Origin of the sequence: Hydrogenophaga pseudoflava (assembly GCF_031020795.1) — a bacterium.
Classification (GTDB): Bacteria; Pseudomonadota; Gammaproteobacteria; order Burkholderiales; family Burkholderiaceae_C; genus Hydrogenophaga; species Hydrogenophaga pseudoflava_A.
On record NZ_JAVHJP010000001.1, the window covers coordinates 920254 to 975372 of the forward strand.

The following is a 55119-nucleotide window of genomic DNA, read 5'->3' on the forward strand; positions in this document are numbered from 1 at the left end:
CCGGCGACCGCGGCGCCGGCACCCGTGGCGGCCCCTGCCTCCGCCCCGGCCCCTGCGGTGGTCCTGGCCGATGGCGAGCGCCGGCTGAGCATCCGCATCGGGCCGCTGGAGCAGCTGAGCCAGGCCGACGGCATCGCTGAACTGTTCCGCGACATCGCCGGCCTCGGGCGCATCGAATCCACCCGCGACGAGGACGGGTTCCGCTCCTTCGAGGTGTTCACCCGTTCCAGCGACAGCGACCTGCTGGACCTGTTCACCTTCCATGTGAGCAAGGAGCAGATCCAGATCACCGACGCCGCAGCCGCCGCGCCGGCCCCTGCCCGCGCGCCGATGGCCGGCGAGGGCAAGGACTTCGGCTTCTTCGACGACGCCCCGGGCACGCCCGCGGCCCCCTCGGCGGTCGCTCCGGTCATGCCGGCGGCGGAAGCCGCTGCGATGGCTCCGGCCGCGCCGGTGGCGGCGGCCAAGCCGGTGCCCCGCGCCGAGCCCGCCCGCGCCCCGGCCACCGGTGGCCTGGAGTCGAGCACGCTGCGCGTCTCGGTCAGCAAGGTCGACCAGCTGATCAACCTGGTGGGTGAACTCGTGATCACCCAGGCCATGCTGGCGCAGAAGAGCCGCGAGCTCGACAGCGCCGCCAACCAGCAGCTGCTGGCCGGCCTGGTCGACCTGGACCGCAACACCCGCGATCTGCAGGAAGCGGTGATGTCGATCCGCATGATCCCGATGTCGGTGGTGTTCAACCGCTTCCCGCGCATGCTGCGCGACCTGGCCGCCAAGCTGGGCAAGAAGGTGGAGCTGATCACCCACGGTGAAGCGACCGAACTCGACAAGGGTCTGATCGAGAAGATCACCGACCCGCTGACGCACCTGATCCGCAACAGCTGCGACCATGGACTGGAACTGCCCGAGGAGCGCATCGCCAGGGGCAAGACCGAACACGGCACCATCACGCTCTCGGCCTCGCACCAGGGCGGCAGCATCCTGATCGAGGTGCGCGACGACGGCAAGGGCCTGTCGCGCACCAAGCTGCTCGCCAAGGCGCGCGAAAAGGGCATCGACGCGCCCGATTCGATGAGCGACCCCGAGGTCTGGAACCTGATCATGGCGCCGGGCTTCTCCACCGCCGAGGTGGTGACCGATGTCTCCGGCCGCGGCGTCGGCATGGACGTGGTCAAGAAAAACATCGCCTCGCTGGGCGGCACGGTGGAAATCGACTCCGCCGAGGGCTACGGCATGAGCGTCAAGGTGCGCCTGCCGCTGACGCTGGCCATCATGGATGGCATGAGCGTGCGCGTCAGCGACGAGGTCTACATCCTGCCGCTGTCCTCGGTGATCGAGTCCTTCCAGATCAACCCCGGCGACATCAACACCGTGGCGCAGGGTGCGCAGCTGGTGAAGGTGCGCGACGAGTACATGCCGGTGATCGAACTGGAAAAGGTGTTCGACGTGCCGCGCTTCGAGTTCCACGGCGGCAGCCCGATCATGGTCGTGGTGGAAGCCGAGGGTTCGCGCGTGGCCCTGATGGTGGACGAGCTGCTGGGACAGCAGCAGGTGGTGATCAAGAACCTGGAGTCCAACTACCGGCGGGTGCCCAACGTCTCGGGCGCCACCATCCTGGGCGACGGCAAGGTCGCCCTGATCCTGGACACCTCGGGCCTGGTGCGCCGCTCGCGCCACTGAACAGGCCGGCCCCAAGGACAGCCGATGCTGCAGCAGACACGCACCTCCTCCCGTCCTCCGGCGTCCGGCATGGACCTGCCGGTGTTCGAAGACGGCCCGCTGGCCCAGGGGCGCGAGTTCGTCTGGTCCGACGCCGACTTCTCGCGCATCAAGGGGCTGATCTACAAGAAGGCCGGCATCAGCCTGCACGACGGCAAGCACGCCATGGTCTACAGCCGCATCTCGCGCCGCCTGCGCGAGACCGGCCACACCAGCTTCAAGACGTACCTGGATGCGCTGGAGCAGCACGACGGCCCGGAGTGGCAGGAGTTCATCAACGCGCTGACCACCAACCTGACCGCCTTCTTCCGCGAGCAGCACCACTTCGGCGTGCTGCAGGAGCTGCTGGCCGCCCGGCGTTCGCACAACTGGAAGATCTGGTGCTCGGCCGCTTCCACCGGCGAGGAGCCGTATTCGATCGCCATGACGGCGGCCGAAACCCTGGGCCCCTCGGGCAGCTTCCACGTCGTCAACAGCGACATCGACACCAAGGTGCTGGCCACCGCGGCGCGCGGCGTCTACAAGGCCGACGGCGTCAAAGGTCTGAGCCCCGAGCGCCTGCAGCGCCATTTCATGCGCGGCAAAGGGGCCAACGCCGGCCTGATGCGGGTCAAGCCCGAACTCCAGAAGCACATGGAGTTCATGACCGTCAACCTGATCCACGAGCTGCCGTTCCGCGAGCCGTTCGACATCGTGTTCTGCCGCAACGTGATGATCTATTTCGATGCGGCCACGCAGCGCCAGGTGCTGGAGCGCATCCACCGCGTGATGAAGCCCGGCGGCATGCTGTTCGTCGGCCACGCCGAGAACTTCAGCGATGCGCGCAGCCTGTTCACGCTGAGGGGAAAGACCGTCTATGAAAGGCTTTGAAAGCCCCCCTGCGGCGCTTCGCGCCATCCCCCCCGGGGGACAACACCAGCGGCCCGGCGAAGCCGGTTCCGCGGTGTTTCTGGCCACGGGCAGCTCTGGCCAGCGGCCAGGCTTTTCGCCAGCCGTCACACTGTCCAGGCCCACGCTGGACACCCTCAAGGCCCGGACGCCGAAGCCGGGCGAGGCCTCGTTCTTCTACCGCGACCACCACTTCAACGTCGACACCGTCAAGGTCCTGCCGGGCGAGTACTACGTGACCACCGACGACATGATGATCATGACGGTGCTGGGCTCGTGCATCGCCGCCTGCATCTGGGACCCCAAGGTGCGCGTGGGGGGCATGAACCACTTCATGCTGCCCGAAGGCGCGGGCGACACCTCGGGCCGCTACGGCTCCTACGCGATGGAACTGCTGATCAACGAGATGATCAAGCTCGGCGCCCGGCGCGAGAGCATGCAGGCCAAGGTGTTCGGCGGTGGCCAGGTGATGCACAGCTTCACCACCATGAACGTGGGCGAACGCAACACCGCCTTCGTGCTCGATTACCTGCAGACCGAACGCATCGCCGTCATCTCCAAGGACGTGCTGGACATCCATCCGCGCAAGGTCTGCTACTTCCCGGCGACGGGCAAGGCCATGGTCAAGCGCCTGGCCCACTCGCACCCGGAGACGCTGGAAACGCAGGAACGCAAGGGCAACGCCGCGGTGGTCGCCAAGTCCACGGCCGGTGGCTCGGTCGACCTGTTCTGAGGGGAATCGACAATGGCCAGGATCCGTGTGGTGGTGGTGGACGACTCGGCGCTGGTGCGCAGCCTGCTGACCGAAATCATCAACCGCCAGCCCGACATGCAGTGCGTGGGTGCGGCCAGCGACCCGCTGGTGGCACGCGAGATGATCCGCGAGCTCAACCCCGACGTGATCACACTGGACGTCGAGATGCCGCGCATGGACGGACTCGAATTCCTCTCGCGCCTGATGCGCCTGCGCCCGATGCCGGTGGTGATGGTGTCCACCCTGACCGAACAGGGCGCCGACATCACGCTGCGCGCGCTGGAGATGGGCGCAGTCGACTACGTGGCCAAGCCCCGCATCGGCATCACCAGCGGCCTCAACGAACTGGCCGGCGACATCGTGGACAAGATCCGCATCGCCGCGGCCGCGCACGTGCGGCGCCTGGGCCCGGCGCCCGCCGCGGCCGGCGCCAGCACCCAGGCAGCCCCGGCCGCCACCGAAGCGCCCCGGGCGCCGCTGCCGCGCCTGGCCACCACCGAAAAAATCATCTGCATCGGCGCCTCCACCGGCGGCACCGAGGCTATTCGCGAGGTGCTCACGCCCCTGCCTGCGGATTCACCCGCGATCGTGATCACCCAGCACATGCCGCCGGGCTTCACCACCAGCTTCGCGGCGCGGCTCGATTCGCTGTGCAAGATCCGTGTGTCCGAGGCCCGCGACGGCCAGCGCATCCTGCCCGGACACGCCTATATCGCCCCCGGCGGTCACCACCTGCGCATCGACCGCAGCGGCTCGAACTACGTGGCCGTGGTGGAGGACACCGAGCCGGTGAACCGTCACCGCCCGTCGGTGGAAGTCCTGTTCAAGTCGGCCGCGCGCGTGCTCGGGCCCAACGCGCTGGGCATCATGCTCACAGGCATGGGCGCCGACGGCGCCCTGGCCATGCGCGAGATGAAGGACGCCGGCAGCTACAACTACGTGCAGGACGAGGCCAGCTGCGTGGTCTTTGGCATGCCGCGCATGGCCATCCAGGCCGGCGCGGCCCACGAGGTCCTGCCCCTCAAGCAGATCGCCCCGGCCCTGCTCACCCGCCTGGCCAGCAACCCGGCCTTGGTGCGCCACCGCATCTGAGCACCAACGTTCCACCACACAACCACCCTACATCGAACCACGGAGTCTCCCCATGAAAACCCGCCGCCTGTTCACCCTGAGCACCCTGCTGGGCGCACTGACCCTCTCCAGCGCCGCCCTGGCACTCGACGCGCCCAAGGAGCGCCCCATCCTCGCGGTCAGCGGCAAGATCGCCGAGAAAAACGCGGGAGAGGTGGCGCGCTTCGACATGAAGATGATCGAGGCCCTGCCGCAGCACACGTTCACCACCAGCACGCCCTGGTTCGACAAACCGGTGAAGTTCACCGGCCCGCTGCTGGCGGACGTGCTGGCCGCCGTCAAGGCCAGCGGCACCAACGTCAGCGCCGTGGCGATCAACGACTACAAGATCACCATTCCCGCGGCGGACGCCAGCAAGTTCAAGGTGATCGTCGCCCGGCTGATCGACGACAAGCCGATCCCGGTGCGCGAGAAAGGCCCGCTGTTCGTGGTCTATCCGTTCGACAGCGCCGCCGAGCTGCGCACCTCGACCTACTACGAGCGCTCCATCTGGCAACTCAAGGCACTGGACATCCAATGACATTCGCGTTGCCGAATCTGGCCCATTGGCAAGGTCGGCAATGGGCCATTGCCATTTCATTGCTGCTGGCCCTGACCCTGACGCCACTGGGCTGGATACAGTGGCGCCAATACCGGATGCTCGACGACGTGTCGACCAATCAGGTCGACTCCATCATGTGGCAGGCCTACCAGCTCGAACGCGAGATGGGCCGGCTCGAACACTCGATCATGGAGGCCCTCAAGTCCCCCGAAAAGGCCGACGGCTACGCGCTGCTTGAACGTTACGAGGTCTATCTCAGCCGCATCGACCTGCTGACCAAGATTCCGCGACGTGACCTGCTCGAAGCCTCTTTCGAGTACACCGCGACCATGGCCAAGGTCAAGACGTTCAACACCCTGGCCGATCCGCTGTTCGCCGATCCTGTGGCGCTGGCCGCCAGCCCGGAGAAGCTGGCGCTGCTGGACCAGGCCATGGAAGACCTCAAGCCGCTGCTGGGCGAGCTCACGCGCGAGGCCAACCGCGCCGTGTCCCGCTTCGTGGACGAGCGCAACGACCAGCTGCACCAGCAGGGCATGCTGGTGATCGGCCTCGCGGCCGCCCAGATCGTGGTGATGCTCATCTTCGTGGGCCTGCTGGTGCAGCACATCCGCAAACAGCAGCGCCAGTACGCCAAGCTGCAGAAGCTCAGCCAGGAGCTGGAGGTGGCGCGCGACCAGGCCGAGGCCGCCAACCATGGCAAGAGCATCTTCCTGGCCAACATGAGCCACGAGATCCGCACCCCGTTCCAGGGTCTGCTGGGCATGCTCAACCTGCTGGACAACGCCTCGCTATCCAGCCAGCAGCGCGACTACCTGGGCACCGCGCGCGATTCCGCCCTGCACCTGCTGGGCGTGCTCAACGACATCCTGGACGTCTCGACCATGGAGTCGGGCACGCTCAAGCTCTCGGTGGCGCCGATCCACCTGCCCAGCCTGGTCCACGAAGTCGACGGTCTGATGCAGGTGGCCGCCCGCGACAAGGGTCTGGAACTGAACATCTACGCCGCCGCCGACCTGCCCGGCTGGGTGGAGGCCGACGCCACGCGCCTGCGCCAGATCATGTTCAACCTGATCAACAACGCCATCAAGTTCACCAGCGAAGGCAGCGTGATCGCCGAACTGACCCGGGCGCCCGCAGGCAAGACCGGTGTGCTGTTCACCGTGCGCGACACCGGCATGGGCATGGACGAAGAGACGGTCAGCCGCCTGTTCACCCGCTTCTACCAGGCCGACAACTCGCTGCGCCGGCGCATCGGCGGCACCGGCCTGGGTCTGGAGATCTCGCGCAACCTGGCCCGCATGATGGGCGGCGACATCGAGGTCAGCAGCCGGCTGGGTGTGGGCTCGGTGTTCACCGTGCATTTGGACCTGCCGGCAACCAAGGCCCCGGTGGAGGAAGGGCCGATCTCGGTGATCGGCAGCATCCAGCGCAAGCTCAAGGTGCTGGTGGCCGAAGACCACCCGATCAACCTCAAGTACATGAACATCCTGCTGGAGAAGATGGGCCACGAGGCCACCTTCTGCGAGAACGGCCAGGAGGCACTGCAACTGCTCGCCCGCGAACCTTTCGACGTCGTGCTGCTGGACTACCACATGCCGGTGCTCGACGGCATGGCCACCACCGAGGCGATCCGCCGGCTCGACGGACCGGTGTCGGAGATCAAGGTCATCCTGGTGACCGCCGACGTGGTCAACGACACGCGCAAGCGGGCGCTGGAAGTGGGTGTGAGCGAGTTCACCAGCAAGCCGCTGCAGGCCGAGGACCTGAAACGGGCGCTGCGCCGCTGTGGCCTGCTGGACGACCCCGGCCTGACGGTGGAAGAGCTGGACCCCTCCGCGCTGCGGCCGTCCAGCCCCTTCCCGCTGTCGGCCTACGAGATGCCGGTGCGCCTGCCCGACCTGAGCCATGCGGCGGTGGGGCTGGTGGACACCGAGAGCTACCGCGAGATCCAGGAGATGATGCCGGAGGAATCGCTGGCGGAACTGCTCAAGACCCTGTTCGAACCGCCCGAGGGCACGGTGCACGAGCTGGCCCAGGCCCTGCTCGATGGCGACCGCCCGTCCATCGGCTACAACGCCCACAAGCTCAAGGGCTCGGCGATGCTGATGGGCTTCCGCGCCCTGGTGAAGACCTCGGCCCAGATCGAGCACATCGCCACCCAGACCGACGACCCGGTGCCGGCCGTGCTGGGCCAGCAGTTGCTGCGCGAAGCGGACCTCACCCACAAGGCCCTGCAGGATTTCGAGCTGAGGCAGGTGGCCTGATCCCTCTCCTTTAATAGCCGCAAAGGGCAACAAAAAAGCAGGTCACCGACCTGCTTTTTTTCTTTGCGGGTCGCTGCGGACCCGACCCGCAGCCGGCCAGCGCTCAGACCCGCCGGCTGAGCAGGCTGCCAGCTTCCAGCGGTGGCCAGGTGCTGGCGCCCTGCTCGGTGTAGGCCACCGGCTCCTGCTCCCGGCGCAGGGCCGCAGGGACTGGTTCGACGCCCGGCAGATCCACCTGGGCGTCGTTGGCGACAGGCCCCTGGCCCGGGATGGCCACGTCCTTGACCCCGCTGGCGGCGGCCGCATCGGCGGCGGCCGGCTCCTGCTCACCGCGACCCAGCACCACATCGACCACGGCGGCGCTGGCCTTCCAGACGGTGGCCAGCACGTCCTGCAGCTGACGCTTCTGCTCGGCCTGCTCGCGGGCCTTCTGGTCTTCTTCCTGGCGCTGTTCGGCGCGCAGTTTGGCATCGGCGAGGTAGTCGGCGGGCGACGCGCGTTCGCCGTCCTTTCGCCCATTGCCAGGCAGGATGGGCGCGTGTTGGGCGGCCGGCGCGCCGGCGGCAGGCTCCTGCCCGGCGCGTCCCGAAAGGGAAGCACCACTGCGCGCGCCCTGCTCGCCGCGGCCCGAGTCGGCCTGCGGGTCGCGGGCGGAGGGCTGCGCCGCCCCGACCGAAGACGCGGCAGGCACCGGCGCCACGGCCACCAGCGGTGCGCTCGGCCAGCTCACCGGCTGGCTGGTACTGATGTTCAACATGGAAAACCCCTTTTCAACGGGTCAGCGGCCTTACTTTTCCGCTGGTCCTCCGGGTTTTCGACCGCCTAAACCGGAACTTGAGGGGTTTTCGCCCCCCACTTTCAACTGGCGGTGAACTCTTTTTCGTGCATCCAGGCCGCGTGCTTGGGCGCGCGCTTGGTCCGGGACCACTCGCCCAGCATGTCCCACTTCACGTCGTCGAGCTTCTTCATCATTCCGGGCGTGGCGGTGTTGGCCGCCAGTTCCAGGCGGTGGCCGTTGGGGTCGAAAAAGTAGATTGACTTGAAGATGGTGTGGTCGGTCACGCCCACCACCGGGATGCCGGCCGCCTCCAGCCGGGCCTTGGTCGCTTCCAGCTCGGCCACGGTGTCGACCTCCAGCGCGATGTGCTGCACCCAGTCGGGCGTGTTGGGGTCTCGGCCCATCTCGGGCGAGTTGGGCAGCTCGAAGAAGGCCAGGATGTTGCCCCCACCCGCGTCCATGAACAGGTGCATGTAGGGGTCGGGCGCGTGGGTGGACGGCACCTGGTCTTCGGCGATGGCGAGCACGAAGTTCATGCCCAGGTGCTTCTGGTACCACTCGACCGTGGTCTGGGCGTCCTTGCAGCGGTAGGCGACGTGGTGGATCTTGCGGATGTTCATGGAAGTCTCCTTCGGGTGGATGGGGTCAGACGCCGTCGCGCGCGATGGCCAGGGCCTGCTTGAGGGCCGCGATGTCGCCGACCTGGTTGGCCAGCAACAGGATCAGCTTGGCGTTCAACATCTGGCTCTGTTCGTCGCTGAGGTCGCGGTGGGTCTCGATCAGGGCTTCGTAGAAATCGTCGCCGGGCGTGAAGTCGCGGAAGTAGCGCTGGCCGGGCTCGGCGAGGTTGGGTTGCAGTTGCAGGCTCATCAGGTTCTCCTCGGGGTCAGGCGGCGACGGCTTCGGCTTGGGCGGCGGCACTCGTGATGCCCTGCCCGGTGGCGCGGGCCAGCGCGGCCCGCACGGCGGCCAGGTCGGCGCGGCGCCAGCGCGCCGCCACGTGCTGGTCGGGCCGCACCAGGTAGGTCGTGCCCGGACGGGCGTCGTAGCGCTGGGCGAACAGGCCGCCCGGGTCCTGCAGCACGGTGAAGCCGACGGCGCTGCCGCCATGCGGTGTGACCAGCACCGTCTCGACCGGCACCGGGCCGGCGGCCAGCGCCGTGGCCTGGGCGCGCAGCGCAGGTTCGAGCTGGCCCGGGTCGTCCACGAAGGCCAGCAGCACGAAGCGGTGGCCCAGCTGGTCCAGCAGCCAGGCGTCCTGCCCCGCCACACGCACCGGTGCGTCGTCCATCGGCGCGCCGGGCACCATGTTTCCGTCGAAGGTGTCGGCGTCGGGCGTGTTCAGCGCCGAGTGCACCAGGAAGGCCGGCACCGACAGGCGGCCGGAGTTGACCAGCTTGCGGGCGAACGGCTGCGTGCGCGCCAGCTCCAGCGCGGCGTTGCGGAACAGCTTGCTGACCGCGCTCTTGGGCGTGATGAAGTCGGTGGAACGCGTCGAGTTGCGGATGTTCTCGTCGGCCGCATACGTGCGGTCGGCGTCGTAGCTGTCCAGCAGCGCCTCGGGCGCCTGGCCCTTGATCACCAGCGCCAGTTTCCACAGCAGGTCGTCGGTGTCCTGGAAACCGGAGTTGGCGCCGCGCGCACCAAAGGGCGAGACCTGGTGCGCCGCATCGCCCACGAACAGCAGGCGGCCGTGGCGGAAGTTCTTCATGCGGCGGCACTGGAAGGTGTAGATGCTGGCCCATTCCAGTTCGAACTCGCGGTCATCGCCCAGCATGGCCTTGACACGCGGAATGATCTTCTCGGGCTTCTTCTCTTCTTCCGGGTCGGCGTCCCAGCCGAGCTGGAAGTCGATGCGCCAGACGTTGTCGCTCTGCTTGTGCAGCAGCACGCTCTGGTTGGGGTGGAACGGCGGGTCGAACCAGAACCAGCGCTCGGCCGGGAAGTCGGCCTTCATGACCACGTCGGCGATCAGGAAGCGGTCCTTGAACACATGGCCCTCGATGTCCAGGCCGAGCTGGCGCCGCACGTTGGAACGGGCGCCGTCGGCCACGATCAGCCAGTCGGCGTCGATGTTGAAGTTCCCGTCCGGGGTTTCGACGCTGACGCGGGCGCCGCCGTCCAGCGGCATCACGCCCACCACCTTGTATTTCCAGCGCAGGTCGGCGCCCAGCTCGGTCGCGCGGTGCACCAGCGCCTCTTCGAGGTGGTATTGCTGCAGGTTGATCATGCCCGGGCGCTTGTGGCCGGCGTCGGGCACGAGGTTGAAGCGGTAGACCTCTTCCTCGCGCAGGAAGGTGCGGCCGACGTTCCAGCTCACGCCCTTGTCGACGATGGTGTCGCCGACGCCCAGGCGGTCGAGGATTTCGAGCGCGCGCTTGGCGTAACAGACGGCGCGCGAGCCGAAGGAGACGCTGTCTTCTTCGTCGAACAGCAGCACGTCCAGGCCCTGCAGGCGGGCGTCGATGGCCGCAGCCAGGCCCACCGGGCCGGCGCCGATGATCACCAGAGGTTTGCGTTGCGGTGCGCCAGCCATGAGGTCGGCGGGGGCGCGGTAGGGGAAGGTGGGGTAGGTGTAAGTGCCCATCGAGGTCTGTCTCCTGCGGGTTTTGGTCCGGGGCGTACTGTAGCCCAGAATTTCTTATTGGTAAACACGTTTCTCTAAACGTAATTTGTGCATGGGCTGCTGAATCGGTTCTCGGGGCGTTTCCCGGTGACGTTTCTGCAAGCCCGAAAGGGACTGGCACCCTGCGCCGCTCATGTCCCCCGACGGCCTGCGGCCGTCTCCTCCTTTACTTCGCTTTGCAGGATGCCAGTCCCTTTCGGGCAAAGCGCAGCTGGGCACCACCGGTGGTTCGCCCACAGTGGTGCGCGCGCCCACGGCGCGGGGTGACTGGCGCAGCGAAGTAAAGGAGGAGGGTTTTGCGCAGCAAAACCCGGGGGACATGAGCGGAGCCGGTCACCCCGCGCCGTGGGCGCAAAGAGGGGGAGTCAACAAAGCCACAGCAGCCACCCAGCCGCCGGAGAAAGACTGGTCAGAGGTCTTCTTCGGAAGGCGCCACCGGCTCCCGCACCACCGTCACCGGCACCGGCGAGTGGTCCACCAGGTGCTGCGTCACCGACCCCAGCAAGGCCGCCCGCAGACCCCCGCCGGTCCCGGCCGTCATGATCACCGCGTGACAGCCGAAGCGCTCGACGATGTCGATCAGCGTCTGCGCCGGATCGCCCGTGGCGACCTCCTTCTCGACTTTCTGCCCCGCCGCCTCCAGCAGCGCCACCGCCGGTCGCATCAGGTCCAGGCCCGCGCCCTCGCTCACCTTCTCCAGCACCTCGGGATCGTGCGCCACCACCATCTCGTACAGCGTCGCACTCTCCTGCACATTCGCCACCAGGAAGCGCGCCCGCAGCCCCGAATGCACCAGCCGCACCGCGTGGTGCACCGCCAGCAGTGCGTGCGAGGACCCATCGACCGGAATCAGGATGTTCATCATGGCGCTCACCTCCAGCGAATGGCCCTGCCCCTTGCAGGACCGTCGGACCATGATGCCATGCGAGGCGAGCGGTGACCATGTCAAATCCCCGCGCTGCAACGGCCTCCGAACGTGTGAGGAAAGTCTCGCACCTCTGCAGACGCGACCCACCACCTGTCAGGACTGACAGTCGCCCGCCACGGCGATGGGGGCAAGATGGCGGCTGCAACCGCTCCAGATCCGTCAGACCGCCTTTTCCACCGCCATGTGCCCCCAGACCCGCGAGCTGTTCACCGAGTCCGCTTACGGCGCCCTGCCGCAGCCAGACCCGAGGCTGGTCGCAGCGCAGACGACCCGGCCCGCCGCCACCGAACCCCCGACCTTCGTCGAGACCCTGGGCTTTCCCAAAGGAACGCCGCCACTGCCCCTGGCCCAGGTGCTCGAAGACATCCGCGCCACCGCGCCCGGCACGCGCGTCAACCGCCTGCTCGCGCCCGGCACCCTCAGCCGCCTGTTCAGCCAGGAAGCCGCCCAGGCCTCGTACGCGCTGGCCATCCTGTCCATCGTCGAGTCGCCCGACTTCGAGTCGACCCTGGCGCGCCTGCGTGCCTGTTGAGCAACCGGTACCGGCACCGGGCGCGCGCTTAAGATCGCAGCTCCCCACCGCCGCCGAGCCTCACGTGAACACGGACCCTCCGACCGACCTGACGCTGCAGGCCGAACCCGGCCACCTGATCCGCCGCGCGCACCAGCTCGCGGTGTCGACCTTTCACGACACCCATGGCCGACAGGTCACGCCGGTGCAGTACGCCGTGCTGCGCGCTCTGAAAGCCGAGCCCGGGATCGACCAGGTGACCCTGGCCGACCGCGTGGCGCTGGACACCTCGACCACGGCCGACATCGCCACCCGGCTCGACGCCAAGGGCTGGATCGTGCGCGAGCTGCTGCCGCGGCGCCAGCGCGCCCTGCGCCTGACCGCCGACGGCGAGGCGGTGCTGGCCGACATGCTGCCGCGCGTGCATCCCATGTACTCGCGCCTGCTGGAGCCGCTGGAGCCGGACGAGCGGGACGAGTTCCTGCGCCTGCTGCGCAAGTTCGTGCACCTGAACGAACAATCGGCCGGCCCTTCTGATCAGGGTTAACCCGGACCTTCGGGGTCTTTTTTTCCTTGCGCACCGTTCGTACAATGCGCTTCATTCAGCATACTGAATGAAAAGCCCACCCACGAAGGAGACCCGCATGTTCCCCGTCAACACCTGGTACGTCGCCTGCACGGCCGACGAGATCGACGAAAAACCCCTGGGCCGCACCATCTGCAACCAGGCCATCGTGTTCTACCGGGCCCACGAGGGCAAGGTGGCCGCGGTGGAGGACTTCTGCCCGCACCGCGGCGCCCCGCTGTCGCTGGGCTACGTGTGCGAGGGCAAGCTGGTCTGCGGCTACCACGGGCTGGAGATGGGCTGCGACGGCAAGACCGTAGCCATGCCGGGCCAGCGCGTCGGCGGCTTCCCGGCCATCCGCGCCTTCCCGGTGGAAGAGCGCTACGGCTTCGTCTGGGTCTGGCCCGGCGACAAGGACCAGGCCGACCCGGCGCTGATTCCGCACATGGAATGGCACGACAACCCCGAGTGGGCCTACGGCGGCGGGCTCTACCACGTCAAGGCCGACTACCGGCTGATGATCGACAACCTGATGGACCTGACGCACGAGACCTATGTGCACAGCACCAGCATCGGCCAGAAGGAGATCGACGAGACGCCCTGCAAGACCACCGTGAACGGCGACGAGGTGGTGACCAGCCGCTTCATGAGCGACATCCCCGCGCCACCGTTCTGGAAGGCCGCGCTGCGCGCCAAGGGCCTGGCCGACGACGTGCCGGTGGACCGCTGGCAGATCTGCCGCTTCACCCCGCCCAGCCACGTGATCATCGAGGTGGGCGTGGCCCACGCGGGCCACGGCGGCTACGACGCGCCGGCCGAGCACAAGGTCTACAGCAAGGTGATCGACTTCATCACGCCCGAGACCAACACCTCGATGCACTACTTCTGGGGCATGGCGCGCAAGTTCAACCCGGGCGACAAGGCGCTGACCGCACAGATCCGCGAGGGCCAGGGCAAGATCTTCTCGGAAGACCTGGACATGCTGGAACGCCAGCAGAAGAACCTCAGCGCCTTCCCCGAGCGCGCCCTGCTCAAGCTCAACATCGACACCGGCGGCGTGCAGTCGCGCAAGGTGATCGAGCGCGTGATCGCCGCAGAACAGGGTGCGGCATGACCGCCCTGCTGCGCGTGCGCGTGGCGGCCCGTCAGGACGAGGCGCTGGACATCTGCAGCCTCGACCTGGTGACCATCGACGGCAGCGCCCTGCCCGTCTTCAGCGCCGGCGCCCACATCGACCTGCACCTGCCCGGCGGCCTGGTGCGCCAGTACTCGCTGTGCAACGCGCCGGGCGAGACGCAGCGCTACCGCATCGCCGTGCTGCGCGACGCCGCCTCGCGCGGCGGCTCGGCCACGGTGCACGACCAGCTGCAGGTGGGCACGGTGCTGGACATCGGCGCACCACGCAACCTGTTCGAACTGCACCCGTCGGCACCGCACCACCTGCTGCTGGCCGGCGGCATCGGCATCACGCCGCTGCTGGCGATGGCCGAGCAGCTGGCGGCGCAGGGGGCCGCGTTCACCCTGCACCACGCGACGCGCTCGCGCGAGCGCACGGCCTTCGTGGCACAGCTGGCGAGCGCGCCCTATGCGGACCGGGTGCACCACCACTTCGACGACGGTCCCGCGATGCAGAAGATGGACCTGGCCGCCACGCTGCGCAGCGCGCCGCCCGGCAGCCATCTCTACGTCTGCGGCCCCACCGGCTTCATGGAGGCGGTGCTGGCCGAAGGCCGCGCCCAGGGCTGGGACGAGGCGCGCCTGCACCGCGAATACTTCGCGGCCGCGCCCACAGGCACGGCGGGCGACGGCGGCTTCGAGCTGGAGCTGGCCAGCAGCGGCCGCGTGATTCCCGTGGCGGCCGACCAGACCGCGCTGGCCGCCCTGCTGGCGGCCGGCCTGGACATTCCGATGTCGTGTGAACAGGGCGTCTGTGGCACCTGCCTGACCGGTGTGAAAAGCGGCGTGCCCGACCACCGCGACCAGTACCTCACGCCCGAGGAGCGGGCGGCGAACAACCAGTTCCTGCCCTGCTGCTCGCGCGCCAGCAGCGCGCGCCTGGTGCTGGACCTCTGATCAGGCCCCGCCGGGCCGCTCGTTGATCACGCACCAGTACAACTCGATCTGCTCGGCCACTTCCATGAACTTGCTGAAGCTCACCGGCTTCTCGATGTAGGAGTTCACGCCCAGGTCGTAGGCGGCCGTGAGGTCGCGGTCCTCGCGCGAGGACGTGAGGATCACCACCGGGATGCGGCGGAAGCGCTCGTGCGCCTTGAGCTGGCGCAGCACCTCCAGCCCATTGATCTTGGGCAGGTTGATGTCCAGCAGGATCACCGCCGGCGCCGGCTCCCCCGCCTCCCAGCGCGCCATGAAGGCCAGGGCCTCCTCGCCGTCGCGCGCCACCTGCACGTGGTTGGTGAGCCGCTTCTTGGTGAACGCGCGCAGGGTCAGGTCCAGGTCCATCGGGTTGTCCTCGACCAGCAGGATCGGGGGCGGCTGCAGGGCTGTGTTCATTGCGGGAACTCCAGATAGAAGGTGGCGCCGGCGCCCGGTGTGCTCTCGGCCCAGACGCGGCCGCCCATGCGCTGCACGGCCTTGGCCACCAGCGCCAGGCCGACGCCGGTGCCCGGAAATTCCTCCGCCCGGTGCAGGCGCTGGAAGATGCCGAACATGCGGTCGTGGTATTTCATGTCAAAACCCACCCCGTTGTCACGCACCCAGAGGACACGCCGTCCGTTGTCCAGGCGGCTGCCGATCTCCACCTCGGGCGGGTGGCTGTCCCGGCTGAACTTCAGCGCGTTGCCGATCAGGTTGCGCAGCACCACCGAAATGCCTTCCCGGTCCAGCGCGAGCGTGAAGTCGTCCAGCCCGGTGCGCACCTGCGCACCCTGGCGCTCGATGTCGGACTGGAAGCCCTCCAGGACCGATTCGACCAGCGGACGGATGGCCACCGGCGCCGCCGCCATGTCGCGCCGCTCCATGCGCGAGTACTCCAGCAGATCGGAGATCAGCTCGCCCATCTGCTGCACCCCGTGGCGGATGCGGCGCACGAAGTGCCGGCCCTCTTCGTCAAGCTGGTCGCCGTACTCCTCGACGAGGAGCTGGCTGTAGCCGTCGATGCCCCGCAGCGGCGCCTTGAGGTCGTGCGACACGGTGTAGGAGAACGCCTCCAGTTCCTGGTTGGCCTGGCTCAATTGCGCAGTGCGCTCGGCCACGCGCAGCTCCAGCGCCTGGTTGATGTGCCTCAGCCGTTCTTCTGCGTGCACCGACTCGGTGATGTCCAGCAAGGTGCCGATGTACCGCGGCTTCAGGCCTTCGGCCGTCCGGTCGATGCGGCGCGCGGTCCGGCGCATCCAGCGCACCGGGCCATGGGCCGGGTTGGTGCGGAACACGAAGTCCTCGGGCGGGCCGCCGGCCCGGATGGTCTGCATGTCGGCCACCACCATGGGACGGTCGTCGGGGTGGATGCGGTCCAGGTACTGCCCGTCCGTCGGCGGCCGGTCGGCCGGCTCCAGCCCCAGGTTGCGGAACAGCTGTGCAGAGACATTGAGCCGCTGCGTTTCCACGTCGCCGGCCCAGCTGCCCAGCAGCGACACCGTTTCGGCCTGCTCCAGCATGTCCTTGAGGTCGGTCACCACCTGCGAAGCCAGCACCCGCTCGGTGACATCCATCGTGGTGCCGAACAGGCGCATCGGTATCCCCTGACCGTCGCAGGACAGGCGCGCCCGTGTCTCCAGGTACCGGATCCCGGCCGGCGTCACCACACGGTGTTCGACCACACGCGTGTCGCCATCCTTGCCAGCGAGGTGCTCCTGCATGGTGCGCTCCATGCGCCGGCGGTCGTCCGGGTGCATGCTGGCCATGAAGTTCACCATCGAAGCCTCGTGGGCGTCGAGATCGAACCCCAGCAGCGGAAACAGGCCCCGCGACCAGGACACCTGCCGCGACGGCAGGTCGATGCGCCAGTTGCCCATGCGGGAGAGTTCCTGCGCCTCCGCCAGCACCCGGCCCTGTTCGCGCAGCGCCGCCTCGGCCTCCTTGCGCTCGGAGATGTCGCGCAGGATGGTCGACAGGTACATCAGCTGGCCGTCGGGCCCCCAATGCGAGAGGATCATCTGCGACATCGGGATCTCGCGGCCGTCCGCGCCGATCACCGCCGTCTCCCCCAGCCAGCGGCCCTGCGCGATCGCCACCGGGATGCCTTCCTCCCTGACCAGCCGTTCCGCCCATTCGGGGTGTACGCGGCCAATCGCATCGGCCAGCGGCGCATCCTGGGACAACCCCAGCACCTCGTAGCCGGCGCGGTTGAAATAGAACACCTGCCCCTCCGGGTCGGCCATGCTCACAATGTCCGGGGTGGCTTCCAGCACCGAGACCAGGCGGTCCCGGTCGCGCTGCGCCTCCACCAGATCGGTTTCGTCCACCACCATGCCGACGCAGCGCACGAACTGCCCGTCTTCGCGCTCGAACTCGGCCCTGACATGCAGGTAGCGCACGCCGCGCTCCGGGTTCAGGACCCGGCAGCGGAGGTCGCACGGCTCTCCGGTGACGGCCCCGCGCCGGACGGCCTCCCGCACCAGCTCCCGGTCCTCGGGCACCACCAGGGCGTCGGCTTCCTCCAGCGCCATGTCGGGACGCCCGGGGTCGGTGCCGTAGATCACCAGCGCCTGCGGCGAAGCAATGAAGCGGCGGCTGCGCAGGTCGATGGTCCAGCTGCCCATGTTGCCAATGCGTTGCGCCTTGAGCATCTGGTCCTGCATCTGCTGCAGCGCCTGCTCGTAGTGCTGGCGTTCGGTCACGTCCTGGATGGTGGCAAACAGCTGCCGGATATGCCCGTCCTCCCCTCGCACGGCGCGCACGTCGATCTCGGTGTGCACCATGCGCCCGTCCTTGCGCACGAAGCGTTTGGACATGCGGTAACCGTTGCGCTGGCCGGCGATCAGCTCGTCGAACAGTGCCACGTTGCGCTCCAGGTCGCCTGGCGGCGTCATCTCGGCCCAGGTCTTGCGCAGCAGTTCCTCGCGTGGATACCCGAGGATCTCGCACAGCTGGTCGTTGACCTGCAGCCAGCGCTTGTCGGCCGGGGACGAGATCGCCATGCCCAGGAAAGGCAGTTCGTAGAACATGCGCAGCAACTCGGCCTGCTCCCGCTGGGCCCGCTGTGCCTCCTTCTGCACGCTGATGTCCAGCAGGATGCCGCTGATGCGCACCACCTGGCCGTGCTCGTCGCGCTCATGGCGGGTGTGGTCGTGCACCCAGGCTGTGGAACCGTCGGCCCGCAGGATCCGGTATTCCTGGTGGTACTCGTCTGGCCCCTGTTCGAGAAAACGGTCCACGTCCGCCCCCACCCAGCCGGCATCGTCCGGGTGCAGCAGCGAGGCGAACGGCACGCGACGTTTCACCAGCGCCTGCGGGTCGTAGCCCCACTGGCGGATGTTGTCGTTGACGTAGTGCACAGGCCAGCCCCGCTCGCGGCGCCACTCGATCACCACCAGCGGCGAGCGGTTGACCAGTTCGCTCATGTGCAGGGCCACAGCCCGGTCGGCCTGCAGCTGCCGGGCCATGTGGTCGGTGGCGCGCCCGATCAGTGCCAGCTCGTCCTCCCCCGTCAACCCCGCGCGTGCCGAGAGGTCGCCCGCGCCCATGCGTTCCAGGGCCGTCACCAGCTTCTGTGCCCGCCGGAACCACATCAGATGCAGAAGCAGGGCCAGCAGCGCCGCCACTCCGAGGGCCGCCAGCGCTTCGGTGGTCAGTTCCAGCTGAGCCTGCTGCCGGCGCTGGGCGAGGGGAACGGCGATGTCCACCAGCACGCCCAGGCTGTGCCCGTCCAGCAGGGGCACCCAGCCGGTCAGCAGCGAGGCCTCCCGGACCACCACGATGTCGATCCCCGTGCGCGCAGGACCGGAGAACAGCGCACGCAGGCGCTCGCGCTCGTGGACCCGCGTGAGCGCCTCGTCCAGGGTCCGTCCGATGTCGGCGCGCGAGAGCGAGGCCAGCACCGCGTTTTGGGGGCTGACGAGATAGGCCTGGTTCAGGCCATCGTGCAGGCCCAGCGCGCTCACGATGCGGCGCAGCGTCATCGGGTCGGACATGCCCATGCGCACATCGATGCGGCTCTGGTCGATGCCCAGACGGTCGCGCAGCCGCTGGGTTTCGATCGTCTCCACCTCGGCCACCATCTGGTCCATGTGCTGCCGGTACCGGATGCCGATCGCCGGCAGGGCCACCAGGAAGATGAGCAGGGGCACCAGCCGGCGGCCGGACATGCCCAGCAGACCGTGGCGCAGCGCCCGCATCACGGCTGCGCGCCTTCCAGGGTGCGCAGGCGCTCGACCCAGTGCTCGTCGAGCAACCGCTCCCAGTCCGGGGACGTCCTGATCAGGCCCATGAAGCCGAGGGTGACCGCCAGGCTTTGCGACTGCTGACCCAGCGCACGCGGCTGCCCCGACATGAGCGCCTGGCCCTCCTGCTCGCCGTAGAACTTCAGCCCCTTCAGGGTGCTCAGGTAATCCCCGGGCGAGAGATCGGACCCCGCCGCCAGCAGTTCGGCGCTCGCCTGTGGATGGCTCTCCAGCACACTGAGCCCGCGGCGCCAGCCGAGCACGGCGGCCTCGACCTGCGGCCGGCGCCGATCCAGCACCTCTGCCCGGACCACCAGCACGTCCACGATGTCCCCCGGCATCTGCCGGCTGTCGAACACCGGCCGCAGACCCTCGGCCTTCAGGGCGCCGGCCAGGGGCTCGTAGCTCACGGCCGCCTCCACCAGCCCGTTGCGCAGCGCCGCCAGGTGCTGCGAGGCCTCCAGGTTGCGGACGTGCACTTCGTGCGGCTGCAGGCCGCCGGCCTGCAGCAGGCGCTGCAGCATCAGGGCGCCCACCGTGGTCCGCTCGACGGCGATCGAGCGGCCGCGCAGGGCCGCGGGGGCGGTGATGTCGGGGCGCGCCATCACCACATCGGCGCCAGCGGAGGTGGACAGCAGGAGCACGATGCGCACATCGACCCCGTCGTCGGCCAGGCGCAGGGTCTCGTCCAGGGTCAGGGCGGCGGCGTCGAGCAGGCCGTTGCGCAGATGGCGCAGGGTTTCCGAGCTGGAGGCCAGCTCCACCACCTTGACCTGCGCAGGGTCCAGCAGCTCCCGGTCGCGCGCCAGCACCAGAGGGTCGTAACCAACCCAGGGGTTCAGGCCCAGCTTCAACGGCGCCAGGGGCAGGGGCTGGCAGGCGGCCAGTGCCCCCATGCCGACGGCCAGACCACACAGCAGGCCCCTGCGGTTCAGGGTCCTCCCGGGTTGTTTTTCTGAACCTGTCTGTGGTTGCTGTGGCATGCAATCGGCCGCTGGCTTCTGGTGTGGAACATTCTGTCACCGAAGCTCACAAGCCGGAACCAAGGGTGTCGCACGAAATCCGTCGGACCCCTCAGGAAAGCCTCACTCCACCGTCACGCTCTTGGCCAGGTTACGGGGTTTGTCGACGTCGGTTCCCCGCGCCAGCGCCGTGTGGTAGGCCAGCAGTTGCAGCGGCACCACATGCAGGATGGGCGAGAGGGCGCCGTAGTGCTCGGGCATGCGGATGACGTGGATGCCCTCGCCGCTGCCGATGCGTGTGTCGGCGTCGGCCAGCACGTAGAGCACGCCACCGCGGGCGCGCACTTCCTGCATGTTGCTCTTGAGCTTTTCCAGCAGCGCGTCGTTGGGCGCCACGGTGACCACGGGCATGGCGCTGGTCACCAAGGCCAGCGGGCCGTGCTTGAGTTCGCCGGCCGGGTAGGCCTCGGCGTGGATGTAGCTGATTTCCTTGAGCTTGAGCGCTCCCTCGAGCGCGATCGGGTAGTGAAGGCCGCGGCCCAGGAACAACGCGTTGTCCATGCGCGCGAAGTCCTCGGCCCAGCTGATGACCTGGGGCTCCAGCGCCAGCACCGCCTGCAGGGCCACCGGCAGGTGGCGCATGGCCTTGAGATGCGCCGCCTCCTGCTCGTCGGACAGGCGCCCTCGCACCTGGGCCAGGGCCAGGGTCAGGAGGAACAGGCCGGCCAGCTGGGTGGTGAAGGCCTTCGTCGAGGCCACGCCGATCTCCACGCCGGCCCGCGTGATGTAGGCCAGCTTGCACTCGCGCACCATGGCGCTGGTGGCGACGTTGCAGATGGTCAGGGTGTGCGCCATGCCCAGGCTCTGCGCGTGGCGCAGCGCGGCCAGGGTGTCGGCGGTCTCGCCGCTCTGGCTGATGGTGACCACCAGTGTCCTCGGGTCCGGAACGCTGGTGCGGTAGCGGTACTCGCTGGCCACCTCGACCTGGGCGGGGATCTGCGCGATCTCCTCCAGCCAGTACTTGGCCGCGCAGCCGCTGTAGTAGCTGGTGCCGCAGGCCAGGATCAGCACGCGGTCGATCTGTTTGAACACCCCGTAGGCACCATCGCCGAACAGCTCGGGCGTGACGCCACCGACCCCTTCGAGCGTGTCGCCGATGGCGCGCGGCTGCTCGAAGATCTCCTTCTGCATGTAGTGGCGGTAGGGGCCCAGCTCGGCAGCCCCGCTGTGCGCACGGACGGTCTTCACCGGGCGCTGCGCCGCGTCGAAGCTGCGGCCCTGGGCATCGGTCACCCAGTAGCGCCCCAGCTGCAGGTCCACCAGGTCGCCCTCTTCCAGATAGACGATCTGGTCGGTCACCCCGGCCAGGGCCATGGCGTCGCTGGCCAGGAAATGCTCCTGGCCGCCTTCGCCGACGCCCAGGATCAGGGGTGAACCGGCGCGCGCGCCGACCACGCGGTGCGGCTCGTCCTTGTGGAACACCGCCAGCGCGTACGCGCCGTGCAGCTGCGCCACCGCCGCCTGCAGCGCCGCAAACACATCCCCCTCATAAAGCGAATCGATCAGGTGCGCGATGACCTCGGTGTCGGTCTGGCTCTCGAACACATAGCCCTTGGCCTGCAGCACGGCGCGCAGCTCGTCGTGGTTCTCGATGATGCCGTTGTGCACCAGCGCCACCCGGCCGGCCGCACCGCTGGCCGAGGTGTGGGTCGGTCCATGGCTGAAGTGCGGATGGGCGTTGTGCACCGCCGGCGCGCCGTGCGTGGCCCAGCGGGTGTGGGCGATGCCGGTGCCGCTGGCGATCTGCTCGGCCCCCACCTGCTCGGCCAGTTCGGCCACGCGGGCCGTGCTGCGCGCCCGGCGCAGCCCATCCACATGCACCGCCACGCCACAGGAGTCGTAGCCGCGGTACTCCAGCCGCTGCAGACCCTGGACCAGAACGGGCACCACGTCACGCCCTGAAACCCCTGCCACGATGCCGCACATATCGGTTCACTCCTTTGGTTGGTTCGGAGCGAATGTTAGGCATGGCACAAAGAAATAGGCATTCACATGAAACCGCTTCTGTGTTTGAATATTTCCACGCTTGCAGCTTTTTTGTGTTTATTCCATTGAAACAACATTTATGGAATCTGAGTTCCTTGATGCCACCGACCTGAGGCTGCTGGACCTGCTGCAGACGGACGCCAGCCGGCACAACCAGGCTCTGGCCGCCCTGGCCCACGTCTCGCCCCCCACCAGTCTGCGGCGCATCAAGCGCCTGCGCGAGAGTGGCGTGATCGAACGCGAAGTGGCGCTGCTGCAACCGGACCGGCTGGCCCCGCTGATCGGTCACGGCCTCACCACGCTGGTGGAGGTCACGCTGGAGCGCCAGGGGGCGGAACACCTGGACGCCTTCGAGGCCCACGCCCTGCCCGACACCGCGGTGCAGCAGTGCTACCGCGTCAGCCCGGGGCCCGACTTCATGCTGGTGGTGCACACACGGGACATGCCGGCCTACCTTGCCCTGGCGCAACGGCTGTTCACGTCCAGCGCCAATGTGCGCAACGTCAAGGCTTTTTTCAGCGTGAAACGGGCCAAGTTCGACCCCAGAATCCCGCTGCCGGGCTCCCCCTCATCGATCCCGCCGGATTAGTAACAAGGGGTTATTTGCATGCGGGCGGCGTAACACCACTCCTAGAATCTCCGGACCAAAAAGTTGCCGTTTGCCAACAGTCAGGAGGTTGCATGTTTCCCCTGTGGATCGCGTTCATGGTCGCCATCGCCTTGGTAGCGGTTGGCGTCTGGGTCTATCGCCGTTATTTCCGCAAGGTCTCGGGGCGCGAGGACCGTTACACCCCGGAGCGCATCCTGACGCCTGAACAGGTGGCCATGCTGGACTACTTGCGCGACACCTTCCCGGACCAGGTGGTGCTGCCCAATGTCCCTCTTCAGAGCATGCTGTCGGTGCGGCGCTCGGCCGACATCCAGCGAGCCAAGGAACGGCTGAAGACCCAGAAGGTCGATTTTGTGGTCTGCGACGCCGACGGCCGTGCGGTGTTCGCGTTCGACGTCGAGCAGTACCACCTCAGCGACGCCAAGGCCAAGGCCCACCAGGTCAAGATCAAGAACCGCATCCTCAAGACCGCCGGCGTGCGCTTCCTGTTCCTCAAGAACAGCATCCACCGCATGCCTTCGCCCAACGACTTCCGCCGCCAACTCGATCTGGCCGCCCTGCCCCGGCCCAAGGCCCAGGAAGGGGAAAGCAGCGGCGAAAGCGTCCGCCAGCAGCTGGAATCGAAGTTTTCGGAGTTCGACACCCTGGTCTATCCCAGCACCGGCTTCAAGGAGTCCGAGGTAATGGGCCTGAGCGGGCTGATGGAACTGGGCGGCGCGCGGCCCGACCGAAAGACCGAACACGAGCGGCAGATCGAGGCGGTGCGCCGCCGCGCCTGATCGCGCCAGCGAGGGGGCGGCCCTTTTCGTCAGCCTTTTTTCTTGGCAGGCCGCTGCCAGTTGGGAATCACCGTCTGGCGCCCGCGCGCCACACTCAGCGCACCCGGCGGCGTGTCCCGGGTGATGGTCGAGCCGCCCCCCACCGTTCCTCCCGCACCGATGGTGACCGGCGCCACCAGCACGCAGTTGCTGCCCACGTGCACGTCGGCCTCGATCACCGTGCGGTGCTTGTTGGCGCCGTCGTAGTTGGCGGTGATGCTGCCGGCCCCGTAATTCACCCGCTCGCCCACGCTCGCGTCGCCCAGGTAGGCCAGGTGATTGGCCTTGGCGCCGTCGGCCAGGGTCGAGTTCTTGACCTCGACGAAGTTGCCAATGTGGACCTCGCGCCCCAGCGTGGCCCCGGGGCGCAGGCGGGCGAAGGGCCCGATCAGCGCGCCTTCGCCGACCGACACCCCGGCCTTCTCGCCTTCGATGTGGGTGAACGGGTGGATCACCGCACCGGCGCGGATCACCGCGTTGGCGATCACGCAGTTCGCGCCGATGTGCACGCCGGCCCCCAGCTCCACGCGGCCCTCGAATACGCAGTTGACGTCGATTTCCACGTCCTGCCCGCAGACCAGCGTGCCTCGCACGTCCAGCCGCGCCGGGTCGGCCAGCCGCACGCCCTGTTCCATCAGCGCTTCGGCCACGCGCCTCTGGTATGCCCGCTCCAGTTCGGCCAGTTGCGCCGGACTGTTCACGCCGGCCACCTGCAGCGCGTCCGTGATGCGGTGGGCCTGCACCGGCAACCCGTCGGCCACAGCGAACTTCACCACGTCGGTCAGGTAGTACTCGCTCTGGGCGTTCTGGTTGTCCAGCCGGGCCAGCCAGCCGCGCAGCAGCCGCGTGGGCACGGCCATGATGCCGCTGTAGATCTCGGTGATCGCGCGCTGAGCGTCGCTGGCGTCCTTGTGCTCGACGATCGCGGCCACCGAGCCGTCGGCCGCGCGCACGATGCGGCCGTACCCCGTGGGGTCGGGCATGTCCAGCGTCAGCAGCGCCAGCTGCCGGCCGCCGCACAGGTCCAGCAGCGCCTGCAGGGTCTCGGGCCGGGTCAGCGGCACGTCGCCCGAGAGCACCAGGGTCACACCGTCGTCGGGCAGCACCGGCACCGCCTGCTGCACCGCGTGGCCGGTGCCCAGTTGCGGTTCCTGGCGCACGAACTGCAACTTCAGCGCCTCACCCGACTCCAATGCCGGTGCGACCAGGCCGGCCTCCACCTGTTCGGCGCCGTGGCCGGTGATGACCACCACGGAGCGCGCAGATACCCGGGCCGCCGTGTCGATCACATGCTGGGCCAGTGCACGACCGCCGAGACGGTGCAACACTTTGGGCCTGCTGCTCTTCATGCGCGTGCCTTTGCCGGCCGCCATCACCACCACATCCACAGGGAACGACATGTACACCTTTCCTGAGGCCGCCAAGGGCACCTTTTCAATGCCGCGGATTATCGCGCGCGCCCTGGTGCTGGGCCTGCTCTCACTCGTCCTCGTGAGCTGCAGCGCGCTGCGCCTGGCCTACAACCAGGCCCCCAGCCTGAGCTACTGGTGGATCGACGGTTACGCCGACCTGAACGAGGCACAGACGGGCCAGGTGCGGCGCGACATCGACGCCTTCTTCGCCTGGCACCGCAGCACGGAACTGCCGGGTTACATCCAGCGCCTGCAACAGTGGCAGCAGATGGCGCAGACCGAGAGCAGCGCCGACCTCGCCTGCAACCAGTTCGATGCCCTGCGTGGCGCCTATCTGCGCATGATTGACCGCAGCCTGGAGCCGATGGCACGGCTGGCCCTCACCCTGTCCCCGGCCCAGTTGCAGCATCTGCAGAAGAAGTACGACAAGAACAACCGGGAGTTTGAGCAGAAGTACATCCGCGTGAGCGACGAAGAGCGGGTGGACAACCTGATGGAGCGCGCCCTGGACCGCTACGAGCCGCTGTACGGCGAATTGAGCAGAAGCCAACTGGCCCTGCTGCGCGAGCGCATCCGCAGCTCACCCTTCGACGCGCAGCGGGTGAACGCCGAGCGCCTGCGCCGCCAGACCGACCTGATCCGCACCTTGCGCGAGTTGCAGGCCGAGCGGGGTGTCACCCTGGCCACCGCCACCACGGCGCTGCGCCGCTGGCACGACCGCGTGATGCAGTCGCCCCTGCCCGGCTTCGCGGCCTACAGCGACACCTTGGTGCGCAACGCCTGCGAGCAGTTTGCCGCCGTGCACAACAGCACGACGGCCGAACAGCGGCAGCACGCGGTGCGCGTGCTCAAGGACTACGCACTCGATCTGCGCTCGCTCACTGTGTCTCACTGAACCTCAGGCCAGCAGCCAGACCACCGCCAGCGACATCAGGGTCACGGGCAGACCGGTGACGACGTGCCGCTTCCAGTCCAGCACGATGCCCTCCCGGGCCGCGAGGTCGGCCACGATCAGGTTGGCGATCGAGCCCACCAGCAGCAGATTGCCCGCGAACGTGCTCACCAGCGCCAGCTGGGCGCCGGCCTGCTGGGGATCGGCCCCCAGGTGCGGCAACAGCAGCATCACCGCCGGCACGTTGGACACCAGGTTGGACAGCAGCGTGCCCAGCACCAGCAGGGGGCCGGGGTCGGTCAGGTGCACGCCCTGGGTGGCCAGCCAGGCGACCGCCTGGGCCGCCAGCCCGGTTTGCTCGAACGCGTGGTTGACGATGAACAACCCGATGAACAGCAGCAGCAGCTGCCAGTCGACCGAGCCCATCACGTCCGCCGAATGGAAGCGGCGGCTGAGCAGCAGCACGCCCGCGCCCACCAGCGCGGCCACGTCCCGGTGCCAGCCGGTGAACAGGAACACCCCCATCAGCACCAGCGCCACCGCCAGACCTTTGGCCGTCTGCCAGCGGTCAAACGGCGGTTCGTCTTCGACGCGCACGGTGCCACCGGCCACCGGCGCCACCGCGGCTGCCCCTACGCGGGCACCCGGACCATAGGCCAGCCAGGCCCAGAGCAGCGTCAGGCTGACGGCCACCGGCAGCAGGGCGTGCCGCATGTAGCCGTCGAACGGCAGGCGCAGCACCGAACCGATCAGCATGTTCTGCGGGTTGCCGATCAGGGTGGCGGCCGACCCGATGTTGGCGGCGCAGGCCAGGCCGATCAGGAACGGCACCGGATTGAGCCCACGCTGCAGGCAGAGGCGCGCGACCACCGGCGTCATGGCCAGGCAGACGATGTCGTTGGAAAACACGGCCGAGAGCCCGCCGGAGACCACGATCAGCGCGGCCAGCAGACCGGCCCGCGAGAGCGGAAGGCCGCCCACCCGGCGCGTGACCTCGGTGTAGAAGCCGCCCAGCCGCATCTGGGCCGACACCACCATGAACGCGAACAGCAACACGATCGTGGGCAGGTCCACCGACCGGGCCGCGTCCTCCACCGGGATGCCGGAAATCGCGATCACGGCGATCGCGCCCAGCAGCGCCACGCCGGACCGGTCCAGCTTCAGGCGCGGCAGGCCGCCGAGAAACATGCCGAGGTAAACGGTGGCGAACACCAGCACCACCCCCCACTCCGAGGGCGACGAGAAAAAGGAAGACAGCACAAGTGACATGAGAGGCTACAGATCGATACACGATTGTCGGCCCTTGTCTGGTAGCACCCCGCCCCCGAATGGGATTACCATCGTTGACCGACGATCCGGGAGCCCCCCATGACCACGTTCAGAAACCTGACCTTCTCGAAATTCCTGCTGGCCAGCTTCGCGGCGCTGGCGCTCACCGGCTGCCTGCCGGTGCCGATTTTCGAGGTCACCCCCAGCACCGCGCGGGCCGGTACCGAGCTGACCTTCGACGCCTCCGGATCGGTGGTCTCCAACATGCCCGAGGGCAACGTGGCGGTGGGCTGGTCCTGGAGCTTCGGCGACGGCAGCACCGCCAAGGGCGAGACGGTGACCCACACCTACGACAAGGCGGGCACCTACACCGTCAAGCTCACCGTCACCGACAGCGCCGGCCGCGAGGCCTCGATAGAGGAACGGCTGGACGTCAAGGAGGCACTGGTGATCGAGGACACCGGCAGCGACACCGAAGACACCGAGACGACCACTTCGACCACCACCACGACAACGCAATAGACCCGGGCGCACGCCACAAAAAAAAGCCGCTGTGTCCACAGCGGCTTTTTTCATCGCCAGCGAGGCATCAGGCCTGCAGCGACTGCCACATCTCCATGTCGCGCTCGGCCGTCCAGATGCGCGGGTTCTTGATGCCGCTGGCCTCGTCGTAGGCACGGCTGACGTCGAAAGGCAGGCAGTGTTCGTAGATGAACACGTGGCCGAACACCGGGTCCATGCTCTTGCGGGTGTGGGCCATCGCGGCCTTGAGGTCCATCTTGGCGGCCACCGCCTCCTGGCCAGCCAGGAACAGCGTGGTCACCCAGCGCTTCGTGTAGTCCAGCGCCTTGTTCACGTTGGCGTTGCCCTTCATGGCCTCGCCGCGGCCGGGCACGATGAACTCGGCGTTGAGCGCACGCAGGGCCTCCAGCGTGGCGGGCCACTCTTCCAGCTGGGCATCGCCGGTGTAGACGCCGGCCTCGTACTCGACCAGGTCGCCGCTGAACAGCACCTTCTCTTCTTCCACCCAGGCGATGGTGTCGCCGCGCGTGTGGCCGTGGCCAGGGCTCCAGATCTGCACCACCACACCGCCGAGGTTGATCGACAGCTTGCCCGGCTTCTCGCCCTTGGTCGGGTCTCCGCCGCCGATCACCATGCTCGGCCAGGTCAGGCCCGGCACCGAGTCGGCGCCGCGGAACAGGCGCGGGAAACGCTCCATCTCGCTCTTCATGTCCTGCGCGCCGCGCTCCTGGATCAGCTCCAGCGTGCCCTGGCTGGCGATGATCTCGGTCGCACCTTCGGCGAAGTAGGCGCTGGCGCCGAGCACGCGCACCGCGTGGTAGTGCGTCAGCAGCACGTACTTGATCGGCTTGTCGGAAACGGTGCGGATCTGGCGGATCAGATCCTGCGCCATGGCCGGGGTGGCGGTGGCGTCGCTGACCATGATGAAGTCGTCGCCGATGATCACACCGGAGTTCGGATCGCCCTCGGCGGTGTAGGCCCAGCAGTGCGGGCTCAGCTGTTCAAAGGTGGTCTTCTTGTCCTGCAGATCGGCCTGTGAGGCGAAGGCTTTGCTCATGGGGTGGTCTCCTGTGGGAATGGTCGGCATCGGGCGCCGGGGCGCGAACCAGAGAATTTTACCTAATCGAAATGAATTACGGATGGGTAAATCAATAACCCCGTGCCGCGCCGGGGTCAGCCCCCGAGCCCCTGTTCCAGCACGGCCACCACCTCGTCGGCGAAGGCGGCGTAACTCATCGGCCCGCCCGGGCGCAGCCAGGTGAAGGTCCAGTTGATCATGCCGAACAGCATCATGGTCAGCGCGGTCTGGTTGGCCGGCGTCATCCGCTCCGGGTAGGCGCGCCGGATGAACCGGGTGAAGGCCGCCACCACGTCGCGCTGGCGGTTGAGGATCAGCTCGCGCTGCGTGTCGCCGAGGAACTTGGTGTCGGACACCAGAGCCACATGGCGGGTGGCCGAGCTTTCGTATTCGGAGAGAAAGGATCGCACCAGCGCATGCAGGGCCTCGCGTTCGCTGAGGTTCTGGCGCTGGGCATGGGCCTCGGCCTCGCCGATCAGCGCCAGCAGGCGCTGGGTGTAGCGGTCCAGCAGGTCGAACAGGATCGCTTCCTTGCTCTCGTAGTAGTGGTAGAGCCGCGCCTTGCTGGTGCCACAGGCGGTGGCGATGTCGTTCATGCTCGCGGCAGGGAAGCTCTGGCGGGCGAAGCATTGGGCGGACACATCGAGGATTTCCTCGCGCTTGAGATCGTGGGAGGCGGATTTCGGTCGGGCCATGGGGAGATTGTCCACCTCCGCGCGCTTGTCTACGATGCGCACATGGCCACGAAACCCATCACCGACCCGTTTGTGCTCCACGCCTGCGAGCTGCTGTCGGGCCTGGGCCCGGTCAAGGCGACGCGGATGTTCGGCGGCTACGGGCTGGCGGTGGACGGCATGAACGTGGCGATCATTGCCTGGGACACGCTGTTCCTCAAGACCAACGCCGAGACCGCACCCCGCTTCCTGGCCGAGGGCGCCCGGGCGTTCGAGTACGAGGCCCGGGGCAAGACCCTGAGTCTGCACTACCACACGCCACCCGAAGAGGCTCTCGAATCGCCGGCCCTGATGGCGCCCTGGGCGCGGCTGGCGCTGCAGGCGGCGGTCGCGGCACGTCAGCCGGCGTCCCGTCGCCGGGCGAAGCGCTCCTGAGCGCTTCCCCGGCGCGCGAGGTCTGTCAGCGCAGGCACTCCAGCGGCGACAACACGCGACCGCGGCCGGCCACCAGGAATTCGCTGTAGCCCAGCAGGCCGCGCGCCACCCGGACCAGGGCCCAGGCCGCCTGACCGAAGGCGGCCGCCGCCTCGCGCAGCGGCGCCCGCACCTCGCGGCCGAAGCGGCTGTCCTGCACCGGCGGGGCACCCGACCAGTCGAAGCAGACCGGCCCGTCCGACTCGCGCCGCGACAGCGGCTCCATCACCAGCCGGGCGCCGGCGGGCACCACCATCGATTCGCCGTCCTTCAGGAAGCGGTCGCCCGAGGCCTGCGGCGACAGGGCGCCCGGTTCACCCAGGGTCACCCACACCGGGCCGCGGTGGATGCGCAGCACCGAGGTTTCCTTCGGGCGCAGGCTCATGGCATGGCCGGGGTGCAGGCGCCAGGCGCCCGCCGGGCGGAACGAGGACACGGATGAGGAAGCAGCGGATGAGTACATGATGGACTCCAGTGACGACAGCATGGGGGTCATCTTCCGTGTTGCGGCGCCGCACGTCCAATGAAATGGGGCTAAGCTATTGATTCGTCCACCGCATCAATCCAGACCACACCGTCCGCCCATGTCCCAGGCCCTCACCCCCAGCCATCCACGCACCCGGCCGATCTCTGCGGGCCACCTGCGCGCCTTCGAGGCGGTGGCCCGACACCTCAATTTCCGCGCCGCCGCCGAGGAACTTTCCCTCACACAGAGCGCGGTCAGCCGGCAGATCCAGTCGCTGGAGGACGAAGTCGGTTCGGCCCTGTTCCTGCGCCACACGCGCTCGGTGGAGCTGACCGGCGCCGGCACCATCCTGCTGCGCGCGGCGGGCTCCGCGCTGGAGCGGATTGATGCGGCCGTGCGGCAGATCCGGCAAAGCGCCGGGCGCCGCAGCGTGGCCATCACCACCTGGGCGTCGTTCGCTTCGATGTGGCTGATTCCGCGCCTCGAAGCCTTCCAGCGCGAACACCCGGACATCGACATCCGCATCGACGCCACGGACGCCGCGGTCGACCTGGCCACCGCGGACGTCGACCTGGCGCTGCGCTACGCGGTGCCTGAAGCCATCGCTGCCGGCGCCGTGCGGCTGTTCGGCGAACAGCTCACGCCGGTGGCCAGCCCCTGGCTGCTGCGCGAACACCGCATCGCCACGCTGGACGACCTGGCCAAGGTCACGCTGATCGAGGCCGGCGACGCGCACCGCACCCGCCACCTCGAATACCTCACCTGGCAGCGCTGGCTGGACCACTACGCCCCCACCCCCACGGGCATCGCCCGCGCGCGCAGCAAGGCGCGCCTGAGCCCGCAGCGCTGGCTGTACTTCAACTACGCCAGCCAGATCGTGCAGGCCGCCCTCACCGGCCAGGGCGTGGCGCTGGCGCGCATGCCCCTGGTGGCCGAGAGCCTGGCCAGCGGCGACCTGGTCGAGCCGCTGCCGGCCATGCGGCTGGACTCGCCCCTGGTCTACTGGCTGGTGCTGGCGCCGCGCAGCAAGACGCGGCCGGAGGTCAAGGCCTTCTGCGACTGGCTGCTCAGGGAAGCCGAAAGAACACGGCAGGCCATCGGCGACCTGCCCGACCCGGACACGGTGGACCACATCGACTGATCCCCAGTGGTGCCCGCCCGGATCCGCGGCTCGGGCACACTGCGCCGCTTTGCTTCTTTGCCCATGACTTCCGCCGCCCAGCACGCCCAAGGCAATCTCCGCAGCATCGTCAACATGATGCTGGCGGTGATGTTCTTTTCGCTCATGGACGCGGTGCTCAAGACCCTCTCGGCGCACTACCCGCCGCTGCAGATGGCCTGTCTGCGCGGCCTGACCGCGCTGCCGCTGGTGCTGGCCTGGATCCAGTGGCGCCGCGGCTGGGGACGGCTGCGCAAGCTGCGCTGGTCGCTGCACATCCTGCGCGGTTGCCTGGGCATCACCATGCTCGCGCTGTTCACGCGTGGCGTGAGCGAACTGCCGCTGTCGGCCACCTACACCATCTTCTTCATCGCCCCGCTGCTGATCACCGCGCTGTCGGTGCCCGTGCTCAAGGAACGGGTGCCCCGGGCGCACTGGTGGGCCATCGGCGTGGGCTTCGTCGGCGTGCTGGTGGCCATCCGTCCCAGCGGCGGCGACCTGCAGGCCGGTTTCGCCACCACCGGCGGCCTGGCCGTGATGACCGCGGCCTTCTGCTACGCCGTGGCCGCGGTGGCGGGGCGCCTGCTCAGCCGCACCGACAGCACCGAATCGCTGATCCTGACCATGATGATCTTCATGAGCGTCGGCGGCGGCCTGCTGGCCTGGTCGAACTGGAAGCCGGTGTCGATGGACCATGCCGCGCTGCTGCTGGCGCTGGCCATCACCGGTTTTCTGGGCCAGCTCACCATCAACGAAGCCTTCCGCAGCGGCCAGGCCAGCGCCGTGGCACCGTTTGAATACACCGCGCTGGCCTGGGGCGTAGGGCTGGACTGGCTGATCTGGCAGACCCTGCCCGAGGCCCACACCTGGTTCGGCGCCGCCATCATCGTCGGCAGCGGTCTCTACCTGGTGCGGCGCGAGAAGCGCATCAGCGAGGTGCACGCCTCAGCGGAACACCCTTAGCCCTTGATGGGCCACATCACGCCTGTGTCGGACAGGATCGCGTCCAGCGGCACGTCGTGGACTTCCGGCTGCAGTTCGGGCAGGTAGGCGAAGTCGTAGCCCAGGCCGACGGTGAAAGGTTTGGGCCGCAGCGAGGCCAGGGTGCGGTCGTAGAAGCCGCCGCCGTAGCCCAGGCGGTAGCCCCCGGGCCCGAAACCCACGCAGGGCACGAAGATGAGCGTGGGCTCGATGATCTCGGTGTCCTTGGGCTTCGGAATGCCGAAGGCGTCTTCCTCCATGGGGCAGCCGGGGTACCAGCTGTAGAAGGTCAGCGTCTTGTCGACCTTGTTGACCACCGGCAGGCCGATGCGGCGGTGGCGCGCGGCGCTCTGGGCGTCCTCTTCGAGCCCCGCTTCCTGCCAGCGGAACAGCGCCGGCAGCGGGTCGAACTCGCCCTTGATCGGCCAGTAGGCCCCGATCACGGTGTCGGGCCGGTGGATCAGCCAGACCCGCATCACGCGCTGCAGCAGGTCGTTGCGCCAGGCGCGGTCCGCGAGATTCTGCCGCTTGTCGATCAGCCGCTTGCGCCAGGCGGCTTTGGTGCCTTGGGAGGCCGGGTCTTTCGCGGTGCCGGAGGGGTTGTTGTCCATAATCGACGCATGAGATTGATGCGCGTGAAACAGGGGCTGTTGCCCATTATGGCCGCGCTGCTGATGCAGGGACCGGTCCGGGCGCAGACCAGTGCGGACGCTGCCCTGCTGGAGATGCGCGACGCCTTCCGGCGCAATGCCACCCCCACCCTGACCGCCCTGCTGTGGCGAGTGCGGGGCCATGTGCTTGAACCGATGGCGGTGTACTGGGAGGCCAAGGCCCGCCTCGAGTCGGCGCCGGCGTCCGACGTGCGAGCCGCCCTGGACCGCATGGCCGGCAGCTACTGGGAGGACCGGCTGCGCAACGACTGGCTGCTGCAACTGGGCAGACAACGCGACTGGACCACCTTCGAGGCCGAGCTGCCCCGCTACCGCATGAACGACGACCGGCAGGTGCAGTGCTACGCGCTGATGCTCGATGCGGCCGCCCGACGCAAGCCTTCGGAAGAGGCGACCCAGGAAGTGGCCCGCCTCTGGCATGCGCAGCGCGAGGCCGACGACGCCTGCGCGACCGCGGCCAAGGCCTTCCTCGACAGCGGCCACCTGCGACCCGAGGCCGCCTGGCAGCGCGCACGCCTGGCCATGGAAGCCGGCCGCACGGCGGCCGCGGTGCAGGCGGTGAACCTGCTCAATCCCGACTGGGTGCCGACGGTGCACGCGATCGCCACCGACCCGGCGCGCTACCTCGACGAGAAGTTCACCGCCATCCGGCCGCGCACCAAGGAGCTGGTGACGCTTGCCATCATCCGGCTGGCCAGCCAGGACGCTGCGGCGGCGGCGCTCGAGATGGACCACACGCGCTGGAAGGCGCAGCTCACCACCGAAGAGCGCAGCTGGGTCTGGGGCGTGATCGGCAAGCGCATGGCCCAGTCGCTGCAGGGCGACGCGCTGGCGGCGTTCGCCAACGGCAGCGACCGCCACATGGCGCCCGACCACCTGGCATGGAAGGCCCGCGCCGGCCTGCGCGCGGGCGCCTGGGGCCACGTCCGGGACGCGATCGCAGCCATGGACGAGGCGCAGCGCCAGGAGCCGGCCTGGGTCTACTGGCGCGCGCGCGCCACGCAGGCCTTGCGCGAACCGGATGTGCTGACGGCGCAGATCGTCGCCAGCGGACTCTACCGCTCCATCGCCTCGCACCAGGGCTTCTACGAACTGCTCGCGCTGGAAGAGCTAGGCCACAGCGTCGGCACGCCGCCGGCGCCCGCGCCCCTCACACCGCAGGAACTGGCGGCCGCCCAGACCCATCCGGGGCTGCAGCGCGCGCTGGCCGCCATCCGTCTGGGCCTGCGCAGCGAAGGTGTGCGCGAGTGGAACTACACCACCAACCTGCACACGCGTGGCGGCATGGGCGACCGCGAACTGCTGGCTGCCGCCGCGCTGGCCTGCCAGTACGAGATCTGGGACCGCTGCATCAACACCAGTGAACGCACGCGCAGCGTGCAGGACCAGACCCAGCGTTTTCCCATGCCGTTCCGCGCGCAGGTGCTGCGGCGCACGGCCGAGATCGGGCTGGACCCGGCCTACGTCTATGGCCTGATCCGCCAGGAGAGCCGCTTCGTCTCCGACGCGCGGTCGGGCGTGGGCGCTTCAGGCCTGATGCAGGTCATGCCGGCCACGGCCCGCTGGACCGCCCGCAAGATCGGCCTGACCGACTTCCAGTCGCACCAGATCACCGACCGCGACACCAACATCCTGATCGGCACCGCCTACCTCAAGCTCGCACTGGACGACCTGGACGGCTCGATGCCGCTGGCCGCCGCCGCCTACAACGCGGGGCCGGCCCGCGCCCGCGCCTGGCGCCAGGGACCGGTGCTGGCCGGTGAGGTCTGGGCCGAGAACATCCCGTTCGAAGAGACCCGCGACTATGTGAAGAAGGTGCTGGCCAACACCACGCACTACGCCAGCCTGATCACCGGACAGCCGCAATCGCTGCGCGCCCGGCTCGGGGTCGTCGGCCCACCGGCCCGCCAGGACAGCTACAACCGGGAGCTTCCGTGAAACAGGTGCTGGTCCTCGGTGGCACCGGGTTCGTGGGGCGGCATCTGTGCGAGAAGCTCCAGCGTGCAGGCTGGCAGACCACCGTGCCCACCCGGCGCGCGACCAACGCATCGGCCGTGCAGCACCTGCCGCGGCTGACCGTGGTCGAAGCCTCGGTGCACGACGAAGCCACGCTGGCCCGGCTGATGTCCGGTCACGACGCGGTGGTGAACCTCGTAGCCATCCTGCACGGCGATCAGACCGCCTTCGAGCGCGCGCACGTGCAACTGCCCGCCACCATCGCCCGCGCCTGCCAGGCCAGCGGCGTGCGCCGGCTGGTGCACATCAGCGCGCTGGGCGCCCAGCTCGACGGGCCATCGATGTACCAGCGCAGCAAGGCCCGCGGCGAGGAGGTGCTGCGGTCCGCCGGACTGGCACTGAGCATCCTGCGTCCCAGCGTGATCTTCGGTGACGGCGACCGCTTCCTGAACCTGTTCGCGCGCCTGCAAACGGTGTTCCCCGTGATGCCGCTGGCCGGCGCCCGCACGCGCTTCCAGCCGGTCTGGGTGGAAGACGTCGCCGACGCCGTGATCGCCTGCCTGCGCGACACCGGCCTGCCCCGCAGCAGCGTCGGCCAGACCTTTGAATGCGCCGGCCCCGAGGTGCTCACGCTCGCCGAACTGGTGCGGCTGGCCGGACGTCTGGGCAGCCGCGAGCGGCTGGTGCTGCCGGTGCCCACTGCGCTCGGCCGCCTGCAGGCCCTGGCCATGGAATGCCTGCCGGGCGAGCCGCTGATGAGCCGCGACAACCTCGACTCGATGGCGGTCGACAACGTCGCCACCAGCCAGTGGCCCGGGCTGTCGTCGCTGGGCATCGTGCCGCGGTCGGTGCACTCGGTGGCCCCGCTGTACCTGGGGCGGCAGGCGGTGCGCCAGCGCCTGGACCGTCTGCGCAGCGGCGGACGCTGAGGCAGCAGCCTGCGTCCGCGCTTTTTTGGCACACTCTTGCGCTCATTCATACACGAGAGACACCATGGCCAGCACCACCGCCAAGACCAGACCGACCGCCGCCAGCGACGCCACGGCGGCCACCTTCCGCTCGGAGCACCAGCGCGATGTGGTCAACCGCCTCAAGCGCATCGAGGGCCAGGTGCGCGGACTCATCGACATGGTCGAAAGCGGCCGCTCGTGCGAAGACGTGGCCCAGCAGATGTCGGCCGCACGCAAGGCCATGGACAAGGCCTTCTATCGCATGATGGCCTGCTCGGTCATGGAAGCGGTGTCGAGTTCGGAATCGGAAGAACAGACGATCCGCGAGGTCGAGCGCTCGACCCGCATCCTCGAAAAGTACGCCTGAGTCATCCACCGCCTGGCGGCGAATCAATCGGGCCCTTCTTTGTCATCAATGGCGCGTGGCCTGGGCCCTACCATGCAGGCTCTCAACCGGAGGAACCCATGGCATTGCAGCTTTACATCGGCAACAAGAACTACTCGTCCTGGTCCATGCGCCCCTGGGTGCTGCTGACCGGCGCCGGCATCCCCTTTGAAGAAAAGATGGTGCGCTTCGATTCCTTCGATGCGCAGTCCGCCTTCAAGTCCGTGGTCGCCGCCATCAACCCGGTGGGCAAGGTGCCGGTGCTGGTGGACGACGGCTTCGCGGTGTGGGACACACTGGCCATCGCCGAGTACCTGGCCGAACGCTTCGCCGAAAAGCAGCTCTGGCCAGCCGACCCGAAAGCCCGTGCCCGGGCCCGCAGCGTCTGCGCCGAGATGCACAGCGGCTTCTCCGCCCTGCGCAACCACTGTCCGATGAATGTCGAGGCCTCGCTGCCCGAGATCGGGCGCATCGTCTGGCGCGACCAGGCCGGCGTGCGCGCCGACGTGGCGCGGCTCGAGGCCATGTGGACCGCCCTGCTGGACGAACACGGCGGGCCCATGCTGTTCGGCCACTTCGGCATCGCCGACGCCTACTTCGCCCCGGTCTGCTCGCGCATCCGCAGCTACGCCCTGCCGGTGAGCCCCACAGTGGCAGCGTACGTGGACCGCGTGCACCAACTGCCAGCCGTGCAGGCCTGGGTCCAGCAGGCGCTGGCCGAACACGACTTCATCGGCTTCGACGAGCCGTACCGGGCAGGGCCGTAGTCCCCACGCGCCGCCGCCCCGCGGCCTACACTAGGCCGATGGACATCTATCTGGTGGGTGGCGCGGTGCGCGACGCCCTGCTCGCTCGCGACACGGCCACGGCCGCCCATGTGGACCGCGACTGGGTGGTCGTGGGCGCCACGCCCGAGGCCATGGCCGCCAGCGGCTTTCTGCCGGTCGGCAAGGACTTCCCGGTCTTCCTGCACCCGCGGACGCACGAGGAATACGCGCTCGCCCGCACCGAGCGCAAAACCGCCCCCGGCTACCACGGCTTCGCTTTCCACACCGACCCCGGCGTGACGCTGGAAGAGGATCTGGCGCGGCGCGACCTGACCATCAACGCGATGGCGGTGGCGCAGGCCGAGGCCGACGACCCGGCCGGTGCCGCGCTGATCGACCCCCACGGCGGCCTGCACGACCTGCGCCACCGCGTGCTGCGCCACGTGACCGGGGCTTTCGCCGAAGATCCGGTGCGCATCCTGCGGCTGGCGCGCTTCGCCGCCCGCTTCCCCGATTTCACGGTCGCGCCCGACACCCGGGCGCTGATGGTGCGCATGGTCGACCACGGCGAGGTCGACCACCTCGTGCCCGAGCGCGTCTGGCAGGAACTCTCGCGCGGCCTGATGGAACAGCGGCCCAGCCGCATGTTCGAGGTGCTCAGGGACTGCGGCGCGCTGGCGCGTCTGCTGCCCGAAGTGGACCGGCTCTGGGGCGTGCCGCAGCGCGCCGAGTACCACCCCGAGGTCGACACCGGCGTGCACCTGATGATGGTGCTCGACATGGCCGCACGCCTGGGCACCAGCCTGCCGGTGCGCTTCGCCTGCCTGTGCCACGACCTGGGCAAAGGCACGACGCCGGCCGATGTGCTGCCGCGCCACATCGGCCACGAAGAGCGCAGCGCCCGCCTGCTCAAGAACGTGTGCGAGCGCTGGCGGGTGCCACGCGAATGCCGCGAACTGGCCGACGTGGTGGCGCGCGAACACGGCAACATCCACCGCAGCGAAGGCCTCGGCCCAGCGGCGCTGCTGCGGCTGCTGGAGCGCTGCGACGCGATCCGCCGCCCGGAGCGCTTTGACGACGTGCTGCTGGCCTGCGAGTGCGACGCCCGGGGGCGCCTTGGTTTCGGGGAACAGGCCTATCCCCAGCGCGAACGCTTGCAGCGGGCGCTGCACGCGGCGCAGACGGTCGACAGCGGGGTCATTGCGCGCGAGGTGATGCAGCAGATCGGGCGATCGCGCGAGAATGCGGCCGATCCGCCCGCGGCCGACGCCGGCCCGCGCATCGCCCAGGCCCTGCAGGCCGCCCGTGCGGCGGCGGTGGCGCAGGCGCTGAAAGCGGAGAGCCCGACCTAGGAGACGGCCATGGCCCAGCGCAACCCGTTCAACCCCACCCTGGCCGACGGCATCCGCCGCTACGGGTTCCGCAAGTGGTACGAACGGGAACTGCTGTCCAGCCATGCCCACATGGCGCTGGCGCTGCTGGCTTCGGTGGCCCTCATCGCGAGCTTCGAGGCCTTCCAGGGCGGCACCTGGGAGGAGAAACTGCTGGACACGGGCTTCGTGCTGGCCTGTGCCGCGATCGCGCTGTGGGCGCTGCGCCGCTACCTCTACCTGCTGCTGCACGCCGAAGAAATGGCCAACCAGGCCAGCTGCGGCCAGTGCAAGGCCTACGGCCTGCTGCTGGTGCCGGACGACGCACACAGCGATGCGCGGCGGCTGGTGCCGGTCTGCTGCAAACGCTGCGGATTCCGCTGGGACATGCAGGACGACTGAGCCGCTCGCCGGATAATCGGGCGCATGGCCCATTTGCTGATTGTTGAAGACGACGAACTGCTGCGCGACGGCCTGAGCGCCCAGCTCATGCAGGCCGGCCACCGCATCGACACCGCGGTCGATGGCGAACAGGCGCTCAGCCGCCTGGACACCGAGGCCTACGAAGGGGTGGTGCTCGACCTGGGGCTGCCCCGGGTCGACGGCCTGACCGTGCTGCGCCGCCTGCGCCAGCGCCTGCCGGCGCTGCCGGTGCTCATCCTGACCGCGCGCGACGGCATCGAGGACCGGGTCGAAGGCCTGAACGCCGGGGCCGACGACTACCTCACCAAACCCTTCAACCGCGACGAACTGCTGGCGCGCCTGCAGTCCATGTTGCGCCGCGCCAGCCTGCCGGCCTTCGGCCCCAGTCCGCAGGTGCCGGCCCCGCCGCCGCCCGCCCCGGGCACGTTGCGGCTGGACCCGGTGCTGCCCCGCGCCTGGCTCGGCAACGAGGCGATCGACCTGACCCAGCGCGAGTGGTCGCTGCTGGACCTGCTGGTGCGGCACAGCGGCCAGGTGGTCAGCCGCGAGGACGTGCTCGCGGCCTGGCAGTCCGATCCCGGAGAGGGTGGCGTGGCGTCCAACGCGCTGGAGGTGTACGTGCACCGCCTGCGCCGCAAGCTCGCCGGCTCGACGCTGAACATTCGCAACATCCGCGGCCTGGGGTACCTGCTCGAAAACACCGGCGCGCCATGACGGCCGCCACCACCACCCGCCTCTCGCTGCGGCGCCAGCTGCTGCTGTGGCTGCTGCTGCCACAGCTGGTGCTCTGGGCCGGCGGCGGTCTGCTGGCTTACCGCATCGCGCTGTCCTACGCTGAAAAGGGCATCGACCAGTCGCTCACGCAGTCGGTGCGCGCGCTGGCGCGCCAGGTCAAACCCATCGGCTCGGGCCTGCTGATCGACTTTCCGCGCGCGGCCCAGGACGTGCTGGAACAGGACCCCAAGGACCGCATCAGTTACATGGTGTCCTCGCCGCCGGGCCAGTTCCTGCTGGGCAACCAGACCCTGCCGCAGCCGGCCGAGGGCACGGTCGGCACCGAGGAACCCCTGCTCTATGCCTCCGAGATCGACGGCAAGCCGCTGCGCATCGTGGCACTGGACGTCAACTATGGCGAGGACAATGCGCCGCAGACCCTGCGCGTGCAGGTGGGCAAGAGCCTGGCGGTGCAGCAGCGCATCGCGCGGGAGCTGATCGCCGACATGCTGGCGCCGCTGCTGGCCGCCGGCGTGCTGCTGAGCCTGGCGGTGTACGGCGGCATCCAGCGCGGCCTGGCGCCGCTGACGCGGCTGACGGCGCAGCTGGAGAACCGCTCGGTCAACGCGCTCTCGCCCATCGGCATGACGCAGGCGCCCAACGAGGTGCACGCCCTGGTGCAGGCCATCAACGGTCTGCTGGACGAGGTGGCGCGCAACGTGAACCAGGAGAAGCGCTTCATCAACGACGCCGCCCACCAGCTGCGCACCCCGCTGGCCGGGCTGATCAGCCAGGTGGAATTGGCGCAGCGGGAAAACGCCGACCCGGTGTTGGGCGCACGCCTGACCAAGGTACGCACCGGCGCCGAGCGCAGCGCCCACCTGGTGCACCAGCTGCTCACGCTGGCCCGCACCGAAACCACGGCACGGCGCGAGCCGCTGGACCTGGCCGCCCTGGCGCGCGATGTGGCGCGGGAGTGGACGCCGCGCGCGGTGTCCGAGGGCGTGGACCTGGGTTTCGAGGGCGAAGAACACCGCATGGTCCAGGGCGACGCCCTGCAGCTGCGGGAGGCCATGGCCAACCTGATCGACAACGCCCTGCGCTACACACCGCGCGGCAGCGCGGTGACGCTCAAGGTCGAAGCCGACGGCGAGCGCACGCGCCTGCTGGTGGAGGACAACGGCCCCGGCCTGTCCGAGGCCGACATGTCCCATGTGTTCCAGCGCTTCTGGCGCGCCAGCGAGCTGCCGGGCGGTTGCGGCCTGGGGCTGGCCATCGTGCAGGAGATCGCCCGCCGCCACGGCGGCGAGGCGACGGCTGAAAACATGCAGCCCCATGGGCTGCGGATCACGTTGAACTTGACGGCCTGACGATCCAGCGGCGGAGCGTGGAGGTCTGTTCGTTCAGCCCACGAACAGGCTGGACGAGTCCATCTCGGTCAGGCGGGCGCCCGTGGTCTTGTCGAACCAGTTGTTGTGCCGGCCGCTGACCGTCATGCCCACGTTGTCGCCCACGGCGACCCGGGTGTTGGCCGCCTCGCGCACGGTGATCAGGCCCACGGCCGTCTTCACCACGATGTAAGTGTCGGCGCCGGTGGGCTCCACCAGCACCACCTCGCCGCGCCAGGGTGCATCGGCGCCCAGGTGGATGTGCTCGGGCCGCTGGCCCAGCGTGGCCTCCGGCCCGGCCGGGCACGGCAGGTCCAGCGCCCCGCCTTCGAACACGAAGCGGCCGCCCTCGCCGGCGCGTTCAACACGGCCGTTGATGAAGTTCATGGTCGGCGAGCCGATGAAGCCGCCGACATAGGTGTTGGCCGGGCGGCGGTAGATCTGGTCGGGCGTGCCGATCTGCTGCAGGATGCCGTCCTTCATCACCGCGATGCGACTGCCCAGGGTCATGGCCTCGATCTGGTCGTGCGTGACGTAGACCGTGGTGATGCCGCTGTGCTGGTGCAGGCGCTTGATCTCGGCGCGCATCTCCACGCGCAGCTTGGCATCCAGGTTGGACAGCGGCTCGTCGAACAGGAACAGCTGCGGGTCACGCGCCAGGGCGCGGCCCATGGCCACACGCTGTCGCTGGCCGCCCGAGAGCTGCGCCGGCCGGCGGTCCAGCAGGTGCTGGATCTGCAGGATGCCCGCCACTTCCTGGATGCGCTTCTCGCGCTCGGCCTTGGGCACCTTGCGCATTTCCAGCGCGAAGCCGATGTTGTCGGCCACGCTCATGGTCGGGTACAGCGCGTAGCTCTGGAACACCATGGCGATGTCGCGCTGGGCCGGCGGCATGCCGATCACGTTCTTGCCACCGATGTGCAGTTCGCCTTCGGTCGGTTCTTCGAGGCCGGCGATGATGTTCAGCAGTGTGGACTTGCCGCAGCCCGACGGGCCGACCAGGATCAGGAACTCGCCCGGCGCGACGTCGATGTCGATGCGCTTGAGCACCTCGACCGCCTTGTCGCCCTTGCCGAATGCCTTGCGGATGCCCTTGATGTGGAGTGGAGAAGCCATGTGATTCAACCTTTGACGGCGCCGGCCGTCAGACCCTTGACGAAGTACTGGCCCGCGAGGACGTAGACCAGCATGGTGGGCAGGCCGGCGATGATCGCCGCGGCCATGTCCACGTTGTAGTTCTTGACGCTGCTGGTGGTGTTGGCCATGTTGTTCAGGCCCACGGTCACCGGCTTGCTGTCGGCGCCGCTGAAGGCCACGCCGAACAGGAAGTCGTTCCAGATGTTGGTGAACTGCCAGATCAGCGTCACCATCATGATCGGCGTCGACATCGGCAGCACGATGCGCCAGAAGATGCGCCAGAAGCCCGCGCCGTCGATGCGCGCGGCGTTCACCAGCTCGCGCGGCACCGCCGTGTAGTAGTTGCGGAAGAACAGCGTCGTGCCCGCCATGCCGGCCAGGCAGTGCACCAGCACCAGGCCGCCGATGGAGCTGGACAGGCCCAGGTAACCCAGCACCTGGCTCATGGGCAGCAGCACCACCTGGAAGGGCATGAACACGCCGAACAGCAGGAAGCCAAACAGCACCTCGGAGCCGCGGAACTTCCACATGGAGAGCACGTAGCCGTTGATGGCGCCCCAGGCGGTGGAGATCAGCACCGCGGGCACGGCCATGACCACCGAATTCCAGAAGTAGGGCTTGAGGCCGCGGCAGTCCACGCCGGTGCAGGCGGTGTTCCAGGCCAGGCCCCAGGCCTCGAAGGTCACGGAGGTGGGCAGGCTCAGCAGGTTGCCGTTGCGGATCTGGTCGGCGTCCTTCAGGGACGTGACGATCATCACGTACAGCGGCGCCAGGAAGAACAGCGCCGCCACCAGCAGCAGGCCGTAGGTGAACACACGGCCGGGTGTCATGGATTTAGCGGTCATGGGGCTTGCTCCGCAGTTCGCTGTAGAGGTAGGGCACCACGATCGCCGCCACGGTCGCCAGCATCATGGTGGCGCTGGCCGCGCCCAGGCCGATCTGGCCGCGCGTGAAGCTCATGGTGTACATGAAGGTGGCGGGCACGTCGGTCGCGTAACCGGGGCCGCCGGCCGTCAGCGCCATCACCAGGTCGAAGCTCTTGATCGACAGGTGCGAGAGCACCAGGATGGTGGAGAACACCACCGGCCGCAGGATGGGCAGGATGATGCGCCAGTAGATCAGCGGCAGCGAGGCGCCGTCGATCTGGGCCGCCTTGATGATGCTGTCGTCGATGCCGCGCAGGCCGGCCAGGAACAGCGCCATGGCAAAGCCGGCCGACTGCCAGACGCCTGCGATCACCACGCAGTAGATGGCGTAGTCGGACTGCACCAGCCAGTCGAAGTTGAACGAGGTCCAGCCCAGGTCGTGCATCAGCTTCTGCAGGCCGTCGCTGGGGTTGAGGATCCACTTCCAGGCCGTGCCGGTCACGATGAACGACAGCGCCATGGGGTAGAGGTAGATGGTGCGCAGCCAGCCTTCGGCGCGGATCTTCTGGTCCAGGAAGATCGCCAGCACCATGCCCACCAGCATCGAGCCGCCGACGTAGAGCACGCTGAAGATGCCCAGGTTCTTGAGCGCGACGTACCAGCGGTCCATGGTCCAGAGCTGCGCGTACTGCTCCAGGCCCACGAAGTTCTCGTAGTTGGGCAGCATGCGCGAGCCGGTCATGGACAGCACGCCGTTCCAGATCATCAGCCCGTAGATGAAGGCAAAGCCGAGCACGAAGCCCGGTGCGATCACCAGCTTGGGCAGCAGGTTTTCAAAGGATTTCATTGCGGGGACTTCTGTGGGCCGGCCGCCAGGGCCAGCAGTTGTTTCTGTGCGTCATTCACCGACATCTGCGGGTTGTTCCAGAAATCCGAGACCAGCCTGCGCATCAGCGCCTGCTGCCCCGGGGCGAGTGCCATGCCGTGGGCCACCGAGGGCACCAGGGTGCCGGCCTTGGCGGTCTTGCCAAAGTCCTGGGCGGAGACCTTGGCGCATTCGTCGAATTTGTCCATGGACACGTTCTGCCGCACCGGGATCGAACCCTTGCGCAGGTTGAAGCGCTCCTGGAAGTCCTGTCCCATCAGCAGGTAGGCCAGGTAGCCCTGGGCTTTCTGCGCTTCCCAGGCCTTGAGCTGGAACATGGCGAAGGAATCGACGTTGTAGGTGAAGGCCTCGGCCGTGCCCGGCGCCGGGAAGCAGCGGAAGTCCTTGCCCGGTTGCTGGCCTGCGGCGAGGAACTCGCCCTTGGCCCAATCGCCCATGAACTGGAAGCCGGCCTTGCCCTTGATGACCAGGTCGGTGCTGGCGTTCCAGTCGCGCCCGGGCGACGCCGCATCGACATAGCCGCGCAGGCGCCGGAAGGTCTCCAGCGAGCGGCGCATGGTGTCGCCACCCAGGGCCTGCGCGTCCAGCTTCACCAGGGCCGCGTCGTAGAACTTCGCGCCGCCCACGCCCAGCACCACCGACTCGAAGGTGGTGAAGTCCTGCCAGTCCTGGCCGCCGTGGGCCAGGGCAATCAGGCCGGCCGCGCGCACCTTGTCGGCGGCCTTGAAGAATTCGTCGAAATTGCGCGGCGCTTCGTTCACGCCGGCCTGGCGCAGCACCTCGGCATTGGCCCAGAGCCAGTTCACCCGGTGCACGTTGACGGGGACCGCCACGTAGCGGCCCTTGTGCTTCATCTGGTCGGCCACCACCTTGGGCAGCACCTCGTCCCAGCGGTCGAAGGAGGCCATCGCGTCGAGACTGGTCAGCGCGTTCAGCGCCGCCCATTCCTGGATCGCCGGCCCCTTGATGTTGGCCGCCGCCGGCGGGTTGCCCGCCAGCACACGCGCCTTGAGCACGTCCATGGCGTTCTGTCCGCCACCACCGACCACCGCGAAGTCCTTCCAGCCATGGCCGCGCTGGGCCATCATGCCCTTGAGCTCGGCGAGCGACTTGGCCTCGCCGCCGGAGGTCCAGTAGTGCAGCACCTCGACCTCACCCGCCTGCACCCCGGTGCCAAAGGCCACCAGCAGCGACGCCAGCAGCGGTGCGAACACGCGACGAAAGCCAGTGCGGTGGGGCATGGGTGGGAGGGGAAACAAAAGGACGGTGGACAGCCAGCCGGCAGCAGCCGGCCCCGCCCCGCCGTGAAGGCGGGACGAGACACGGCGGCGGCGCCGGCAGGACTTACTTGGTGGTCGCGGCCTTGGCGATGTTCTTCACACCGTCGGCGACCGAGATCTTGTCGTCGTTCCAGAACTGGCTGACGGCGTCCTTGATGGCGCCTTCGGCCGCAGGGCTGACCGCCATGCCGTGGGCGATCGAGGGCACCAGGCCACCGCTCTTGGCGGTGTCGACGAAGTCCTTGCTGGAGAGTTTGGCGCAGTCGTCGAACTTGTCCATCTTCATGCCCAGGCGGACCGGGATGGAGCCCTTGTTCAGATTGAAGACTTCCTGGAACTCGTTGCCCATGATGGACGCGGCCAGGTCGCCCTGGGCCTTCTGGGCGGCGGCGTCCTTGAGCTTGAACATCGCGAACGAGTCGACGTTGAAGGTGTAGGCGTTGCCCGTGCCCGGAGCGGCGGCGCAGATGTAGTCCTTGCCCGGCACCTTGCCGGCGGCGGTGAACTCGCCCTTGGCCCAGTCACCCATGAACTGGAACGCGGCCTTCTCCTGGATCACCATGGCCGTGGCCAGGTTCCAGTCGCGGCCCGGGGCGGCGGGGTCCGTGTAGGACTTGATCTTGCGGAAGGTTTCCAGCGACTTGGTCATGGTCGGGCTGGTCAGGGCCTTCTGGTCGAGCTTGACCAGCGCGTCCTGGTAGAACTTGGCGCCACCGACGCCCAGCACCACCGATTCGAAGGTGGTGAAGTCCTGCCAGTTCTGGCCACCGTGGGCGACGGGGATCAGGCCGGCCTTCTTGACCTTGTCGGCGGCGGCGAAGAACTCGTCCCAGGTCTTGGGCGCGCCGGCCACACCGGCCTTCTTCAGCACATTGGCGTTGGCCCACATCCAGTTGACGCGGTGCACGTTCACCGGCGCGGCGACGTAGTTGCCCTTGTACTTCATGACGTCGGCCACCACGCCCGGCAGCAGGCTGTCCCACTTCTCGGCCTTGGCGACGGCGTCCAGGTTGGCCAGCACGCCTTCGTTGGCCCATTCCTGGATGCCGGGGCCTTTGATCTGCGCGGCGGCGGGCGGGTTGCCGGCGACGACACGGCTCTTGAGGACGGTCATGGCGGCATCACCACCACCGCCGGCCACGGCGAAGTCCTTCCAGGTGTGGCCCTTGCCCTGCATGATCTTCTTGAGCTCGCCCACCGACTTGGCCTCACCGCCCGAGGTCCACCAGTGCAGGACCTCCACCTCGCCGGCAACGGCGGCGGAGCCGGCCATCACGAAGGCAACGGCGGTGGCGAGTTTCGAGAGTTTCATCATCATGTCTCCAGTAAAGAAGGGACGCCGCACGCACCCGCGTGCATGGCGCGGAACCATCCAGAGCAGCACCATGCCGCCGGATGTCTGTAATTTACCTTTAATTAAAGGAATATTACATCCGCAGAAACCCGAGGTTCCCGCCCCCCTGCTGGTGACAAAGTTTCAGAGATGGCCGTCCAGCGCGCGGGCGGCGCCCAGCAGCGCGGGCGACTGCGCCGATGTGATGACCTGGACCGGCATGCCCTGCAGCAGGCCGGTGAATCGGCCCTTGTTCTCGAAGCGCTCGCGGAACGGCGAGGTGTCGAACCAGGTGCCCAGGCGCGGCACGATGCCGCCGCCCACGTAAACCCCACCCCGGGCCACCAGCGTCAGCGCCAGGTTGCCGGCCACCGAGCCGAGCATGGCGCAGAAGATCTCTAGCGTCTCCAGCGCCTGCGGGTGGCCGACCTTGAGCGCGGCCTCGCTGACCGCCTGGGCGCTGTCCAGGCCCTGCGCCGTCACCCCGTCGGCCTCGCAGAGGATGGCGCAGGTGTCGACCAGACCCTGGCCGCAGCAGACGCGCTCGGCCGAAGCGTGGCCGTAGCGGCGGATCAGGCCATCCATCACGACCCGCTCGCGTGCGGTGGTGGCCGGCAGCGTGACATGACCACCCTCGCCCTCCAGCGGCACCCAGCCGCCACGGCCGTCGGGCAGCAGGCCGGAAACGCCCAGACCGGTGCCGGCACCGAGCAGGGCCATGGCCACACCGGGGACCGCGGCGCCACCACCGACCTGTCGCAGTTCGGCCGCCGGCAGATCGGGCAGGGCCAGGGCCAGGGCGGTGAAGTCGTTGAGCAGGCGCAGCGTGCGCAGGCCGAATTCGGCCTTGACCGCGGCCTGGGAGAAGGCCCAGTCGTGGTTGGTCATGCGGACCATGTCGCCGGTGATGGGGTTGGCGATTGCGATGGCCACTGCCGCCGGTGCGCCGCGCCCCAGTCCGCCGAGGTAGGCGCGCATGGCGGCCTGCAGCGTCGGGTACTGCGCGCCGGGCAGCACCTGCACGTCGGTGATCGGCGCGCCGGGTGCGGCCTGCCAGGCGAAACGGGCGTTGGTGCCGCCGATGTCGGCCAGCAGCCGGGCGGTGTCGGAGGGGGTCAGGGACATGGCATCGGTTCCGGAAAAAGTCCCGGAATTATGCCGGACCTGTAACCAAATTACAGCCTCCCTGGCCCCGGCGGGGGTTTCAGGCGAGCTTGGACCGGGTCCAGCGCACGATGTCGGCCGCGCCCATGGCGCCCGGCTGGCGCGCCACTTCGCGGCCGTTCACGAACAGCGCCAGTGTCGGGATGCTGCGGATGTTCAGCCGCGCCCCCAGCGCCTGCGCCTCTTCGGTGTTGACCTTGGCCAGGCGCACATGGGGCTCCAGCTGTTTCGCCGCCGCCTCGAACTGCGGCGCCATCATGCGGCAGGGGCCGCACCAGGGGGCCCAGAAATCGACCAGCACCGGCAGCTGCGAGCGGGCGATGTGCTTCTCGAACGCCGACTCGTCCAGTGCGACCGGGTGACCGTCGAACAGCGGGCGGTGGCACTTGCCGCAGTCGGGGGTGGCAGAGAGATCGGCCGGTGCCACGCGGTTGGTGGTGTGGCAGTGCGGGCAGACGACGTGCAGGGCTTCGGTGGCAACGGTCATGGGCGGCTCCAGGGTTTCCGCGCAGATGGGGACCACCGGCTCCACTTCAAGAGACACCCCACCGGGTATGTCCCGGCCACTCAGATGATCTGGCCGATCAGGCTCGCGACGAAGCTCAGCAGGATGGTGGTGGTCAGCGGGATGAACCACTCTCGGCCGAAGGCCCTGAAGCGCAGGTCGCCCGGCAGCTTGCCGAAGCCCAGCTTGTGCAGCAGCGGCGTGAACCAGCTGATCAGCAGCAGCGCCAGGAAGATCACGATCATCCAGCGGATCACGGTGGGCTCCTACAGTCGGTGCGTGCGGTCACCCGCGGCAAAGCCGATGGGGTGCCAGCCTTCGGCGCTGGGCATCGGTGCCAGGCCGATCACCTTGAACAGCTCGCCCATCTCGTGCTCGTTGACCAGCTTGGAGAGCATCGCGTTCTCGCGCGGGCCGGCGCCTTTCGCCACGTCCAGCAGGCCGCAATTGATCAGGAAGCGCCCCTGCGAGGTGTAGCCCAGCACCGCCATGCCGGCGTCCTGCGCCGCCAGGGCGATGCCGGTGAAGTTCACATGCGCCGTGATGTCCTTGAGCCCCAGATCGGTGAGCGGATCATCATCGCTGCGGTGCGCGCGGTGGCAGATCAGCGTGCCCATGTGGCGCTGCGGGTGGTAGTACTCGGCCTCGGGGAAGCCGTAGTCGATGAAGAAGGCCGCGCCACGCACCAGGCGCTCGGCCAGCGTGCGCACGAAGGCCTCGCCCTGCGGGTGGATCTCGGTCAGGTAGTCGTGCGGGCCTTCAATGTCCAGCGGCGGGCGCAGCGCCGTCGGCCGGTCGGCCCAAGCCAGGCGCCCGTCGCCGGCCAGCGCCACACCGCGCTCGTGCCACACGCCGTCGGTCTGTCCGCCGACCCGGTGCAGCAGCTGCACCGGCATCGCGTCCAGCACCTCGTTGCCCAGCACCACGCCGTCGAACACCTCGGGCAGGCGGTCGGCCCACACGACCCGGTCCGCATGCCGCGCCAACGTGGCCCGCTGGCGCTCGCGCAGGCTGCCCGAGAGGTCGACGATGGTGTAGCGGCGTGGCGCCTGGCCCAGGGCCGCCAGCGCGTCCAGCACCTGCAGCGCGAGCGCGCCCGTGCCGGCCCCGAACTCCCACACCTCGTCGGTGCCTGTGGCTTCCAGCGCCTGCGCCACCTGGCGCGCCAGGGTGTGGCCGAACAGCGGCGAGAGCTCGGGCGCGGTCACGAAGTCGCTGCCCTGCCCGTCCACGCCCTGCGGCATCTGTCCGAACTTCGGCGTGGTGTTGGCGTAATAGCCCAGCCCCGGCTCGTACAGCGCGATGGCCATGAAGCGGTCGAAGCGCAGCCAACCGCCGGCCGCACGGATGGCCCCGGCCACCCGCTCTGAGAGGGCGCTCGTTACACTGCCGGACTGGTTCTCTGTGTCGGTGCTCACGCGCCGATTGTCCTTGATCGGACCTCCTTCATGCCTGGTTCTGCTTCTCCTTCCCCGCCTCTGCTCCGCACCGCACTGGTCACCGGCGCCGGCAAGCGCCTGGGCCGCGAGATCGCGCTCACGCTGGCCCGCGCCGGCTGGAACGTCGCGGTGCACTTCCGGCAGTCCGCGGCGGAAGCCGGGCAGACCGCACGCGACTGCGACGCGCTGACCGGCCGCCCGGGCAGCGCGGCCACCTTCGGCGCCGACCTCGCCGACGAAGCCGCGGTGCGCGCCCTGCTGCCGGCCGTGGTGGCGCACTTCGGCACGGTCGACGCCGTGGTCAACAGCGCCTCGCTGTTCGAGCACGACGACGCCGACAGCTTCGGCTTCGGCACCATGGAGGCCCATCTGCGCAGCAACACCGGCGCGCCCATTCTGCTGGCCCAGGCGCTGCACGCGCACCTGGTCGCGCGTGGTGCCGAAGGTGCGGTGGTCAACCTGCTGGACCAGAAGCTCTGGAACCTCAACCCCGACTTCCTGAGCTACACCTTGTCCAAGGCCGCGCTGGAAGCAGCCACCGGCATGCTGGCGCTGGCGCTGGCGCCGCAGGTGCGCGTGGTGGGCGTGGCGCCGGGGCTGACGCTCACCAGCCACCTGCTCTCCGACGAGAGGTTCCAGGCGCTGCACCGGCAGTCGCCGCTGGGCCGTTCGTCCACACCCGAGGACGTGGCCGCCACCGTGGCCTTCGCACTGCACAACCGCTCCATCACCGGCACCACGCTGCTGGTCGACGGGGGCCAGCACCTGATGCGCTTCGAGCGCGATTTTTCGATGATGTGAGGCGGATGCCCATGAACACCAAGAACCACGCCGGCACCCAGATCCTCACGCTCACCGGGCTGCGCTTCGACGCCAACCTGGGCATCCTGGACCACGAAAAGACGAGTCCGCAACCGATCCAGGTCGACGCCGAACTCAACCAGGGCACCCAGCCCCTGCTGCCGCACGACGACGACATCGGCCACGTGCTGGACTACCGCAAGGTGCGCCAGATCATCATCGACGAATGCACCGCCGAACACGTGAACCTGCTGGAGAGCCTGATCGGCAAGCTCACGCGCCGGCTGATGCAGCTGCCCGGCGTGATCGGCGTGCGCGTGAAGATCGCCAAGCTGGAAATCTTCGACGACTGCGAGGTCGCGATACGCATGGAGAGCGGGCAGTGGTGATCAGGCCGCGGAGCGCTCCACCGCGCCCCGCAGCAGGCGGTTGAAAAGATCCGGCTGCTCCAGCTGCGGCGTGTGCCCGCAATCGGCCAGCACCACCAGCTCCGACCCGCGCGCCACGGCGTGGGCGCGGCGGGAGTGCTCCACCGGCAGCACCACATCGTGTTCACCGTGCACGAACAGCACCGGCAGGCCCGGCAACTGGCGCAGGATGTCGTGCGAGCGCCGCCACAGATCGGTGTGTTGCCCACGCAAGGTGCTGAGCCGACGCAACAGGGCCAGAAAATGCTTTCCCCCTCCGGGCCGGTGCACGTTGCGCTCGATCGCGGCCCGCACCTCGGGCGTGATCGACTCGGGGCGACGCACGATGGCCTTGATCTGCTGCGCCACCGCGGTCGGACCCGGGCGGTTCATCAGTTCACCCAGCAGCGGCAGCGTCATCAGCCTGAACGCGCCGAACACCTCGGCCCCCAGGGCCGCCGAGTTGGCCAGCAGCAGCGAGCCGACGCGGCCCGGCGTCTGCGCAGCCATGCGCAGGGACATGGCCGCACCGAGCGAGTTGCCCACCAGGTGCGCCCGCTCCACCCCGAGCTGGTCCAGCAGCTTCCAGGCCACCGCCGCCTGCCCCTCCAGATCCATGGCGTCGGCCCGTTCATCCGACAGGCCGTGGCCCGGCAAGTCCCAGGCGATCAAGCGCAGGGAATGGCCCAGTGCATCGAACTGCCGGTGCCAGAACTCCAGCGACTCGCCGATGCCGTGTGTCATCAGCACGGCCGGCCCGGCGCCACCGCTGTCCCGGTAGCGGACCCGGGCGCCGCCGATGTGTGCGAACCGATCGCTCATGGAAGCTCCTTCAGATGTAGGTGGAGGCCAGCCCGCCGTCCACCGGCAGGTTGATGCCGCTGACCCAGCGCGACGCGTCGCTGCACAGGAAGGCGATCACCGGCGCGATTTCATCGCTGAAGGCCGGGCGCTTCATGCGGTGGGCGTCCTTCTCCACACGCTCCTGGCCCAGCATCTGCACGAAGTCGCCCAGGATGGGCGTGAACACCGGGCCGGGCGCCACGCAGTTCATGCGCACGTGGTGCTTCATGAAGATCGCCTGCGACTGGGTATGGGTCCAGACGATCAGCGCTTCCTTGAAGTACTGGTAGCAGGTCTCTTGCGGCACCGGTTGGTGGGCCAGCCAGGCCTGGCCGTCGGCGAACGAGGCGGTCTGCCCCAGCGCGCGGTGCGGCTCCAGCCGGGCCGGCCATTCGGCACCCAGGATGGACGAGATGTTGACCACGCTGCCACCGCCCATGCGGTCCAGCAGGCCCAGCGTCAGGTGGCGCAGGCCCAGGTAGTTGACCCTGGCGACCAGGTCCACGGGCGCCGTGCCCGGCACGCCGGCGATGTTGCACAGCGCGTCGATGCGCTGCGGCAGCTGGGCGATGGCGTCGTCGATGGCCTCGGGGGTGGACAGGTCGGCCTTGACGAAGCCGTCCAGGGTCAGCATGGGGTCGTTGCGGTCGACGCCGATGACGCGGGCACCCTGCAGGCGCAGAAGCTTGGCGGTGTCGCTGCCGATGCCCGAGCTGACGCCGGTGATGACGATGGTCTTGCCTTGTACGCTCATGAGATGAGATTCCTTGGTTGTGAAGCAGGTCGCAGGACTGATGTGAATCAGAACGGGTACTGCGGCAGGGCGGCCTTGACCGTCCACCACTGCCAGCGCGTGTACTCGTCGATGTCGGCCGGACCGCCGACCGCGCTGCCGTTGCCGCCCAGGCCGGGGCCGCCGAAGGGGTTGGTGCAGTCGTCGTTGACGGTCTGGTCGTTGATGTGGACCATGCCGGCGTTCAGCCGCTCGCCGAGGGCCATGGCGCGGCCCACGTCGCGGCTGACCACCGCGGCGGCCAGCCCACCCTGGCTGGTGTTGGCCAGGGCGGCGGCCTCGTCGTCAGAGCCAAAGGTCACCAGGTTCACCACCGGGCCGAAGGGCTCTTCGTCGAAGCTGCGCATGCCGGGCTTCACACCCGAGAGCACGGTGGGCTTGTAGCAAAGGCCTTCGTGCGTGCCGCCGGCCTCCAGCGTGGCGCCCTGCTGCACCGTGTCCTTCACGACGGCATCGAAATGCGCCAGCTGCTTGTGGTCGATCATCGGGCCCAGGGCCACCTGGCCGCTGGCGCCGTCGCCCACCGGCAGGTGCGTGGCCTTGCCGACCAGCCGCGCCTTCAGGCCCTCGGCGATGGACACGTGCACCAGCACGCGGTTGCTGGCCATGCAGATCTGCCCCTGGTGGAACCAGGCACCAAAGGCCACGGCGCTGGCCGCGGCGTCCAGATCGGCGTCTTCCAGAACGATCAGGTTGTTGGCGCCGCCCAGCTCCAGCGACACCTTCTTGAGGTGCTTGCCGGCCAGCTCGCCGATGCGCCGGCCGACCGTGGGCGAACCGGTGAAGGCGATCATCGGCACGCGCGGGTCCGTCACCAGCGCCTCGCCCGCCTCGGCGTTGCCCGGCAAGACCTGCAGCACGCCGGCCGGCAGGCCCGCTTCCTGGAACACCCGCGCGATGATGAAGCCGCCGCTGGCGGGCGTGCGCACATCGGGCTTGAGCACCACCGCGTTGCCCAGCGCCAGCGCCGGCGCCACCGAGCGCAGGCTCAGGATGAGCGGAAAGTTGAACGGCGAGATCACGCCGACCACACCGTGCGGCACGCGGCGCGCCATCGACAGGCGGCCCGGCGTGCTGGGCAGCACCTGGCCCTGGGACTGCATGGGCAGGGCCGCGGCCAGGCGGCACAGCACCACGGCCTCGCGCACCTCGTGCTGGCCCTTGGGAATGATGCCGCCGGTCTCGCGGGCGATCATCAGCGCCAGCTCGTCGAAGTGTTGCTCGAACAGCGCGGCCGCCTTGAGCAGGATGGCGGCGCGGTCGCGCGGCGGCGTGGCGGCCCAGGCGGCCTGCGCGGCGTGGGCGCGGCCTATGGCGGCGTGCATGTCGGCGCCACTGGCCACGCCGGTGCGCCACAGCGGCTGGCCGGTCGCCGGCTCCACCACGTCCTGGCTGGCGGCCAGGCGCGTGCCCCAGCCGCCGTCGAAGGCGGTGCCGTTCCAGCAGGCCGCGTCGGCCCAGTTGATGTGTTCCGCTGCACCCATGTCGTGTCTCCTTTGGTTGAGGGTTGTGGGCCGGTTGCCCCCGGCCGTGCCACCGTGTTTTGCAACGGGCGTACCAGTCGCAGGCCAACGCATCGGCGGCACCGGTCCGGCAGGCCCCTGCGCCAGAGGGAGCGCTCCGGACAAACCCTGATCGCCGGAAAGTGCCCTTCGGTCCCTGCGGCTGCGGGAAAACATCACTGCAAAGAAACACTCATGAATGCGACCATTGAATGTGTGCATTCATTTTTGGTGCTTCCATGCCCGGTCCCCGCATCTCCCTGGCCCAGCTCCACCGCGCCACCGGCGCCGCCCGGCCGGCGCCGCCCGCCCAGGCTCCGTTCTCCGGCCAGTGGCGCTTCGACCTGCAGCAGGTCGACGGCAGCAGCCACCCGACCGTGGCCGACCTGAGCGAGTGCCTGTTCTTCTCGCCCGGCGACGGCCGCATCTGGCTGCAGGACCAGCGCATGGTGCTGATGCACGCCGAGGCCCTGGGCGGGCTGCGCCGCGAGCTCATCGAGACCATGGGCCTGGACAAGGCGCGCGGCCTGCTCACCCGCATGGGCTACCTCAGCGGCGCGCGCGACGCCGAGCTGGTGCGCCGCCAGTGGCCCGACGCCGAACCGCCCGTGGCGGCCGTGGCCGGCACACGGCTGCACGCGCTGGAGGGCGTGGTCAAGGTGGAGGTGGTGCGGGTGAGCTACGACGCCGCCACCGGCGACTACCAGGGCGAATTCCTCTGGCACAACTCCAGCGAGGACGACGAGCACATCGCGGTCTACGGCGTCGGCGGCTCGCCCGCCTGCTGGATGCAGACCGGCTACGCCACCGGCTACGTGAGCACGCTGTTCGGCCGTCTGGTCCTGTTCCGCGAGGTCGCCTGCCGCTCGGCCGGCGATGCGCAGTGCCGGGTGATCGGCCGCTCGGTGGAGCTCTGGGACGATCCGCAGGAAGACCTGCGCTACCTGCAGCTGGGCGAGGACGGGCCGGACGCAGAACCCGCGGCGGCGCCGCTGGACGCCTGGACCGAACGCGGGGCCGCGGGCGGGCAGGACCCGACGCTGGTCGGCGCCTCGTCGGCCTTCAACGCCGCCTTCCACATGGTGCGCCGCGTCGCCCCCACCCCCGCCACCGTGCTGTTCACCGGCGAGTCC

55 protein-coding genes (2 of these 55 cut by a window edge) are annotated in these 55119 nt (G+C 68.7%); 28 read left to right on the forward strand and 27 right to left on the reverse strand.

The annotated features are described in order from the left end of the window. The 6 genes from RCO38_RS04510 to RCO38_RS04535 all read left to right on the forward strand — a co-directional run. Positions 1-1680, forward strand: the 3' portion of a protein-coding gene (locus tag RCO38_RS04510) for a chemotaxis protein CheA (RefSeq protein WP_308327090.1). It extends 450 nt beyond the left edge of the window; the window shows 1680 of its 2130 coding nt (coding positions 451-2130); its start codon lies off the left edge, out of view; its stop codon occupies positions 1678-1680. Positions 1681-1749: 69 nt separating this feature from the next. Continuing rightward, on the forward strand, positions 1750-2589 hold the full coding sequence (locus tag RCO38_RS04515; protein ID WP_308327328.1) for a CheR family methyltransferase: 840 nt from the start codon (positions 1750-1752) through the stop codon (positions 2587-2589). Continuing rightward, on the forward strand, positions 2576-3340 hold the full coding sequence (gene cheD, locus RCO38_RS04520) for a chemoreceptor glutamine deamidase CheD (RefSeq protein WP_308327091.1): 765 nt from the start codon (positions 2576-2578) through the stop codon (positions 3338-3340). The genes RCO38_RS04515 and cheD overlap by 14 nt, the downstream gene beginning before the upstream one ends. Before the next feature lie 12 nt (positions 3341-3352). Beyond that, positions 3353-4453, forward strand: a complete 1101-nt coding sequence (locus tag RCO38_RS04525) for a protein-glutamate methylesterase/protein-glutamine glutaminase (RefSeq protein ID WP_308327092.1) — start codon at positions 3353-3355, stop codon at positions 4451-4453. A 52-nt stretch (positions 4454-4505) separates the two neighbouring features. After that, entirely contained in the window at positions 4506-5012 is a 507-nt protein-coding gene (locus tag RCO38_RS04530; protein ID WP_308327093.1) for a hypothetical protein, read from the forward strand. Further along, complete coding sequence (locus tag RCO38_RS04535; RefSeq protein ID WP_308327094.1) at positions 5009-7297, forward strand: ATP-binding protein; 2289 nt, start codon at positions 5009-5011, stop codon at positions 7295-7297. The genes RCO38_RS04530 and RCO38_RS04535 overlap by 4 nt, the downstream gene beginning before the upstream one ends. 103 nt (positions 7298-7400) lie before the next feature. Here the strand turns inward: RCO38_RS04535 and RCO38_RS04540 are convergent, their stop codons facing one another. From RCO38_RS04540 to RCO38_RS04560, 5 genes are all read right to left on the reverse strand, one after another. After that, positions 7401-8054 (reverse strand): hypothetical protein, encoded by a 654-nt coding sequence (locus RCO38_RS04540; RefSeq protein WP_308327095.1) that lies wholly within the window; start codon positions 8052-8054, stop codon positions 7401-7403. Positions 8055-8155: 101 nt separating this feature from the next. Beyond that, a complete protein-coding gene (locus RCO38_RS04545) occupies positions 8156-8695 on the reverse strand; it encodes a VOC family protein (RefSeq protein WP_308327096.1) in 540 nt (179 codons plus the stop codon). Between the two features lie 25 nt (positions 8696-8720). Next, positions 8721-8945, reverse strand: a complete 225-nt coding sequence (locus RCO38_RS04550) for a DUF2783 domain-containing protein (protein WP_308327097.1) — start codon at positions 8943-8945, stop codon at positions 8721-8723. 16 nt (positions 8946-8961) lie between these two features. Next, the gene (locus RCO38_RS04555) at positions 8962-10662 is read right to left on the reverse strand and encodes an FAD-dependent oxidoreductase (RefSeq protein WP_308327098.1); all 1701 of its coding nucleotides are present in this window, start codon (positions 10660-10662) and stop codon (positions 8962-8964) included. A gap of 448 nt (positions 10663-11110) precedes the next feature. Beyond that, entirely contained in the window at positions 11111-11617 is a 507-nt protein-coding gene (locus RCO38_RS04560) for a universal stress protein (RefSeq protein WP_308327099.1), read from the reverse strand. Between the two features lie 193 nt (positions 11618-11810). On the opposite strand from RCO38_RS04560, the gene RCO38_RS04565 reads away from it, so the two are divergent. The 4 genes from RCO38_RS04565 (at position 11811) to RCO38_RS04580 (ending at position 14778) form a co-directional block, all read left to right on the forward strand. After that, positions 11811-12161 carry a hypothetical protein gene (locus RCO38_RS04565; RefSeq protein WP_308327100.1) on the forward strand — a complete coding sequence of 117 codons (351 nt, stop codon included), beginning with the start codon at positions 11811-11813 and terminating at the stop codon, positions 12159-12161. A gap of 64 nt (positions 12162-12225) precedes the next feature. Next, positions 12226-12687 (forward strand): MarR family winged helix-turn-helix transcriptional regulator, encoded by a 462-nt coding sequence (locus RCO38_RS04570; RefSeq protein ID WP_308327101.1) that lies wholly within the window; start codon positions 12226-12228, stop codon positions 12685-12687. Between the two features lie 97 nt (positions 12688-12784). Further along, a complete protein-coding gene (locus RCO38_RS04575) occupies positions 12785-13819 on the forward strand; it encodes an aromatic ring-hydroxylating dioxygenase subunit alpha (protein WP_308327102.1) in 1035 nt (344 codons plus the stop codon). After that, entirely contained in the window at positions 13816-14778 is a 963-nt protein-coding gene (locus RCO38_RS04580; RefSeq protein WP_308327103.1) for a PDR/VanB family oxidoreductase, read from the forward strand. The genes RCO38_RS04575 and RCO38_RS04580 overlap by 4 nt, the downstream gene beginning before the upstream one ends. Here RCO38_RS04580 and RCO38_RS04585 read toward each other — a convergent pair whose 3' ends face one another. The 4 genes from RCO38_RS04585 to glmS form a co-directional block, all read right to left on the reverse strand. Then, positions 14779-15216: a response regulator gene (locus RCO38_RS04585; protein WP_308327104.1), complete on the reverse strand. Its 438-nt coding sequence runs from the start codon at positions 15214-15216 to the stop codon at positions 14779-14781. Continuing rightward, complete coding sequence (locus RCO38_RS04590) at positions 15213-18998, reverse strand: PAS domain-containing protein (protein WP_308327329.1); 3786 nt, start codon at positions 18996-18998, stop codon at positions 15213-15215. Before RCO38_RS04590 ends, RCO38_RS04585 begins: the two co-directional genes overlap by 4 nt. Further along, positions 18998-19939, reverse strand: a complete 942-nt coding sequence (locus RCO38_RS04595) for an ABC transporter substrate-binding protein (RefSeq protein WP_308327105.1) — start codon at positions 19937-19939, stop codon at positions 18998-19000. The genes RCO38_RS04590 and RCO38_RS04595 overlap by 1 nt, the downstream gene beginning before the upstream one ends. Before the next feature lie 189 nt (positions 19940-20128). Beyond that, positions 20129-21991 carry a glutamine--fructose-6-phosphate transaminase (isomerizing) gene (gene glmS / locus RCO38_RS04600; protein WP_308327106.1) on the reverse strand — a complete coding sequence of 621 codons (1863 nt, stop codon included), beginning with the start codon at positions 21989-21991 and terminating at the stop codon, positions 20129-20131. A gap of 139 nt (positions 21992-22130) precedes the next feature. On the opposite strand from glmS, the gene RCO38_RS04605 reads away from it, so the two are divergent. Together RCO38_RS04605 and RCO38_RS04610 are read left to right on the forward strand one after the other, a co-directional pair. Beyond that, positions 22131-22640 (forward strand): Lrp/AsnC family transcriptional regulator, encoded by a 510-nt coding sequence (locus tag RCO38_RS04605; protein ID WP_308327107.1) that lies wholly within the window; start codon positions 22131-22133, stop codon positions 22638-22640. Between the two features lie 92 nt (positions 22641-22732). Then, the gene (locus RCO38_RS04610) at positions 22733-23440 is read left to right on the forward strand and encodes a DUF2726 domain-containing protein (RefSeq protein ID WP_308327108.1); all 708 of its coding nucleotides are present in this window, start codon (positions 22733-22735) and stop codon (positions 23438-23440) included. A gap of 29 nt (positions 23441-23469) precedes the next feature. On the opposite strand, the gene glmU is transcribed toward RCO38_RS04610, so the two are convergent. Beyond that, positions 23470-24879 carry a bifunctional UDP-N-acetylglucosamine diphosphorylase/glucosamine-1-phosphate N-acetyltransferase GlmU gene (gene glmU / locus RCO38_RS04615; RefSeq protein ID WP_308327109.1) on the reverse strand — a complete coding sequence of 470 codons (1410 nt, stop codon included), beginning with the start codon at positions 24877-24879 and terminating at the stop codon, positions 23470-23472. Here glmU and RCO38_RS04620 point away from each other — a divergent pair. Continuing rightward, positions 24878-25786, forward strand: coding sequence for a DUF6279 family lipoprotein (locus RCO38_RS04620; RefSeq protein ID WP_308327110.1), 909 nt, complete (start codon positions 24878-24880; stop codon positions 25784-25786). The two genes, glmU and RCO38_RS04620, sit on opposite strands and share 2 nt — an antisense overlap. A gap of 3 nt (positions 25787-25789) precedes the next feature. Here the strand turns inward: RCO38_RS04620 and RCO38_RS04625 are convergent, their stop codons facing one another. Further along, positions 25790-27052, reverse strand: coding sequence for an SLC13 family permease (locus RCO38_RS04625; RefSeq protein WP_308327111.1), 1263 nt, complete (start codon positions 27050-27052; stop codon positions 25790-25792). A 99-nt stretch (positions 27053-27151) separates the two neighbouring features. On the opposite strand from RCO38_RS04625, the gene RCO38_RS04630 reads away from it, so the two are divergent. Further along, entirely contained in the window at positions 27152-27574 is a 423-nt protein-coding gene (locus RCO38_RS04630; RefSeq protein WP_308327112.1) for a PKD domain-containing protein, read from the forward strand. A gap of 67 nt (positions 27575-27641) precedes the next feature. Here the strand turns inward: RCO38_RS04630 and RCO38_RS04635 are convergent, their stop codons facing one another. Both RCO38_RS04635 and RCO38_RS04640 read right to left on the reverse strand, forming a co-directional pair. Beyond that, complete coding sequence (locus RCO38_RS04635; RefSeq protein WP_308327113.1) at positions 27642-28631, reverse strand: MBL fold metallo-hydrolase; 990 nt, start codon at positions 28629-28631, stop codon at positions 27642-27644. A gap of 116 nt (positions 28632-28747) precedes the next feature. Beyond that, complete coding sequence (locus RCO38_RS04640; protein ID WP_308327114.1) at positions 28748-29347, reverse strand: TetR/AcrR family transcriptional regulator; 600 nt, start codon at positions 29345-29347, stop codon at positions 28748-28750. Between the two features lie 42 nt (positions 29348-29389). Between RCO38_RS04640 and RCO38_RS04645 the strand changes: the two genes are divergently transcribed. After that, entirely contained in the window at positions 29390-29761 is a 372-nt protein-coding gene (locus RCO38_RS04645; RefSeq protein ID WP_308327115.1) for a TfoX/Sxy family protein, read from the forward strand. A gap of 25 nt (positions 29762-29786) precedes the next feature. Here RCO38_RS04645 and RCO38_RS04650 read toward each other — a convergent pair whose 3' ends face one another. Next, positions 29787-30287, reverse strand: coding sequence for a DUF2917 domain-containing protein (locus RCO38_RS04650; RefSeq protein ID WP_308327116.1), 501 nt, complete (start codon positions 30285-30287; stop codon positions 29787-29789). Positions 30288-30384: 97 nt separating this feature from the next. Between RCO38_RS04650 and RCO38_RS04655 the strand changes: the two genes are divergently transcribed. Continuing rightward, positions 30385-31407: a LysR substrate-binding domain-containing protein gene (locus RCO38_RS04655; protein WP_308327117.1), complete on the forward strand. Its 1023-nt coding sequence runs from the start codon at positions 30385-30387 to the stop codon at positions 31405-31407. A gap of 63 nt (positions 31408-31470) precedes the next feature. Further along, on the forward strand, positions 31471-32388 hold the full coding sequence (locus RCO38_RS04660; protein ID WP_308327118.1) for a DMT family transporter: 918 nt from the start codon (positions 31471-31473) through the stop codon (positions 32386-32388). Here the strand turns inward: RCO38_RS04660 and RCO38_RS04665 are convergent. Continuing rightward, a complete protein-coding gene (locus tag RCO38_RS04665; RefSeq protein WP_308327119.1) occupies positions 32385-33017 on the reverse strand; it encodes a 5-formyltetrahydrofolate cyclo-ligase in 633 nt (210 codons plus the stop codon). The genes RCO38_RS04660 and RCO38_RS04665 overlap by 4 nt on opposite strands. A 9-nt stretch (positions 33018-33026) precedes the next feature. On the opposite strand from RCO38_RS04665, the gene RCO38_RS04670 reads away from it, so the two are divergent. From RCO38_RS04670 to RCO38_RS04705, 8 genes are all read left to right on the forward strand, one after another. Beyond that, positions 33027-35015, forward strand: a complete 1989-nt coding sequence (locus RCO38_RS04670) for a lytic transglycosylase domain-containing protein (RefSeq protein WP_308327120.1) — start codon at positions 33027-33029, stop codon at positions 35013-35015. Then, positions 35012-35962, forward strand: a complete 951-nt coding sequence (locus RCO38_RS04675; protein ID WP_308327121.1) for a complex I NDUFA9 subunit family protein — start codon at positions 35012-35014, stop codon at positions 35960-35962. Before RCO38_RS04670 ends, RCO38_RS04675 begins: the two co-directional genes overlap by 4 nt. 64 nt (positions 35963-36026) lie before the next feature. Then, positions 36027-36350, forward strand: coding sequence for a metal-sensitive transcriptional regulator (locus tag RCO38_RS04680; RefSeq protein WP_308327122.1), 324 nt, complete (start codon positions 36027-36029; stop codon positions 36348-36350). Between the two features lie 98 nt (positions 36351-36448). Next, positions 36449-37135 (forward strand): glutathione S-transferase family protein, encoded by a 687-nt coding sequence (locus tag RCO38_RS04685; RefSeq protein ID WP_308327123.1) that lies wholly within the window; start codon positions 36449-36451, stop codon positions 37133-37135. Positions 37136-37173: 38 nt separating this feature from the next. Beyond that, positions 37174-38487, forward strand: a complete 1314-nt coding sequence (locus tag RCO38_RS04690; protein WP_308327124.1) for a multifunctional CCA addition/repair protein — start codon at positions 37174-37176, stop codon at positions 38485-38487. A 9-nt stretch (positions 38488-38496) separates the two neighbouring features. Then, positions 38497-38907 carry a hypothetical protein gene (locus RCO38_RS04695; protein ID WP_308327125.1) on the forward strand — a complete coding sequence of 137 codons (411 nt, stop codon included), beginning with the start codon at positions 38497-38499 and terminating at the stop codon, positions 38905-38907. Positions 38908-38931: 24 nt separating this feature from the next. Further along, positions 38932-39642 (forward strand): response regulator transcription factor, encoded by a 711-nt coding sequence (locus tag RCO38_RS04700; RefSeq protein ID WP_308327126.1) that lies wholly within the window; start codon positions 38932-38934, stop codon positions 39640-39642. Continuing rightward, on the forward strand, positions 39639-41012 hold the full coding sequence (locus RCO38_RS04705; RefSeq protein ID WP_308327127.1) for a sensor histidine kinase: 1374 nt from the start codon (positions 39639-39641) through the stop codon (positions 41010-41012). The genes RCO38_RS04700 and RCO38_RS04705 overlap by 4 nt, the downstream gene beginning before the upstream one ends. A gap of 33 nt (positions 41013-41045) precedes the next feature. On the opposite strand, the gene RCO38_RS04710 is transcribed toward RCO38_RS04705, so the two are convergent. From RCO38_RS04710 to RCO38_RS04750, 9 genes are all read right to left on the reverse strand, one after another. After that, positions 41046-42146: an ABC transporter ATP-binding protein gene (locus RCO38_RS04710; RefSeq protein WP_308327128.1), complete on the reverse strand. Its 1101-nt coding sequence runs from the start codon at positions 42144-42146 to the stop codon at positions 41046-41048. Positions 42147-42151: 5 nt separating this feature from the next. After that, positions 42152-43012: a carbohydrate ABC transporter permease gene (locus RCO38_RS04715; protein ID WP_308327129.1), complete on the reverse strand. Its 861-nt coding sequence runs from the start codon at positions 43010-43012 to the stop codon at positions 42152-42154. Next, positions 43002-43880: a carbohydrate ABC transporter permease gene (locus RCO38_RS04720; protein WP_079366655.1), complete on the reverse strand. Its 879-nt coding sequence runs from the start codon at positions 43878-43880 to the stop codon at positions 43002-43004. Before RCO38_RS04720 ends, RCO38_RS04715 begins: the two co-directional genes overlap by 11 nt. Then, on the reverse strand, positions 43877-45160 hold the full coding sequence (locus tag RCO38_RS04725) for an ABC transporter substrate-binding protein (protein WP_308327130.1): 1284 nt from the start codon (positions 45158-45160) through the stop codon (positions 43877-43879). Before RCO38_RS04725 ends, RCO38_RS04720 begins: the two co-directional genes overlap by 4 nt. 103 nt (positions 45161-45263) lie before the next feature. Beyond that, positions 45264-46514, reverse strand: a complete 1251-nt coding sequence (locus RCO38_RS04730) for an ABC transporter substrate-binding protein (protein ID WP_308327330.1) — start codon at positions 46512-46514, stop codon at positions 45264-45266. A gap of 162 nt (positions 46515-46676) precedes the next feature. After that, positions 46677-47657 carry a glucokinase gene (glk, locus tag RCO38_RS04735; RefSeq protein ID WP_308327131.1) on the reverse strand — a complete coding sequence of 327 codons (981 nt, stop codon included), beginning with the start codon at positions 47655-47657 and terminating at the stop codon, positions 46677-46679. Positions 47658-47736: 79 nt separating this feature from the next. Then, the gene (trxC, locus tag RCO38_RS04740; RefSeq protein WP_308327132.1) at positions 47737-48183 is read right to left on the reverse strand and encodes a thioredoxin TrxC; all 447 of its coding nucleotides are present in this window, start codon (positions 48181-48183) and stop codon (positions 47737-47739) included. An 80-nt stretch (positions 48184-48263) separates the two neighbouring features. Then, the gene (locus tag RCO38_RS04745) at positions 48264-48458 is read right to left on the reverse strand and encodes a DUF2905 domain-containing protein (protein ID WP_308327133.1); all 195 of its coding nucleotides are present in this window, start codon (positions 48456-48458) and stop codon (positions 48264-48266) included. A 9-nt stretch (positions 48459-48467) separates the two neighbouring features. Further along, positions 48468-49637: a class I SAM-dependent methyltransferase gene (locus tag RCO38_RS04750; RefSeq protein ID WP_308327331.1), complete on the reverse strand. Its 1170-nt coding sequence runs from the start codon at positions 49635-49637 to the stop codon at positions 48468-48470. Between the two features lie 12 nt (positions 49638-49649). Here RCO38_RS04750 and RCO38_RS04755 point away from each other — a divergent pair, with 12 nt between their 5' ends. Both RCO38_RS04755 and RCO38_RS04760 read left to right on the forward strand, forming a co-directional pair. Next, the gene (locus RCO38_RS04755; protein ID WP_308327134.1) at positions 49650-50441 is read left to right on the forward strand and encodes an SDR family oxidoreductase; all 792 of its coding nucleotides are present in this window, start codon (positions 49650-49652) and stop codon (positions 50439-50441) included. Positions 50442-50446: 5 nt separating this feature from the next. Further along, positions 50447-50830 carry a dihydroneopterin aldolase gene (locus RCO38_RS04760; RefSeq protein ID WP_374694506.1) on the forward strand — a complete coding sequence of 128 codons (384 nt, stop codon included), beginning with the start codon at positions 50447-50449 and terminating at the stop codon, positions 50828-50830. Here RCO38_RS04760 and RCO38_RS04765 read toward each other — a convergent pair whose 3' ends face one another. Genes RCO38_RS04765 through RCO38_RS04775 form a run of 3 tightly spaced genes read right to left on the reverse strand, consistent with a single transcriptional unit; the run spans position 50831 to position 53968 of the window. Then, positions 50831-51670, reverse strand: coding sequence for an alpha/beta fold hydrolase (locus tag RCO38_RS04765; protein ID WP_308327136.1), 840 nt, complete (start codon positions 51668-51670; stop codon positions 50831-50833). It abuts the gene before it with no gap. Between the two features lie 10 nt (positions 51671-51680). Continuing rightward, the gene (locus tag RCO38_RS04770; protein WP_308327137.1) at positions 51681-52445 is read right to left on the reverse strand and encodes a coniferyl-alcohol dehydrogenase; all 765 of its coding nucleotides are present in this window, start codon (positions 52443-52445) and stop codon (positions 51681-51683) included. 47 nt (positions 52446-52492) lie between these two features. Then, the gene (locus tag RCO38_RS04775; protein ID WP_308327138.1) at positions 52493-53968 is read right to left on the reverse strand and encodes an aldehyde dehydrogenase family protein; all 1476 of its coding nucleotides are present in this window, start codon (positions 53966-53968) and stop codon (positions 52493-52495) included. 257 nt (positions 53969-54225) lie between these two features. On the opposite strand from RCO38_RS04775, the gene RCO38_RS04780 reads away from it, so the two are divergent. Next, positions 54226-55119, forward strand: partial view of a sigma 54-interacting transcriptional regulator gene (locus tag RCO38_RS04780; RefSeq protein ID WP_308327139.1) — the start only. Its footprint extends 918 nt past the window's final position; only the first 894 of its 1812 coding nucleotides appear in the window; it begins with the start codon at positions 54226-54228; its stop codon lies off the right edge, out of view.

Excerpts from the sequence above, each read along its gene's own strand:
- RCO38_RS04530 (WP_308327093.1), top strand. The coding sequence starts at position 4,506 with ATGAAAACCCGCCGCCTGTTCACCCTGAGCACCCTGCTGGGCGCACTG.
- RCO38_RS04645 (WP_308327115.1), top strand. The coding sequence starts at position 29,390 with ATGGCCACGAAACCCATCACCGACCCGTTTGTGCTCCACGCCTGCGAG.
- RCO38_RS04585 (WP_308327104.1), bottom strand. The coding sequence starts at position 15,216 with ATGAACACAGCCCTGCAGCCGCCCCCGATCCTGCTGGTCGAGGACAAC.
- RCO38_RS04635 (WP_308327113.1), bottom strand. The coding sequence starts at position 28,631 with ATGAGCAAAGCCTTCGCCTCACAGGCCGATCTGCAGGACAAGAAGACC.
- RCO38_RS04690 (WP_308327124.1), top strand. The coding sequence starts at position 37,174 with ATGGACATCTATCTGGTGGGTGGCGCGGTGCGCGACGCCCTGCTCGCT.
- RCO38_RS04605 (WP_308327107.1), top strand. The coding sequence starts at position 22,131 with ATGGAATCTGAGTTCCTTGATGCCACCGACCTGAGGCTGCTGGACCTG.
- RCO38_RS04670 (WP_308327120.1), top strand. The coding sequence starts at position 33,027 with ATGAGATTGATGCGCGTGAAACAGGGGCTGTTGCCCATTATGGCCGCG.
- RCO38_RS04580 (WP_308327103.1), top strand. The coding sequence starts at position 13,816 with ATGACCGCCCTGCTGCGCGTGCGCGTGGCGGCCCGTCAGGACGAGGCG.
- RCO38_RS04660 (WP_308327118.1), top strand. The coding sequence starts at position 31,471 with ATGACTTCCGCCGCCCAGCACGCCCAAGGCAATCTCCGCAGCATCGTC.
- cheD (WP_308327091.1), top strand. The coding sequence starts at position 2,576 with ATGAAAGGCTTTGAAAGCCCCCCTGCGGCGCTTCGCGCCATCCCCCCC.
- RCO38_RS04680 (WP_308327122.1), top strand. The coding sequence starts at position 36,027 with ATGGCCAGCACCACCGCCAAGACCAGACCGACCGCCGCCAGCGACGCC.
- glmS (WP_308327106.1), bottom strand. The coding sequence starts at position 21,991 with ATGTGCGGCATCGTGGCAGGGGTTTCAGGGCGTGACGTGGTGCCCGTT.
- RCO38_RS04720 (WP_079366655.1), bottom strand. The coding sequence starts at position 43,880 with ATGAAATCCTTTGAAAACCTGCTGCCCAAGCTGGTGATCGCACCGGGC.
- RCO38_RS04545 (WP_308327096.1), bottom strand. The coding sequence starts at position 8,695 with ATGAACATCCGCAAGATCCACCACGTCGCCTACCGCTGCAAGGACGCC.
- RCO38_RS04655 (WP_308327117.1), top strand. The coding sequence starts at position 30,385 with ATGTCCCAGGCCCTCACCCCCAGCCATCCACGCACCCGGCCGATCTCT.
- glmU (WP_308327109.1), bottom strand. The coding sequence starts at position 24,879 with ATGTCGTTCCCTGTGGATGTGGTGGTGATGGCGGCCGGCAAAGGCACG.
- RCO38_RS04730 (WP_308327330.1), bottom strand. The coding sequence starts at position 46,514 with ATGATGAAACTCTCGAAACTCGCCACCGCCGTTGCCTTCGTGATGGCC.
- RCO38_RS04565 (WP_308327100.1), top strand. The coding sequence starts at position 11,811 with ATGTGCCCCCAGACCCGCGAGCTGTTCACCGAGTCCGCTTACGGCGCC.
- RCO38_RS04595 (WP_308327105.1), bottom strand. The coding sequence starts at position 19,939 with ATGGGGGCACTGGCCGCCTGCCAGCCCCTGCCCCTGGCGCCGTTGAAG.
- RCO38_RS04625 (WP_308327111.1), bottom strand. The coding sequence starts at position 27,052 with ATGTCACTTGTGCTGTCTTCCTTTTTCTCGTCGCCCTCGGAGTGGGGG.
- RCO38_RS04640 (WP_308327114.1), bottom strand. The coding sequence starts at position 29,347 with ATGGCCCGACCGAAATCCGCCTCCCACGATCTCAAGCGCGAGGAAATC.
- RCO38_RS04710 (WP_308327128.1), bottom strand. The coding sequence starts at position 42,146 with ATGGCTTCTCCACTCCACATCAAGGGCATCCGCAAGGCATTCGGCAAG.
- RCO38_RS04525 (WP_308327092.1), top strand. The coding sequence starts at position 3,353 with ATGGCCAGGATCCGTGTGGTGGTGGTGGACGACTCGGCGCTGGTGCGC.
- RCO38_RS04700 (WP_308327126.1), top strand. The coding sequence starts at position 38,932 with ATGGCCCATTTGCTGATTGTTGAAGACGACGAACTGCTGCGCGACGGC.
- RCO38_RS04665 (WP_308327119.1), bottom strand. The coding sequence starts at position 33,017 with ATGGACAACAACCCCTCCGGCACCGCGAAAGACCCGGCCTCCCAAGGC.
- RCO38_RS04575 (WP_308327102.1), top strand. The coding sequence starts at position 12,785 with ATGTTCCCCGTCAACACCTGGTACGTCGCCTGCACGGCCGACGAGATC.
- RCO38_RS04765 (WP_308327136.1), bottom strand. The coding sequence starts at position 51,670 with ATGAGCGATCGGTTCGCACACATCGGCGGCGCCCGGGTCCGCTACCGG.
- RCO38_RS04705 (WP_308327127.1), top strand. The coding sequence starts at position 39,639 with ATGACGGCCGCCACCACCACCCGCCTCTCGCTGCGGCGCCAGCTGCTG.
- RCO38_RS04715 (WP_308327129.1), bottom strand. The coding sequence starts at position 43,012 with ATGACCGCTAAATCCATGACACCCGGCCGTGTGTTCACCTACGGCCTG.
- RCO38_RS04540 (WP_308327095.1), bottom strand. The coding sequence starts at position 8,054 with ATGTTGAACATCAGTACCAGCCAGCCGGTGAGCTGGCCGAGCGCACCG.
- RCO38_RS04650 (WP_308327116.1), bottom strand. The coding sequence starts at position 30,287 with ATGCTGTCGTCACTGGAGTCCATCATGTACTCATCCGCTGCTTCCTCA.
- trxC (WP_308327132.1), bottom strand. The coding sequence starts at position 48,183 with ATGACCGTTGCCACCGAAGCCCTGCACGTCGTCTGCCCGCACTGCCAC.
- RCO38_RS04630 (WP_308327112.1), top strand. The coding sequence starts at position 27,152 with ATGACCACGTTCAGAAACCTGACCTTCTCGAAATTCCTGCTGGCCAGC.
- RCO38_RS04755 (WP_308327134.1), top strand. The coding sequence starts at position 49,650 with ATGCCTGGTTCTGCTTCTCCTTCCCCGCCTCTGCTCCGCACCGCACTG.
- RCO38_RS04685 (WP_308327123.1), top strand. The coding sequence starts at position 36,449 with ATGGCATTGCAGCTTTACATCGGCAACAAGAACTACTCGTCCTGGTCC.
- RCO38_RS04760 (WP_374694506.1), top strand. The coding sequence starts at position 50,447 with ATGCCCATGAACACCAAGAACCACGCCGGCACCCAGATCCTCACGCTC.
- RCO38_RS04770 (WP_308327137.1), bottom strand. The coding sequence starts at position 52,445 with ATGAGCGTACAAGGCAAGACCATCGTCATCACCGGCGTCAGCTCGGGC.
- RCO38_RS04725 (WP_308327130.1), bottom strand. The coding sequence starts at position 45,160 with ATGCCCCACCGCACTGGCTTTCGTCGCGTGTTCGCACCGCTGCTGGCG.
- RCO38_RS04555 (WP_308327098.1), bottom strand. The coding sequence starts at position 10,662 with ATGGGCACTTACACCTACCCCACCTTCCCCTACCGCGCCCCCGCCGAC.
- RCO38_RS04695 (WP_308327125.1), top strand. The coding sequence starts at position 38,497 with ATGGCCCAGCGCAACCCGTTCAACCCCACCCTGGCCGACGGCATCCGC.
- RCO38_RS04590 (WP_308327329.1), bottom strand. The coding sequence starts at position 18,998 with ATGCGGGCGCTGCGCCACGGTCTGCTGGGCATGTCCGGCCGCCGGCTG.
- RCO38_RS04775 (WP_308327138.1), bottom strand. The coding sequence starts at position 53,968 with ATGGGTGCAGCGGAACACATCAACTGGGCCGACGCGGCCTGCTGGAAC.
- RCO38_RS04620 (WP_308327110.1), top strand. The coding sequence starts at position 24,878 with ATGTACACCTTTCCTGAGGCCGCCAAGGGCACCTTTTCAATGCCGCGG.
- RCO38_RS04535 (WP_308327094.1), top strand. The coding sequence starts at position 5,009 with ATGACATTCGCGTTGCCGAATCTGGCCCATTGGCAAGGTCGGCAATGG.
- RCO38_RS04610 (WP_308327108.1), top strand. The coding sequence starts at position 22,733 with ATGTTTCCCCTGTGGATCGCGTTCATGGTCGCCATCGCCTTGGTAGCG.
- glk (WP_308327131.1), bottom strand. The coding sequence starts at position 47,657 with ATGTCCCTGACCCCCTCCGACACCGCCCGGCTGCTGGCCGACATCGGC.
- RCO38_RS04515 (WP_308327328.1), top strand. The coding sequence starts at position 1,750 with ATGGACCTGCCGGTGTTCGAAGACGGCCCGCTGGCCCAGGGGCGCGAG.
- RCO38_RS04550 (WP_308327097.1), bottom strand. The coding sequence starts at position 8,945 with ATGAGCCTGCAACTGCAACCCAACCTCGCCGAGCCCGGCCAGCGCTAC.
- RCO38_RS04560 (WP_308327099.1), bottom strand. The coding sequence starts at position 11,617 with ATGGTCCGACGGTCCTGCAAGGGGCAGGGCCATTCGCTGGAGGTGAGC.